Below are 57,671 nucleotides of genomic sequence, written 5' to 3'. Positions count from 1 at the left end.
TCCCACGGCCGAGGCGGCATGCGCGCCTTGTTGCTTGGCAGTGAGACCCAGAAGGTGCTGACGCACTGCCAGATCCCGGTTCTCGTCGTCCGGGAGCCGACGCAGACCGGTGCGGGCCGTGGTGTGGAATCCAGCACACCATCCACTGAATCAAAGCCTTCTCCGCCCCAGACGTACATCGTCGCACGCGCTTCGCTCGCGCTCATCCCGGTGCGCGTCTAGCCCCCCATCGCCCCCATCGCCGCGCGACTGGCAACAGTGACCGTGGACATCAGGCTTTCGCGCGTTCGCGGAAAACGTCGGCTGACGTACTGAGCGGGTTCGGCGAGCGATCCCGGATCGTGATCATGGCAGGGAGGTTGCGTGTTTCGTACGAAGCGCTGTAAGAATGCCTCTCAGGATATCGATGGGGGGCGGCGGACAACCCGGTATCGTGACGTCGACCGGCAACAGGTTCGACAGCGGTCCGCGCACGGCGTAACTGTCCCTGAAGATACCCCCCGTGCAGGCGCATTCGCCGGCGGCGACCACCAGCTTCGGCTGCGGCGTTGCCTCATAGGCCCGCAATACCGCTTCGTGCATGTTCAGTGTGAGCGGGCCGGTGACCAGCAGCATGTCGGCATGGCGGGGGCTCGCGACGAACCTGATACCCAGACCTTCGACGTTGTAGTACGGATTGTTGAGTGCATGGATTTCCAGTTCGCAGCCGTTGCAGGAGCCCGCATCGATCTCGCGAATGCACAGCGCCCGGCCGAGCACATCGAGGATGTCCTGCTGGATACGGTGGCCTTCGGCCCGCCATGCGTCATCGCCCTCGGGCACACGCAGAGTCGGCGTGCCAGTTGTCGCGATCTGTTTGAGAAGTTGCCACATTACAGGTCGTGTCCCGCGTAGTTCAGATTGAACGACTTGTTGATCAGTGGGAAATCGGGAACGATATTGCCGATGATCGCGTGCTCCAGGGCCGGCCAGTTGTGCCACGACGGGTCATGGCAGTGGCAGCGCGAAATGGTCCCGTCGGCCCCGGTCTCGAGTGCGACGAAGACATCGCCGCGCCAGCCTTCGATCCAGCCGACCCCGCAGGATGATGAGCCACCGTGTTCAATCCGGGAAGCGATCTCACCGCCAGGCAGATCGGCGAGAAGGGCACGAATCAGCCGGATGGATTCGTAGATCTCGTTGAAGCGGACTGCGACCCGTGCTGCGACATCGCCCCGCCCGTCGCTGACCATCTGCACCTGTACCTCATGGTAGGGCGCGTAAGGGTGATCGACCCGCACATCGATTCTCCGGCCGCTTGCTCGCCCGACCAGTCCACACACGCCGAAATGCTCCGCCACCTTCGCCGAGAGTATGCCCGCGCCTGCAAAACGATCCTGCAGCCCCGATTGATCGTCGTAAATACGTTGCATCACACGAACCTGCGCATCGATCTGGCCGCACTGCGTCAGCATCGCGGTGATGCACTCCGGATCGATGTTCGCTGCTACGCCTCCAGGCATGATCCGATCCATCAGATAGCGGTGTCCAAAAAACCGGTCGTTCAGGCGGAGCCAGTCTTCCTTCAGGCGGGAAAACTGTGCGAGGCCGTATGCGAACCCGGCGTCGTTACCCAATGCCCCAAGATCACCCAGATGGTTGGCAATGCGCTCGCGCTCGAGCAGCAGCGCGCGCAGCCACTGCGCGCGTGGCGGAATCCGTCCATTCAACGCGCGCTCGACCGCCATGCAATAAGCCCAGGTAAAGGCGACCGTGGTGTCTCCGGCGATGCGTCCTGCGAGACGGTGTCCATCGAGCGCGGGCACGTGCTCGAACAGCCGCTCGATTCCCCGGTGCGCATAGCCCAGCCGCTCCTCGAGGCGCAACACCTTTTCGCCGACGACCGAGAAGCGGAAGTGTCCGGGCTCGATCACGCCTGCGTGGATCGGACCGACGGCAATCTCGTGGACACCGTCACCCTCGACGTGGACGAACGGATAGTCCGCTTCCTGGGATTGAAACCGCTCGGTTCCGGAGGACAATTTCTGCAACGGAAAGTAATCGGCTGGCCAGTTGCCATGATTCAGCCACGGCCGTGTATCTTCGGCGCCGATCGCACGCAGCCCGACCAGATCGTAGACGGCCCGTTGCATGCGTGTCGCGCACGGAAAGACCGCCGATATATCCGGGTATCCGTCGCTGTCCCCATGCCCGTCGCCTACCGGCAACTGAAGCCACAGGATGCCGTCTTCCAGCGCGTAAGCGGCGGAGATCGCGAATGTGCCCGGAGCTTCTTCGGCACCCCACAGGGAGATCAGACGGCCACCCGTCTCGCGCACGGTGTCGGCGGTGCGGGTCCACGTGTCGGAATCGACACGCGCGAGAAAAGCCGAAGACTTGCCCGCGAACACGGACAGACGAACAAGTTTGGGAAACCCGAATGCCTCGATGCGCATATGTCACCCCGCGATCATGGCCGCCGCCTGCCGATACCACGTCGCAAGATAGGGCGGAATGTAGAGTCCCAGCATCAACCCGATGCCAAGATGGACAAACACCGGCAGCAACGCCGGTGGGTGTTCAAGAACCTTGGCCGTGGTGTCCCCGAACACCATGCCCTGCACACGCACAAAGATGGCCGCGAACGCCACGGCAAGCGCGAGCAACAGGAAGGGCGTGGCCCACGGGAGTTTGCTCATTGCGGTCGTCAGGATCAGGAACTCGCTCGCGAAGACGCCGAATGGCGGCATGCCCAGGATCGCGAGCGCGCCGAGCATCATGCCCCACCCAACGGTCGGGCTCACGCGCAACAGGCCGCGGATGTCGTCAATCGCCTGGGTGCCGGCCTTCTGGGCCGCATGCCCGACTGTAAAGAAGATGGCCGACTTCACCAGCGAATGCACCGTCATGTGGAGCAGACCCGCAAACGTCGCAATGGGGCCGCCGAGCCCGAACGCAAACGTCATCAAACCCATGTGCTCGATCGACGAATACGAAAAAAGCCGCTTGACGTCTTTCTGCCGGAACAGCGAAAAGGTTGCGACCAGCACCGAGACCAGCCCGAATCCGACCAGCAGGTTTCCCGGCAGGCCGTTATGGAGTGCACCATCGGCCAGCACCTTGCAGCGCAGCACCGCATAGAGCGCGACGTTGAGCAGCAGGCCGGACAGCACGGCCGAAATCGGCGTGGGGCCTTCGGCATGCGCGTCGGGCAGCCAGTTGTGCATCGGCACGAGGCCGGCCTTGGTGCCATAGCCAATCAGCAGGAACACGAACGCGAGCGAAATGATGGTCGGGTCGAGACTGCCTTTGACCGCGTTCAGACTGGTCCAGAGCAGCGCATCGCCGCCACCGAGCTGCCGGCTTGCGGCGAGATAGAGCAGGATCGTGCCGAACAGCGCCTGCGCGATGCCGACGCCGCACAGGATGAAGTACTTCCACGCGGCTTCGAGGCTGGCTGCCGTGCGATAGACGCTGACGAGCAGCACCGTCGCGAGCGTGGCAGCTTCCATGGCGACCCAGAGGATGCCCATGTTGTTGGTCAGCAGCGCGAGCAGCATCGCAAAGATGAACAGCTGGTACATGCTGTGATAAAGGCGCATGCGAGGGCCGGTCATCTTGCCGCGGTCACGCTCGATGCGCATGTACGGCCTCGAAAAGATCGACGTGGTCCAACCGACGAAGGCCGTCAGCGCGACGAGGAACACATTGAGCGGATCGACGAAGAACAGCTTGCCCAGCGCGAACGCAGGCCCGTGCGCCACGGTTTGCACGGCAAGCAGCGCGGCGGCCGCGAATGTGAGGAAACTGAACCCGACGTTGAGCTCTGCGGCGACATGGTGCTGTCCCACCAGCGCCAGACATGCGCCTGCGAAAAGCGGGATCCCGAAAACCAGCAGCAGTACCCAGGCTTCAGTCATCCTTGAGTTTTTCCAGGTGATGAATGTCCAGACTGTCGAACTGCTCTCGGATCTGGAACATGAACACGCCGAGGATCAGGATGCCCACCAGCACATCGAGTCCAATGCCGAGTTCGACGATCATCGGCATGCCGTTCGTTGCCGCGGCAGCGGCAAAGAACAGACCGTTCTCCATCGACAGGAAGCCGATTACCTGAGGGATCGCCTTCGCGCGGGTAATCATCATCATGAACGACAGCAGCACGCAGGCGAGTGCGATGCCGAGCGTGCCGCGTGCGACCGATGAGGCGAGCTGGCTGATCGGCGACGCCACGTTGAATGCAATGATCACGAGCACGATGCCGATCAGCAGCGTGGCGGGAATGTTGAGGAGCGGCTCCACGTCCGTCTTGACGTTCAGGCGCTGCACGAGCCTATAAAGTATCCAGGGGATCAGGCCAACCTTGAGCACCAGGGTGAGTGCGGCGGAGATATAGAGGTGCACGTCGGCGGTGACGTATCCGAGGATCACATTGGCTGACACGAGTGTCAGGCCCTGCAGCGTATAGAGGTGGATCAGCGACAGGATCCGGCGCTGGCTGAGCATCGCGAACGACAGCAGCAGCAGGATCGCGGCCAGGAAGTTGATGATCTGCGTGGCGAATCCGTGCATCACGCCCCCAGCAGAAAGTGAACGAGCATGCCGATGACAGCGAGCAGGAACGCTGTCGCGAGAAACTCCGGCACGCGGAAAATGCGCATCTTCGCGTTGGTCGTCTCGACGACCGCAAGCGCTGCGCCACCTATCAATAACTTGACGAACAGCGCGGGTATCGCGAGTAGCAGCGCGGTCGGATTGCCGGCCTCGGCGATGCCCCACGGGATGAACAATGCGAGGCCGATGCAGGAGTACGCGAACAGTTTGAGGCTCGCGGCCCATTCCATCAGTGCGAGATGCCGGCCGGAATATTCGAGGATCAGCGCCTCGTGGATCATCGTGAGTTCGAGGTGCGTGGTCGGGTTGTCGACCGGCAGGCGCGCATTCTCCGCGAGCGACACCATCGTGAATGCGATCCCTGCGAACGCGAGGCTCGGATAAATCGCCAGCTCGCGATGGCTGAGCGTTGCGACGATACTGGTCAGCAAGGTGGACCGCGTAATCAGCGACGCCGAAAACAGTACCATCAGCAAGGCAGGCTCCGCGAGGAAGCCCACCAGCATCTCGCGACGCGCGCCGAGCGTGCCGAACGCGGTGCCGACGTCCATCGCGGCCAGCGAGATGGACACGCGAGCCAGCGCGAACAGGCCCACCAGAGCGATCGCGTCCGCGGCCGGCGAGAGCGGCAGATCGGTCGAAAGCGTGGGCACGATCGCGCAAGCGAGCGTCATGCAGGCCCAGACAACATACGGCGCGCCGCGGAATATGGGGCTGGCATGGTCGGCGACGACTGACTCCTTGTTGAACAGCTTGTGAAGCATCCGGTAAGGCTGCCAGATGCTGGGCGCACGGCGGTTCTGCAAGCGCGCGCGGCACATGTTGACCCAACCGCCTAGCAAGGGCGCTGCTGCGAGCGCGAGCAGGATTTCCAGCCCCTGGGAGAGCAATCCGGAGAGTGTGATCATCGTCTCACCAGCATCAGCAGGACGATCAGCACGAGAAAGCTGTGCATCAGATAGACGGCGATGCGGCCCGTCTGAAGGCGCCCCGCCAGCGCCGCGATGCGTTTGACCAGCCGCTCGAGCGGCTCGTAAATCAGCGCCCATGCGCGATCGGTCACGATGACGCTATACACGGGCTGTTTGTCGAGCGGGGAGGGTAGTCGCCGTTCGATCCTGAACAGCGGCGTGAAGATTTCGCGGATCGGCTGCCCGAACCCTTCTGCCGTGTCCTGCATGCGCGCGTTCACGAACGGAAAGCCGCAGGCCCAGGGGGCAGCCCGGCGCAGGCGCCCATGGTAAAGACGGCGTACCAGCAGCCACGCGAGCCCGCAACAGGCAACGAAGAACAGCAGGAAAACCGCCGGCATGTAGCTGGCCCGGTCCACGCTGGTAGGGGCGAGCAGGAGCCACCCATTCCTCGCGACGGTGGGGCCGATCCCCGCGCCCACCAGCATCTGCGTGACGCGATCCAGAACGACCACGAACTGCACCGGCAACAACCCGAGCAGCACGCATAGCGCTGCGAGCCACACGAAGCCGACGCGCTCCCACGGACTTGCATCCCGTGCATCGCGTAACTTCGCCTCGCGAGGCTGGCCGAGAAAGATGATGCCGAAGAACTTGACCATGGTGTAGCCGGCGAGCGCGGCCACCAGCGCGATTAGCGCGGCGACGAGCGGCACCACCATGTTCAGGAACGGATCAGGCAGCCCTGGCGTAAACAGGAAGCTCTGCAGCAACAGCCATTCGGAGACGAAGCCGCTCAACGGCGGCAGACCAGCACTGGCAAACGCGCCAACGAGAGTGGCCCATGCCGTCCACGGCATGAAACGGATCAGGCCGCCCAGGCGCCCGAGATTACGTTCGCCCGTTGCATGGAGTACTGATCCCGTGCCGAGAAACAGCAGGCTCTTGAAGGTCGCGTGGCTCGCGATCTGATAGAGCAGGGCCGTCAGCGACAGGGCAGCCAGCGTGTCCATCCCATACGCGCGAAACAGGACCGACAATCCCATGCTGACAAACATCAAGCCGATGTTGTCGATCGACGAGTACGCAAGCAGCCGCTTCATGTCCGTCTGGATGGCGCTGAACACGACCCCGAACAGCGCGGTGAAGAGTCCGAGCATCAGCATGAGCACGCCCCACCACGCAATCTGCATGTGCAGCAGATCAAACACCGTGCGCAGCACGCCGTAGAGTCCGGCCTTAAGGACGAACCCGCTCATGAGGGCCGATACTGGCGACGGCGCGGCCGGATGAGCCTCCGGCAGCCAGACATGCAGCGGAAAAATGCCTGCTTTTGTGCCGAAACCGAACAGCGCCAGCAGAAACGCGATGGATGCCCAGAACACGTCCAGATGCTGTTGTCGCATGTTGGCGAACGTATAGTCGCCGGTATTGGCCTGTAACAGGCCGAAGCAGAGCAGGAGCGCCAGCGCGCCGACGTGGGAGATCAGGAAGTAGAGCCAGGCGGCCCGGCGAATCTCGGCAATGCGGTGATTGGTCATCACCAGGAAGGTGGCCGACAGTGTCATCGTCTCCCACGCGACCATGAAGCAATATGCATCGTCCGCCAGCAGCAGCACCGCCATGCTCGCGAGGCACACGTGATATTCGAAGCACAGCAATCCGGGTGGCGTGCCCTCGCCCTTGCGGAAATAACCGGCGGAGAACGCGCTTACACCCGTGCTTACCACGCCAAGTACCGTGAGGAAATACGCCGACAGGCCGTCGAGCCTCAGATGAAACGGCAGGTCCGGCAACCCGAGCGGCAGGACGGCTTCCTGGGGACTTGAGAAAACACCAGTCAGGCCGAGTCCGCACAGAAGCAGACCGAATACAGCACCCAGTGGAAACAGGCCATGCGCCACCACGCGTGTGCGGTGCAGGTTCGCGAGTCCCAGAACCCCGACGACCAACCAGCCGGCGACCACCAGCAGCACGTAATGGACGACCAGCAGATGTTCCATCGGCGTTGTCTCCGGTGCCCTCAGACGTCCTGTCCGACGGTCAGTGTGTGGGACGAAGGGTATCCCGGAACGGCCTCTGCCCGGTGATGACGTTCCATTTTTTTGACATACCGGTACAGGTCGAGCCCCATCGATTTCGTGATGGCTTCCGCGCGGGCATAGAGGTCAAGCCATCCAGGGACGGTGCCCTGTTTGACCCCGATGGCAATGGTGTTGCCTTCACGTCGTGCCATGGTGTGGAACAGTTTTCCATCGCACGCGCGGCGTATCCGGTCGAGGTGGGTGGCGAGTCGCGGGTCGCTGTTCAGCAGGTTGGCCACCAGCACACCTTCGTCACGCAGCGCGGCATGGCAGGCGTCGTAGAAGGACTGGCTCGACAGGCTGGCAGGCAACCCGAACGCATCGAAGCCGTCGAGCAGGATCACGTCTGCGACGCCGGCCCTGTCCGCGAGATATTCGGCCGCGTCGGCGTGCACGATCTGGAACCGTTCCGAATCGGGCGGGATGACAAACCATTCGCGTAGCGCGATGACTCTCACGTCGATTTCGACTGTGGTCACCCGTGCCGACGGAAACCTGTGAAAGCAGTATTTGGACAGTGATCCTCCGCCCAGACCCACGATCAAAATGTCTTTGGGATCGGGGCGAAAGAGCTGGAACGACATCATGGCCCGCGTGTACGGCAGGTCGAGCTCAAGCGGAGCACTCTTGCGCATCGAGCTTTGTATGCCGAGAGCGTCGAAACACAGCGATCGCGTGCGCAGGCCCTCGTGTATCACGGGCTCCCCGAAAGTCTTGCCCCATCGCTCCGCCAGGGCACGTCTGAACTGATTGTGATCGGCCGACAATTCATTGTTCTCCTGAAACTGCGCAGATCAGGTGCCGCGAACCGGCGTCATGCAACGACCGGATCGTCACGGCGACCTTAATGTATCAGCCCGAGCGGTCCGGGCGTGGATGCGGCTGCCGCACCCACACCCGGGCGTTTTTCGAAACGCGACACCGCGTGTACGAGCATGCGTGTCGCGCTTTCGAACAGGGCATCAGGCTCGAGCATGATGGCTGCTTCGGCGAGACGCCCTTGCGTGATGGAAATCGCGATCACCAGGGTGATCGTATGGAAGCTTGCATGCGCCATCCTTAACTGCTGGAGTTCCGGAAACTCATCGCAGCGCGTGCCCTCTTCATGAAGCCAGCGACCGAGTGCGCAGCTGCGCTCATTGGCGAAAGCGCATGTAATGAGCTGCACGCGCTGGTGCATGCCGCACCGCAACGAGACGCCCGCCATCCGGTGTTCTTCAAGCGTATCGTTAAACAGCATGGCACTTCTCCCAATACGTCACGCGCGGCACCAGGTAGCCTGTCGGCCGCCTGTTTTTGTCGTCTTGCAATCAACCGCGTGCTGAGTCTGCATCGTTGCCGCTTGGGACCCATCCGCAACATCTCCGGGCATCACCCGCCCCTCGGAGTGCACGTTAGCCGGGGGCATCAGGTTAGCAGTTAATGATAATTGCGTTATCATCCTAGCAGCTTTATTGATACGATTCCACAGAGGATGATCCCGCGGGACGGACAACGAACTTGCCGGCTTTGTTCGGGCGCCGGGGACATGTCTATCAACCGATGCCGGATCTGAAAGGCCATCCGCTGTGCCCGCGCGTTGATTCGTCGGCGCATGGTCTGACCACGCGAACCAGGAGCCATTAGCCGATGCCAGCACAGTATTTCCGGAGCCTGACCGGGAAGAACCGGAGCACCGGGGCAGACAGGCAACTTGGTTTTTCGCTCACGTTCGTGGCGGGCGCTACTAACGCCGGTGGCTTTCTGGCGGTGAAGCAGTACACGTCCCATATGAGCGGCGTGGTGTCCTCGATTGCCGACCAGGCGGCGCTGGGCGATCTCACACTGGTTCTAGCCGGCGCCGCATCGCTGATCTCGTTCCTGCTGGGCGCCGCCTGTTCCGCCGTGCTCGTGAACTGGGGGCGGCGCCGGCGGCTACACAGCCAGTACGCGTCGCCCTTGCTGATCGAGGCCGTCCTGTTGCTGTGTTTCGGGCTGCTCGGCAGTCATCTGGCGCTGTGGGATACGCTGTTCGTACCAGCGACCGTTGTGCTCCTGTGCTTCATCATGGGTCTGCAGAACGCCATGATCACCAAACTGTCCGGTGCCGAAATCCGTACCACCCACATGACCGGAATCGTGACGGACATCGGCATCGAACTGGGCAAGCTCTTTTATTGGAATTCCGCGAGGACCGACCCTGCCGCACCCTTCGTACTGGCGAATCGGGCGAGGCTGAAAGTGCATGGGACGATGCTGGCCATGTTCGTCGTTGGTGGTTTTACCGGTGCGATGGGATTCAAGCACATCGGCTATGCCGCGACGGTACCGCTTGCGGGCGTGCTGATTGTGCTGGCTATCGTGCCACTGGTTGACGACCTGCGCGAGCAGGCCTATCGACTCGACCGTTAGACGCCGGGCACAGGTCGCGCGACGGGTTCCAGGTCGGCGCCAGTTGCATTACGGCACCTTTTCGGTGGCTGCCGTTTCCCGATCCCGGCAGTGCAGGGTGCACCCGCTCGTTCAGGAGCCACGTCGGCCCTCGATGCGGAAAGGCTCTCGAAGCATACGTGCGTGCGCATCGAAGAACCGGCGAACAGTCTGGTCCGTTCCTTGGAATAGACGCCCTCAAATCATGATAATGTTATTATCATTGACTTATCCTGAAATGCTAATAATATAGCCGGCTTGGGCAGGAATCTTGTTGGTCACGTTGCAGGCCGGGCTTGCGCGAAACGAGGTGTATGCCTGCGCGCGGCAGGGAGGTCGACGTGATTGATGCAAGTGTTCCGCTGCTGTCCCACGACTACACGCACCTGTATCTGCGGGACGTGATGGGTCGTCGCGGATTGATCGTCATCGGCGTGGGCAAGGCGGGCGAACGCGGATTCCAGATGCTTTACCGTTTTTCGGATATCTGCGATCGCCTGGAAGAATGTGGAGTCAACGTCATTTTTGTCTATCAGAAGGAATCGGCCCGCCATGTCCTGGATGCGACCTCCCTGCTCGGGGGCCGCTACAGGCAGAAGCCATTTCTGCTTCTGGATGACGACGGCCAGTTCTTTGTCGGGCCGCCGCACCCAAGGTCGCTTCGCGCCGTTTACCTCGATCGGGAAATGAAGCGGCTCGACGTGGCCGAAATCACCTTGGGGGGTGAAAGGTGGGACCCGCTGCTGCGGGCGTTCTTTGCCCAGGTCATCGCAGGTTCGATGCACTGAGCGCGCCCGGCGGGTTCGGGTCCGGGTTACCGTTTATGCATAGGGGAGCGGGGTTGGTCGAAGCATTGGTTCAGGTGGGCGACCCGTGGGGTTTGAACGGACACGGGTCGGCGAGGCTTGCCGTTCACGCATCCCGGTTCGCGAGCGACATCATCTGCATGGCGAACGGCCGGTCCGTCAATGCCAAGGATGTCATGTCGGTGATGTCCCTGCGGGCAAAGCCGGGCACGCAGTTGCACATTCTGGCAACCGGTCCCGACGAGACCGCAGCGCTTGAAGCGCTCTCGGCCATGCTTCGTACGCAGGAATCCTCTTGACTGGCCGCTGCAAGGGGGCGTGGCCTACGCCCGCCGATTGCCCCTGCATCGGAATTTTTCGATCACGCACATGAAAAGAAAGAGGAAGGCGAACAGGCCGGTGGTCATAGAGAATGACCAGGTCGTTTCGCTGTACTTTGACGCGCGCGGGGTGCAGAGCACCATGTTGCGGCGCGATCCCTACGCCCTTGCGCTGGGTTATACGCGCACCATGATGGGCTTCCTGCTGTTCCAGCCATTCCCGCGCCGCATTTCGATGATCGGTCTGGGTGGCGGCTCGCTGGCGAAATACTGCTATCGCCATTTGCCCGACACCATGATTTCCGTCGTCGAAATCAATCCCCAGGTGATCGCGCTGCGCGACCGGTTTCATGTGCCGCGTGACAGTGAGCGCTTCAGGGTGGTTTGTGCTGATGGGGCGCAGTACGTCACGGTTCCGGATCACCGGCCCGATGTGCTGCTGGTTGACGGTTTCAATGCCGATGGCCTGCCCGCAGAGCTGGGTAGCAGGACGTTTTATGAAGCCTGTCGCCGCAGGTTAAGCGATGACGGTGTCCTCGTGGCGAATCTGGTCACCGACGAACCGGATTTCCATCGTTACCTGCGCTCACTCAGGGAGGTCTTCGCGAACGCGGTGACACTGGCGCCGTCCGAAGGCAGTGAGCACAACGTCACTGTTTTTGCGTGGAAAGGCGCGGATGAGATCCCGTCCTTCGCAACGATGCTTGACCGGGCGCGCGCACTCGGAACGACGCACGCGGTGAATCTCCATGCGACGGCCACGCGCATCGAGTACGGCAAGAAATTCAACTGGCATCGATATGAGCAAACGTGCTGACCGGATGCGTCTGTCGCTGATGGATGGCAACCCCCGCACGTTCGTGGCCTGTTTGAGCAGGTGCATTCCCAAGGATAGAAGATGACAGCAGGAAGCCACAACGACAGCAGCCCCTTGACCCATGCAGCCATCTGGGCGCTTGAGCGTCTGGCCCAGCAGCGATACGGCCGCGATGCCCCCGCTTTAAACTGGTCGGTCGCGCACGAACTGCGTAACGCCGGGTTGGTATCCGTCCCCGCGAATGGGCGAGGCGGCGTGTCGATTACCCGGGCTGGACAGGATTTTCTGCGTGCCAGGGCGGAGATCTAGCGCACCCTTGCCGCGCGGTGCAAGTCGTTTGCTTCCCGGTCTCTGCATGGCTGGGCATCGGCGATACAAGAGGGAATCGCCGGCCACCGTGTGATTCTGGCGCGACGAAGATGACTCGGGCCCCACGATGTATTATAATTTAATTAACATACTTGGACTTCGCCCCCGTCATGGAAACGAAAAGCGCTCGACTCACGATTCTGATCGATCCTGTGAAGAAGGAAGCGTTCGAAAAACTTTGCGCGGCGCAGGACCTGACGCCCTCACAGGTGGTGAGGCAACTGATCCGCGACTACCTCGATCAGCATGGCGTCAGCTACCGGACCAAAAGCGCAATTGGCGCGCGTCCGCGCCGAAAAACCGCCTGAGGTACGCCTGCGTCAGGCTAGCGATGTGATCCCGCGCAGGCATCGCGCTGGGTGCTGGTTCTACGGCACCACGGGTCTCTTCGGCAGCGTGCTTCAGCCTGCATCGGGAAGATAGCACGATGAGGGTAACGTGACGATGTACGGTCGTCGCGGTCGCAACTATATGACAGGTCGCAGGATGCACCGACTTGAGACGAACGCAGAGTTGCTGTGCTTTCTCACGTTATCCGAGATATTTGCCTTTCGCACCACCGGAGCGTGGCTGCAGCCCCATCATCTTGTTGAGAGCACGAGGATCTGGCTGCGTCGCCACGATCATCATGCCGACTGGCGCCTGCGGGTTGAATTAAGCCGAATGGCCGCGGATCTCGCGCAGCAACTCATGAACGCCGGCGACATCGTGCGCGGCCAACCGGACGCATCCTGGTTCTTCACCCGCGACATGCAGATCAACTTCGCATCACCGCGGGTGATCGTCGTCTACGCCACGATGCGTGGCTGCCCTGAGCAGGGACATTAGCGGCCGTGCGGCATAGCCCTGGCATGCGACGCACCACCGATGCTGACTGGCCCATCCCGGTTCCCGGCACCTTGAATGTCATGTCTTCCTGGAGCCTTTGCATGAGGTGCCTGTATCGACCGTCGTGAGTGCCTGCATGTTAGTGGACGCGTCACGCGGCGCTTCCGTTCCGGCCGCGCAGATCGCGCGTCCGTCAGCAGTTTCGTTAGCCGGTCAGCTCCTCGCCGATTGTCCAGTCCGAAGCGAGCCCCACGCCTTGTTTCAAGCGGCGCGCGGTCCCGCGCAGGTTCAGGGGATGAGTCGTGGCCAGGCCGCGTGCACGCGCGAGCAGCGTATCCCGGGAGGGAAGTCTCGGCGCACCCTTCCAGGCAAATAGCGTGTAGTTGCCACTGTCCTCGGCCAGGAAAATGGAAAGCGACTCACCGAACACTGAACGCGCCTCGTCCAGGTAGTATGGAATATGGGGATCGTCGTCAACGAAGTTTGCGACCATCACCCCATCACCCGTGAGCCGCGCATGGCAAGCCGAGTAGAAGGCGGCGTTGCCCAGCTGTGCGGGCATGCCGTGTGCCAGAAAACCATCCACCAGAATCACGTCCGGGCACGCATCGTTGCTCCTGACGTATTCCGCCCCGTCCGCGCAGATTACTTCGAGCCGCTCATCATCGGGCGGAATGCAAAATGTGTCGCGCAACGCGATCACCCCGGGATCGATCTCGATGGCCACTATCCTTGTATCCGGAAGATGCCGGTAGCAGTACTTGGCCAGCGATCCGCCGCCCAGGCCGATCATGGAAATTCTGGTGGGCGCCGGCTGCAGCAGCAGGAATCCCATCATGGTCCGGGTGTAGCCGAGCGCCAGCCTGTCAGGGTCACGCCGGGACATGAAACTTTGCGTGGCCAGCAGATCGAAATGCAGCGAAAGCGCGTGCTCGGTTTCCAGCACCACGGGCGCACCGTTCGCGGATGGCCCGGCAAGAAACTTCATATAGGCGTCGAACGACGCGTGAGAGTGATCCATGCTGCGGTCTGAATGACGTTCCTGTTCGGTTTCGGTCCACCCACTGCATTGGAATGATCTCGGCGTCTTCGGGCTGACTGGCGACCCGCATTTGCACTCCGGTTCCAGTGCGGCCAGTCAGATGTCCTGTCTTCACGACCATTAACCTGCGACGGAACGGCTAGATCCCTGGGGCACAAACCTGTTCCAAAGGCAGGCGGTTAACGATGATAATGATGATAATGATATTATCATGGCATACGCTCCTAATTTGTCTGACATCCAGGCGCACCCGGGTCACGGTGATGATCAATCCAGCGAACAGCGCAACCCGTTGAAACACATCCTCATCAATGTCTGCATGCCGTTGACTGGCTCGTTGGCGACTGGGCAGGGGTATACGGGAAGATGATGCCTGGGTATGCGCGGGGACGAATCCAGAAGCCTGAGACCGATCGTGCTGCAGTCTGCAGAATGGCATTTGCGATACGCCGTCAGCGCATATAGCGGCTGGAGTTGCCGTTCATTGCCAGTGACAAAGCTGATATCAGACTCGCTCACTCCGGGATGTCGTTCCTGACAGCGGCGAGCTTCCTTCCACATTCTGACCGGTGTTATTCATGTCATTTGCACGGATTGTCGGAACAGGTAGTTTTCTGCCTTCGAACGTCATTTCCAACGCGGACCTGGTGTCGCAACTTGCCAGCAGGGGCATCGAAACGAGCGATGACTGGATCTATTCACGCAGCGGTATCCAGTCCCGACGGTTTGCTGACCGTCAATCGCAAACGAGCGATCTTGCCGTAGCGGCCGCATTTAGCGCGCTGTCTGCAGCGGCAATCGAAGCGGATGCCGTCGATCTGATCGTAGTCGCCACCACCACACCCGATGCAATCTTTCCGAGCACGGCCTGTCTTGTCCAGCGGAAACTCGGAATACGAAACGGCTGTGCGGCCTTCGACATTCAGGCGGTGTGCGGTGGGTTCATCTATGCACTCACTGTTGCAGATGCTCTGATACGGGCCACGTCAGTCAGGACGGCACTCGTCATCGGAGCCGAGACATTTTCGAGGCTCCTTGATTTTGAGGACCGCAGTACCTGTGTGCTGTTTGGCGACGGCGCAGGCGCCGTGATCCTGAGCGCATCTGAGGAGCCGGGGATACTCGGCGCCGCCTTGCATGCCGACGGGCACCACTCGGACATCCTTAAAGTGTCGGGCAGCATTGCCGGTGGCGCTGTGTTGGGAGATCCGTTTTTGCGCATGGATGGGCCCGCAGTGTTCAAGCTGGCGGTCGGTGCGCTCCAGTCGGTAAGCGAGGAAGTCGCCGCAAAGTGCGGACTGGCGATGTCAGACTTCACCTGGGTCGTACCTCATCAGGCGAACATCCGCATTATGGAAGCCACGGCACGAAAACTGGGCATCCCGGTCGACCGTCTGGTCGCTACTGTCCACGAGCATGGCAACACGTCCGCTGCTTCCATCCCCCTCGCGCTGGATCAGGCTTATCGGGACGGCCGGATCTGTCGCGGTGACAGGGTGTTATTGCACGCAGTGGGTGCTGGCGTGACATGGGGTGCTTTGGCAATGCAGGCTTAGGCGAAATTCATAGGGAGGCCGATTTCCATAAGCGTTCTGCGCTATGAGAGTAGGGCGCCGCACCCCGTGTCCGCGGCGCTCCTGATTACGACGGAGCGGAAAGGTAGACGACGGCAGGCAGCTGACAACGTTCAGCGTGTGCTGGCGGTCGTCACAGGCACCAGGCGACACAGCGACGCTTCAGTTCTGCGTTAGAGATCGTCAGCCGAGAGCCTTATCCGTTCGCCAGTGCCCGGAAGCGCTTTCCGCACTACCGCCTGCAGCAGTTTGCGCCTGCCAAGTTCGAAAGCGAGCAGCAACTGTTTCGCGGTCCCGTTCCCAGCGCCGAGTTTTTCGCAAACCGCTTCAGATGGCAGCGTAAAGGCGCAGTATCCCCAGCCGAAGCGGTACGCCGAAAACCAGACGGCCGAGTCGGAAGAAAGAATTGGTGCAGTGAGGTTCGTACCGGGCTGATCCATGGCTAATACCTTCCTGTCCGATTGGAGTGGTTCAAGATTCCTGCGCAGCGAACCTGGAGAAATCACGGTGTGGCGGTAATAGTGAGGTGCCTCACGCGGCGCTGTCCCGTTTGCCACGGCGCGCGAGTTTATTAGTCTACATCGGGGATCCTTCAGGCGAGATGCTTACCTGTGACAGTTGAAACGTCATGTGGTCCGGGACGAAGGGAATGCGGCACCCGCATCGGCGACGACCAGTGCAGTCATGTTGACGATGGCGCGCACCGTGGCGGACGGAGTCAGCACATGCACCGGCCTGGCCGCGCCCAGCAGCATTGGACCGATCGTGACGTTGTTGCCTGCGGCCGTCTTGAGCAGGCTGTACGCGATGTTGGGGTAGGCATGATGTCTCCTGGTTAACGACATTGGCAGACAATGATAATGATATTATCACGTCAACTGCATGTGCAGAGGAGCTGTGACGCCAGACCAGACGGCACCACGCGCGCCTGTCACGGCCCTGCAAGGCTGAACGACCGACAGAAATGGATCAAGGGAAAGCTCAGATGAATTCAGCTCCACGTAACTACGGCCTTGGGCGTCTGCGCCTGTATCACGATCCGGTTAGTCCTGATAGTCATCAGACGCATCGCGACGTCATGCTGCAGGCATCACCCGATGGCAGAACCGCCGTGCTCGTCGAGATCGAGGAGCGGTACAGCGATCACCATGCGACGGGTCCCGAACAGGAGGTTCGGCATGAGATTTCGGTGTCTGAACTTGTTCAACTGATCAGGGCGCATGGTGCGCGCCTCTGAGATGGTTCATCACCTCGCGAAGGCTGCCGCACGTGCTGCGTGCTAACCCGGACGTCATATTCAAAGGAGCGGCCGCGTGACGAAGAATGCAGTGAAGAAGCAGACACTGGACGTGGTGCCGGACAACATCAACGTGAATAATGGACCTGCCGGTATTGCAGCCACGGGTCGCCCAAGCACGGCCGATGCGGCCGGAACCGTTCCACTGCGGACCGGTTCACGCCGGATTAAAGCGAACGCACTTGTGTACGACACCGGTGCCGCGCTACCAGATGAGTCCGCTGGAGAAAACGACGACGGCCGCTCGGGCCTGCGCGCGCTGATCAAGCTCGGAAATGAGCGCGGTTTCGTCATTCGTGGGGAAATTAGCGATTGCCTGCCTGAGCGCCTGGCGCAACCTGATGCGATAGAAAACGTGATCAGAGCCTTCAGTGACATGGGCATCGCCGTATTCGAGCAGGCACCGGACGCCGAGTCCATGGTGATGCACGATCATGCGGTCGCGGGTTCGTCTGATGAGCAGGTCGAGGAAGAGGCCGTGGCGGCCATCTCAAGTGTGGACGCCGAGTTCGGCCGCACCACCGATCCCGTGCGCATGTACATGCGCGAGATGGGTACCACTGAACTCCTCACCCGCCAAGGGGAAATTGCGCTTGCGCGGCGCATCGAAGAGGGCCGCAACGACATGATCCGGGCCATCTCTTCGTGCCCGACAACGATTGCGGAGATACTGGCGATCGCTGACGCTGTTGCAAGCGGCGCAACCCCCATCGAAGAGTTCGTCGATGGGATGATCGACCCGGCTGCAGTGGAAACGGATGACGTTGTTGCCGTCGCGGAGGAAAGCGTCGACGGCGATCCGGTTCTCGGCGAGGATCAGGAAGACGAAGATGATGACGGTGCTGAAGCCGCGTCGGCCAATCTGCAGAGCGAAACCCTGAAGCGTGACGTGCTGGCGAAGCTGGCGACGGTAGCTGACTGGTTCGAGCAATTGCGGCATGCATACGAAACGGAGGGTTACGGATCGGGGCGTTATCGCGCCGCACAGGCAGTGATCGAGACCGAACTGATGACGATCCGCTTCACGGCGCGCACGATTGAGCGTTTGACGGGCGCGTTGCGGGTATCGGCTGACGGGGTCCGGACCATCGAGCGCGAAATTGCGCGGATCGCGGTTGACCGGTGTGGTGTGCCTCGCGACATGTTTGTCGCGCATTTCCGGGGCAACGAGACCAACCCGGCGTGGCAGCAACAACTCATCACGGCACGACACCCGTTCAGTGGCGTGCTGGAGCGAAACCTTCCTGCGATCCAGCTGGAACAGGAAAAGCTGCTTGCTTTGCAAAAGCGGGTCGTGCTGCCGCTCGATGACTTCAGGGAGGTCTGTCGCGCGATGACCGCAAGTGAGGCGAAAACGCTGCGCGCGAAAGGCGAAATGATCGAAGCGAACCTTCGACTGGTGATTTCGATCGCGAAACGGTACGTGAACCGCGGCCTGCTGTTTCTCGATCTGATACAGGAAGGCAATATTGGTCTGATGCGCGCCGTTGACAAGTTTGAATACCGTCGCGGCTACAAGTTCTCTACCTACGCGACCTGGTGGATCCGGCAGGGCATCAGCCGGTCGGTCGCCGATCAGGCGCGCACCATCCGGGTCCCGGTTCACATGATCGAGTCGATCAACAAACTGAAACGGATCTCGCGGCAGATCCTGCAGGAGACCGGCCGGGAACCCGATGCCGCCGTGCTGGCTGAGCGGATGGAGATGCAGGAAAACAAGGTTCGGGCAATGCTGCGGATCGTCAGGGAGCCGGTTTCCCTGGATGCGTCCGTCGGGGAAAACGACGACACGTCGGTAGGCGACCTGATCGAGGACCCTGCGGCGATTTTGCCCGACGATGCAGCGCTGCACGCCAGCATGCGGGATGCCGTCAGCGAGGCGCTCACGACCTTGACGCCGCGCGAAGCGAAGATTCTGCGCCTGCGTTTCGGTATCGAGAGCGGCAGGGATCACACACTGGAGGAACTCGGACAACAGTTTGAGGTGACGCGCGAACGGATCCGTCAGATTGAAGCCAAGGCACTGCGCAAGCTGCGGCACCCGGCCCGGTCCGGGCGATTGAAGTCGTTCATGGACGAGAAGTAGAAACCAGAGGCGAGACACGGCCCTATGGCGCCGGGTACACCGGATGAGAAACGAGGTGCCGCGTTGATGTGCAATCCCGACAGACTGTGCGACCGAATCAGGGCTTTCGAGGCATCGGCTGCCGATGCCTCGGGAGACAAGGCGTGAGCACCGGGCAAGGTTCGAGCGGGTATCAGGCCGGAAGGGTCGGTTGCTTTGACCGGGTGGCATGCTGCCGCTGGATCACCGAAACGGCGGCAACATGCGTTACCTACCTACACCAGCATCCGGAGTGATCATCGCGCGGTCAACGCGTTAATAGAAATACCATGAGCACTGAAAAAATCAATCTCGACATTCACAGGATTCTCACGCTGCTGCCGCATCGCTATCCAATCCTGCTGGTCGATCGGGTGCTGGAACTCGAGCCGCACAAGGGCATCAAGGCGCTGAAGAACGTGTCAATCAATGAACCGTACTTCATGGGCCACTTCCCGAGTCGTCCGGTGATGCCGGGCGTGCTGATTCTGGAAGCGCTCGCGCAAACGGCTGCGCTATTGACCTTCTCGGAAGAGCCGCATGATCCGGCCAACACGCTGTACCTGTTCGTCGGCATCGACAACGCGCGATTCAGGCGTGTGGTGGAACCCGGCGACCAGCTGATCCTGAACGCGACGTTCGAGCGGCACAAGCGCGGTATCTGGAAGTTCAAGGCACGCGCCGAAGTGGATGGCGTGGTCGCGGCGGAGGCCGGTTTGATTTGCACGATCAGACAGACGGATGGAGACGGCCAGTAAGATAGCCGATACGAGATCTTGCGTAGATGAATCGGGAGCTGCTGCGTAATTTTATAAATGTCGCAGCGAATGCGGCTGGGTTTCTCTCGACGGTTAACGCATGAACAACGGAGGGTCTGAATAATCTACAACGGTACCGCACAATTGACAGCCGTGACTGTAGCCGACGACCTCGTCACGGTCTTCAATAAGGTTTACGGGCACGTCCAGATCGGGGATTTGGCGTCGCTCGATAAGGCGCTTCAAAAAATCGTGACGCGAGCCGAGCGAGAATTTTCAGCCTGTGGCGCTCTCACGGAGAGCCGCCGGCAGTTATTGATCGACTCTGTGGCGGATACGGCCCGTCCGGTGGACGTTTGCCGGGTACGCGCCGACGCAATAACTCCATCTAATGTCGTTTTGTATCCGTATCTAATGTCGGGCGACACGTCGCGGGTCGCCGGATATGCATCTGTCAATGCCATGGCGTCATTAAACAAATGACATTAATGCTCTCGTGAACTTTCTGGGAAGCGTCGAGAATGACGCTCGGCGCGGCATTGGCCTTATTCAAGGAGCGACGAGCATGTATGCAATTACCGGTGTGACAGGGCAGGTGGGTGGCGCGGCGGCACGCGCCCTATTGGACGCGGGGCACGCAGTGCGCGCCGTCTTGCGCGACAAAAGCAAGGTGGCGCAATGGCGGGAGCGAGGCGCCGACGTGGCGATCGCGTCGTTCGACGACGCGGACGCGCTCGCCGCGGCGTTCAGCGGGTCGGCAGGTGTTTTCGTGATGGTGGCGCCGAACTTTGCGCCGCAGCCGGGCTATCCGAACGCGCACGCAGCGGCGGCAGTGCTGAAAGAGGCACTACAAAAAGCGAGGCCGGAGCGCGTCGCGATGCTCTCGTCGATCGGCGGACAGCGTGACTCGGGTCTCGGTCTCATCACGCAAGTGCATATTCTCGAAGAGGCGCTCGCGGATTTACCGATTCCGACGGCGGTTTTGCGGCCCGCGTGGTTTATGGAGAATTCGTTGTGGGATATTGCGCCGGCGCGCGAAACGGGCGTGATGCCGAGCTTCCTGCAACCGCTCGACCGTGCGTATCCGATGATTGCGACAGCGGATATCGGTCGCGTGATCGCTGAAACGCTTGGTCAGTCGTGGCAAGGGCGCCGCGTGATCGAGATTGAAGGACCGCAGCGCTATACGCAGGATGAAATCGCCGCGCTACTCGGCGGCGTGCTTGGCCGTTCGGTGAAGGCTCAGGCGGTGGCGCGCGATCAGTGGGAGGCGCTGTTCCAGTCGCAAGGCACGGCGTGGCCCGCGCCGCGCATCGAGATGATCGACGGCTTCAATTCAGGGTGGATCGATTTCGAAGACGGCGTGAACGAACGGGTGGTCGGCAGTACCGCTTATGAGACCGTCATGGCGGAGTTGGTCGGGCGCGCGGGCTAGGCGGCCGTTCAGCGCTGGCGGCCGACGGCGGCATGGCGAGGACGGCAAGGACGGTGAGGACGGTGAGGACGGCAAGTATCCGGGAAGGCCGCCCCCTGCGGCCACCGTGGTGCGGCGTCAAAAAATCGACTGCCCCGTATAAGTCGTCAGCCATTCCAGCGCCAGCACCCCCGCCAGCGAATTGCCATTGCTGTCGAGCCCCGGCGACCACACGCACACTGCCATCTCACCCGGCAGCACCGCAACGATCCCGCCGCCCACGCCGCTTTTCGCCGGTAAACCGACCCGGTAGACGAAATCGCCCGCCGCGTCGTAGGTGCCGCAGGTCAGCATCAGCGCGGAAAGCCGCTTGGCGGAACTCGTGTCGAGAATCCGCTCGCCGGTGGCGGGCACCACCCCGTGATTGGTCAGAAACAGCGCCGCCTTCGCCAGCTCGACGCAGCTCATCGAAATCGCGCACTGCCGGCAATATGCGTCGACCACCACTTCCGGCGGCATCTCCATGTTGCCGAAGCTCGCCATGAAATGCGCCATCGCCCGGTTGCGGTGGGCGTGCTGCAACTCGGACTGCGCGACGCGCGAATCGTAGTCGATACTGGTATCGCCCGTCAGCCGCCGCATGAATTCGACCAGCGCCGTTTCGGCCTGCACGAAACGCCGGCATAACACGTCGGTGACGACCAGCGCGCCCGCATTGATGAACGGATTGCGCGGCTTGCCGTGTTCGGCTTCGAGTTGGACCAGCGAATTGAAGGCGTTTCCGGACGGCTCGCGCCCCACGCGCTGCCAGAGTTCGTCGCCGAGCAGCCGGAATGCCATGGTGCATGCGAACAGCTTGGAAATACTCTGGATGGAAAAGCGCGTGTCGGCGGCGCCGGTGCGGAACACGTCGCCGGAGGCCGTGACGATCGCCATGCCGAAACTGTCGGCGGGGACATTCGCAAGCTCCGGGATGTAATCGGCGACCTTGCCGGTGCCCAGATAAGGCTGAAGATCGCGATGAATCTGTTCGAGAATGGATGCGTAGTTCATTGGGCTCGGACCGTTGAACCCGCGATTCTACTGGCAACCTGGCGCGAATTGTTCACTCGGCGAGGCCCTGCCGGGTTCGAAGAGCGTTTCGCAGGGCTATGCTAATCTTGCGATGTTTCTTACGACAACCGGGCAAAACGGACATCCATGACGCAAGCCTTCGATCCGGACGACGTCGCGCGTCCGGTATTCGTGGTCGACGAGCGTTACGACGCGCTGGACGAGCCGTGGCGCGCCTATCGCCGCGCGCGGCTGATCCACGTGAGCGCCGGCGTGCTGACCGTGCGCACCGAAACCGGACGATGGGTCGTGCCGCCGGGTCACGCGCTCTGGTTGACGGCGAACGTGCAGCATTACCTGTCGGCCGCCGAGCCGGTGCAATTCCATTCGCTGTATGCCGATACAGATGCCGCGCCGCTGCCTTCGCAAAGCGGCGCGATGGCGCTCGACCGTCTGGCGGAAGCGTTGCTGAGCGCGGCGGCCGAACTGCTGCACGACAAACCGCATGACAAACCGTTCGACGAACCCGCCGAGCGCCTTCTGCAAGTCTTGCTTGACCGTCTGTCCGGGTTGCCCAGCGTGCCTCTCGCGCTGCACTGGCCGCGCGATCCGCGGATCCAGCGGATCGCCGAAGCGCTGAACGCCAACCCGGCGGAACCGGCGGTGCTCGACGATCTGGCCGGGGCCGCAGGCGTGACCGCGCGCACGGCGGCGCGCCTTTTCGTCAAGGAGACCGGGCAGACCTTCGGCCAGTGGCGCCAGCAACTGCGGCTGCTGGTTGCGCTGGAGCGCCTCGGCGCCGGGGCGAGCGTCACGCAGGTGGCGCTCGAAGTCGGCTACAACGACGTGTCCTCGTTTATTGCGGTGTTCCGCGACGCCTTCGGCGACACGCCCGCCCGCTATTTCCGCTGATGCAGCGCCGAAAACGCTGCAATCAGTGCGCGCCCGCCGCACTCGCTCCGCCGCCGCCCTTGGCCGGCTTCGTAATCCAGATCAGCGGAATGATCAGAATGAAAATGATCGCCGACACATAGAAGATGTCGTTCAGGCCCATCATCGCGGCCTGGGTGTTGACCGTGAAATCGAACAGCGAGTGGGCCGATTGTAGATTCAGATGCAGCAGCGACTGGGTCGAATCGATCTGCTGGTTGAACAGCGGATTGTTGATGGTGGCCTGCTCGGTCAGCCGTTCATGGTGCAGCACCGTACGGTTATTCCATTCGTTGCCGGCGATCGACGTGCCCACTGCGCCGCAAAACACCCGCACGAAATTCGACAGGCCGGCTGCCGCCGGAATCTTGTTCGGTGGCTGGCCCGACAGAATGATCGCCGTCAGCGGCACGAAGAACAGCGCCATCGGAATGCCTTGCAGCAGCGTGGGGAGCACGAGGTGCCACGTGTCGATTTCGATCACGTACTTCGAGCGCATATAAAACACGATCGCAAAGCCAATGAACGCGAGGGTCGCGATGATGCGCGCGTCCGAGCGCGGCAGCACGCGGCCCATCACCGGCGCGAGCAGCACCGCGAAGACGCCGAGCGGCGCGGTCACGAGACCGGCATCCACGGAGCGGTAGTTCAGATACTCCTGCATCCATTGCGGCAGCAGCACCAGGTTGCCGAAGAACACGCCATACGCCACTGAAATCGCAATCGTGCCGCCGAGAAAATTGCGTTGCTGGAAGAGCCGCAAATCGACGATCGGATTCTCCTCGGTCAGCTCCCATACGAGGAAAAACGCGAAGCTGATCAACGCGGTGACACCGAGAATCACGATCACCGGCGAGGAGAACCAGTCGAGGTCCTTGCCCTTGTCGAGCATGATCTGCAGCGACGCAACCCACGTAATCAGCAGGCCCAGCCCGACCACGTCGATGGGTGGCTTGCGGGTTGCGGACTCGCGGGTGCGGTAGATCATCCACGTGACGCCGGCCGCGAAAATGCCGACCGGGATGTTGATGTAGAAGATCCACGACCAGCTATAACTATCCGTGATCCAGCCACCGAGCGCGGGGCCCGCTATCGGGCCGACAGTGGCCGTCATGGCCCATAGCGAGAGCGCGGTCGACGATTTCTCCTTCGGATACGAGCCGAGCAGAATCGCCTGCGAGAGCGGAATCAGCGGGCCGGCCACCGCGCCCTGGAACACCCGCGCAACCAGCAGGATCGGCAGCGTGGGTGCAATGCCGCATAACCACGAGGCCAGCACGAACATCAGAATCGCGCCGACGAACAGCTTGATCTGGCCGATGCGCTGCGTGAGCCAGCCGGTCAGCGGAATCGAGACGGCATTGGCCGCGGCGAACACGGTGATGACCCACGTGCCTTCGTCGACCGAGACGCCGAGGTTGCCCGAAATGGTTGGAATTGCAACGTTCGCGATCGACGTGTCGAGCACGTTCATGAAGGTGGCGAGCGCGACGGCGATAGTCGCCAGAACCAGTTTGCCGCCTTGTAGCGGCGGCGGTGGTGCGGGCGGCGTGGCGGAAGGGGCGGATTGGGGCTGGCTCAAAACGATTCTCCGGATTGCGATGCGGCGGATGTTCTGCGCGATGCCTGATACGCTGCCCGGGCAATGCGCTGGGCAACGCGTCGAATGCTCGCAAAAGCATACCTGTATTCACGTTCTGGCGTCGTCGAGTCATGCAGGTCCGGCGGCGCAAATCAATCCGGCAGCGTATGCTCGCGGCTTAGGCGGCATCGCGCTTCGCGAAGCGACGTGACGTGATGCTGCAGGACGCCAGCACGTTGCCGGGTGATTGGCTATGCGTGCGGAAACACAGACCGAAAATATAGCGAGTACAGAGAGGAGTTGAATATGGCCTGGGAGCAATTCGAACACGGCTGGCGGCGCGCGCCTGCGACAACGCCGGCCAGGGAATTGGTGGTGCTGATGCATGGCGTGGGCAGCAATGCGCGAGATCTGATGCCGCTCGCGGACATCTGGAGCGAGAGCCTGCCGGACGCGGCGTTCACATCGCTCGACGGTACCGAAGCCTTCGACGGCGGTTTCGGCGGACGCCAGTGGTTCAGCCTGCGCGACGTCGACGAGGGCAATCGCGAGGCACGCGTCGCGGCCGCCTATCCGGCGTTGCGGCGCATGCTCGAGGCGGAACTCGCGCACTGGCAGCTTCCTTTCGGCCGCCTTGCATTGGTCGGCTTCTCGCAGGGCTCGATCATGGCGATGCATCACGTGGCGGCCAGCGTGGAAGGCGCTGCCGGTGTCGTCGCGTATTCGGGGCGGCTCGCGTCGGCGATCGTTGCGCAGAACGGCACACCGCTCACGCTCGTGCACGGCGAAGACGACGAAGTGATCCCGGTGCAGGCGCTCGACCATGCCGCGGATGCATTCAGCAACGCCGGCTACACGGTCGATGCCTTCGCGTTGCCCGGTATTGGTCACACGATTAATGCCGACGGCGTCGAGCTCGGCAAGCGGGCGCTGGAGCACGCACTCGGCGCTTTGTCGCGCGACTGATACGGTCGCAATTGAAAAGTGGCCCTAAAGATTCTGATTTGCTTGCCGTTAACTGCTCATTAGCATGAAAATCACCCCCGCCGCGCGGATCGCGCTACGCCCACCAGGGCGTGCCAAGCGGTTCGGGTGACCGGGGGCGCATTTTCCAGACTGCCCGGCAAGGGCGGATAACGACACATCAGAGCCTTCCTATGGCCAGACCGACGCCGCATTACCCGCTTTTCGATCGACTGTTCCGTCATTCCGTGGCGGTGGACCTCGGCACGGCCAATACCCTTATCTATACCGACAACGGCGGCATCGTACTGAACGAGCCGTCCGTCGTGGCGTTCCAGAAAGAGTCCGCGGCCGGGCAAAAACGCGTGGCCGCGGTGGGCACCGAAGCGCGCCAGCTGCTCGGCCGCGCGCCGAGCAACGTCGAAGCCGTGCGGCCGATGCGGCACGGCGTGATCGCCAACTTTTCCGCCGCCGAACAGATGATTCGCCAATTCGTCGTCATGGCTCGCCCCCGGCCGTTGTTCAGCCGCCGCGCCGCGTTCACCCTGTGCGTGCCGGCCGGCGCGACCCAGGTCGAACGTCGCGCGATCAAGGAAGCCGCGGTGGCAGCCGGTGCGTGGAAGGTCAGTCTGATCGGCGAATCGCTGGCGTCGGCGGTGGGTGCGGGCCTGCCGGTATCGGAGGCGGTCGGCTCGATGGTGGTGGATATCGGCGGCGGCACGACCGAAGTCGGCGTGATCTCGCTCGGCGGCCTCGCGTATAGCGGCTCGATCCGCGTGGGCGGCGACAGTTTCGACATGGCGATCGTCAGTTACGTGCGCAATCTGTATGGCGTGCTGCTTGGCGAGCAAACCGCCGAACACGTTAAGAAGGGTATCGGTTCGGCCGTGCGCGACGTACCGGTCGAGCATATGAACGCGACCGGACGCAGCGTCGAAGATGGCTTGCCGCGCACGGTCCAGTTGAGCAATCACGATATCGCCGATGCGATCGACGGCCCGTTGCGTCAGGTGATCGGCGCCGTGAAACGCGCCCTTGAATCGGCGCCGGCCGAACTGGTGACCGACATCGCGCACAGCGGCATCGTGCTGACCGGCGGCGGCGCGCTACTAGGCAATCTGGGCCGTCGCCTGACCAACGAACTCGGGCTCGATGTTCGCGTCGCCGATGAACCGCTCACCTGCGCGGTGCGTGGCGCGGGCGCCGCGGCGGCCGCCGGTTTGCTCGACGACAGCGCGTACGAATGATCTGATGCGGGACGTGTCGCGTTACAGACGTCTGAAGCCGGGCTAACCGGGGGGCGTCGGCGGGCGCGTTGCGCTGGCTGCGAGGCGAGTCGCATGGGGCACGCGGCGCAGATCGCGCGGCGCCCGGCGAAGTCGCAACACGCACGCGGAACGGGCCTCGGCGCAGTGTCGATGGCTGTGTGACAATACTTTCCGCGTCCCAATTTTAGGGACGCGAACACGCTTTCTTCTTCGAATTTATTTCTGGCCGGCACGCCGATGGTTTCAGCTGTCGCCGGGCCGTCCGTGAACCACCTGTGAATCAATCCGCTTCCGCTTCGTCCTCTCCCGCATCTCCGTCCTTTATCGAACTGCATAGCGGCTTACGCATGCCCTATGTGGAAGCCGGGGAGGGCGAACTGCTGCTGTTCGTGCATGGCTCGCTGTGCGATTACCGCTACTGGCAGCCGCAACTCGCGGGGCTGTCGAAGCAATACTGTTGCGTTTCGGTGAGTCTCACGCATTATTGGCCGGTGACGGATACCGAGCCTGACCAGCCGTTCAGCTGGAGCGAACATGCGGACGACGTAGCCGAATTCATCGATCGATTCGGCGCCGGACCGGCACACGTGGTGGGGCATTCGCGCGGCGGCTGTGTGGCATTCCATTTCGCGCGGCGCCATCCGCAGTACGTGCGCACATTAACGCTTGCCGACCCGGGCGGCCCGTTGCAGATCGCGGGGCGAGCGCCAGCGAGTTTGCCGGAGACCGTCAACGCATTGCGCGCGAAGGCCGCGCAGCTAATCGAAACAGGGGAGGTGGAAGCCGGTTTGCAGTTGTTCGTCGATTCGGTGAGCCGTCCCGGTTTCTGGGCGATGAGCACGCCGGGCTTTCGCAGGATGGCGACCGACAACGCACACACGCTCGCGCGGCAATTTCGCGACCCGTTGCCTGCTTACGTACCCGAGCAGGCGGCCGAGGTGCGTTGCCCGGTGTTGCTGATCGACGGAGAAAAGAGTCCCGACATGTTTCGCCGCACTGCGACGGCGCTGCAAACGTGGCTGCCGGATTCGCGCCGCGAAACCGTGCGCGGCGCCTCGCACGGGATGAATCTTGCCCATCCGGCAGCGTTCAATCGCTACGTCGACGAGTTTATTCGCTCAGTGGACGTTTGAATCGCCGGCGCAGTTCAAGCCTTGCGGTGCGCGTCTTTATCGAGCTCGCGTTCCGCGGCTTCGCCGACGAGGCCGTGGTAATACAGGTGCACACCGATCGCGAGCGAGTCGTTGCGAATTTCGTGGAACGCTTTCCACGCCTTCACGGGGTCTTTGAATAGCAGATAGTGCGCTTCCTGCGCGATCAGATCCGCGACTTCATGCAGGCCATGGCCGTGCAACACATCCACGAGCGTATCGAGACTGCGATGGGTGCGCGCGTCGGTGCGTGGGTACAGCATATGCAGCACCGCCACGTCTTGCGTCTTCAACGCCGCCGACAATGCCACCACGATGTCCTGATGATTCAGCGCGGTAACGATCTTGTCTTCGTTGTGGACGTGATCCGGAAACAATGTTTCGAGCGAGGCGTTCATCGGGTCCTTCCTGTTCTTCTGACTGATTAAAAAGGCCCGCCGTAGGACGGCGGGCCAAAGACAGCGATGTGTTCGCAGGGGAAGCAAAACACAGATTCAGTATCGCAGAGCGGCGTTGCTTGTGCAGCTTGCCCGCTGCAAAACATTGTTGCGGCAAGCGTGCTAACTTTCATTGAACTCGCCACGCCGCTTAGCGTGCACGGTGCGTTGTCGTGCCTTGTCCTTCCGCCGGTTTCCGCGCGTTTCAGGCGCCGGAGTCCATCTTTACGGCAACGAATGTTGCGCGAGTCGAGATGGATTGTTGCTGTCAATCGACGCAATCGGGGCCCCTTCGGATCGTAGAATGCGAAGCGGAGCCTGAGCATGCCAAGCGGTGATCCGACGATCGGGCATGCCGGCATGTGTGCGATGTGAAAGTAAAAGGAACGTGTAGATGAACTCGAAGACACACGCAACGCTGAGCTTTTCCGACAGCGATCAGACGATTGATTTGCCCATTTATCAGGGCACGCTCGGGCCGGATGTCATCGATATCCGCAAGCTGTATGGCCAGACGGGCAAGTTCACGTACGACCCGGGCTTCATGTCCACGGCGGCGTGCAATTCCGAAATCACCTATATCGACGGAGACAAAGGCGAGCTGCTGTATCGCGGTTATCCGATCGACAATCTGGCGCAAAACGCCGACTTCCTTGAAACGTGTTACTTGCTGCTGAAGGGCGAGTTGCCGAATGCGCAGCAGAAGGAAGAATTCGTCACCACGGTTACGCAGCACACGATGGTGCATGAGCAGATGCATTTCTTCTTCCGCGGTTTCCGCCGTGACGCGCATCCGATGGCGATTCTGGTGGCGGCGGTTGGCGCGCTATCGGCGTTCTATCACGACTCGCTCGACATCAGTAATCCGCAGCACCGCGACGTATCCGCGATTCGCATGATCGCGAAGCTGCCGACCCTGGTCGCGATGGCGTACAAGTACACCGTTGGCCAGCCGTTCGTTTATCCGAAGAACGATCTGTCGTACAGCGCGAATTTCATGCGGATGATGTTCGCCAATCCGGCGGAGGAGTATCAGGTCAATGACGTGCTGGTGCGCGCGCTCGACCGTATCCTGATCCTGCACGCTGACCACGAGCAGAATGCCTCGACCTCGACAGTGCGTCTGGCCGGTTCGTCGGGCGCGAATCCTTTCGCGTGTATCGCGGCGGGTATTGCCTGTTTGTGGGGGCCGGCGCATGGTGGCGCGAATGAAGCGGCCTTGAACATGCTGGAGGAGATTGGTTCGGTCGACAATATCCCTGAGTTCATTGCGAAGGTGAAGGACAAGAACTCCGGTGTGAAGCTGATGGGTTTTGGTCATCGCGTCTATAAGAACTACGATCCGCGTGCGAAGTTGATGCGTGAGACTTGCTATGAAGTGCTGGAAGAGTTGGGCCTGCACGACGATCCGCTGTTCAAGCTCGCTATGGCGCTTGAGAAGATCGCTCTTGAGGATGAATACTTCGTTTCGCGTAAGTTGTATCCGAATGTCGATTTTTATTCGGGGATTGTGCAGCGTGCGTTGGGTATTCCGACGGCGATGTTTACGTGTATCTTCGCGATGGCGCGTACGGTGGGGTGGATTGCGCAGTGGAACGAAATGATTGCGGATCCGGAGCAGAAGATTGGGCGGCCGCGGCAGTTGTTTGTCGGGGAGACTCAGCGTCAGGCTTTGCCGCTTGCCAAACGATAAGGGTTTGGTTGCGCAGCGCTTGATTCTCTGTATGCCTATGGCGTTGGCCTTTCCTTGATTTCTTAGTGGTTTATTAGCGTTCCCCCTGTGCGGGGGGGCACCTACTTTTCTTTGCCTGCCGCAAAGAAAAGTAGGCAAAAGAAAGCGGCTCACACCGCCAGCTCATAAGCGGGTCCCCCGCGCAGCCACGGTAGTGGTGCATCTGGAATCTGTGTTCTCGCACATTCGGCGTGAGTGACACAGCAGTCATACTTCCCGCGGCGCTGCGCGCGCCGACTCGCAGTTCATAGAACCATCGGTTCGGTTTTGCGTGAGCGTTACCTGACGCCGCGGCTTGCCGGTGTATCCCCAGGTATTCTCCGATGCGTCAGCGCTTCATTCGAAGTGCGAATTCAGACCTGCACGCGCTGCCACGGCTTGTTGTCGTTCGGAGCGCCGAGCGGCATTTCCTCGCGCCGATGTATTTTTTCATCTCGCCGACGCAGTACCGGAACCACAACTGAAGTCCCGGGGTTGTCTTGCAGACCGGTTCGCGCCGAGGCGAAGCCGATGGCCCCACCGGACACAAACGAAGCCCATGGTTTCCCATGCATACCCATCCGCGACGCACGTAGTGCGGAGTGGGAGCGAACGATACCTTTGTCACTCACGCGGAATGTGCGAGAACACGGATTCCAGATGCACCACTACCGTGGCTGCGCGGGGGACCCGCTTATGAGCTGGCGGTGTGAGCCGCTTTCTTTTGCCTACTTTTCTTTGCGGCAGGCAAAGAAAAGTAGGTGCCTGCCCCGCACAGGGGCGACGCTAATAGACCACTAAGAAATCAAGGAAAGGCCAACGCCATAGGCATACAGACCAACAAGCGCTGAACAAAAAAAGAAGGCCAACACCCTAAAAACACAGACCCTAACCCCCGCGCGGGGAACAAAAAAAATCCTACCCTGCACGTCCCATGCCAAAACCAAAAAAATCGAACCTCCCTTGTGATAAGTTCGTCTGACGCAAACAGACCCTCTACAATCGGAAGCAACGAACCAGCAGCCCCCAGCACCGAAACCGAAAGCCCCCGCGAAAGCGAAAGCAAAAGCAAAAGCAAGAGCGAAAGCAACAGCAACAGCAAAACCGAACCCAAAGGAGCGACCCTGATGCAGCAGCCAGAAGCCCTCGGCGGCCTGTCCCACTCGGGCGGAATCGACCACCGCGAACCCGAGCCGGACGGTGCATTCATCCCGACGGAAAACCTCAACGTCGCGAGCGCTACCCAGCACGTGCTGAAGTCCGGCGACACCTTCATCGTTAATGACCCCCTCGGCGATATCACCGGCCACGACGACGGCCTGTTCGTCAACGACACCCGCGTTCTATCCGCATTGCGCCTCACCTTCGGCGGCCGCGCGCCCTCGCTGCTCTCGGGCAGCGTCAGCAGCGACAACACGTCGTTCACCGCGCATCTGACCAATCGCCCCCTGCCGCCGCTCGGCGGTGACAGCACGCCGGAAGGCGTGATCCACGTCGAACGTGTGCGCGTGCTCTCGGGCACCGTGCTCAACGAAGCCATCGAACTCACCAACTACGGCACGAGCGATGCAGTCGTGCCGCTGTCCATCTCCTTTGCCAGCGATTTCCGCGACATGTTCGAAGTGCGCGGCCTCAAGCGCGATAAACAGGGCCGTGTCGAACCGGCGCGCGTCGAAAACCGCGAAGTGCTGCTCGGCTATATCGGTCTCGATGACGTGGCGCGCAATGTGCAGATCGCCTTCTCACCGGAACCGGACAAGCTTTTCGCCGATCGCGCGGACTACACCGTCAAACTGCCCGCGCAAGCGTGCGTGTCGATCTATCTGTCCGTCTCGGTGCAAGTGATCGCGCAGCCCGACAAACCGGCCGCGGGTGTCGCACAACCCACCCACGCGGTGAGCGAAGCCCATCTGTCGCAAATCGACGCGGAACGCCCGCGTGTCGGCCGCGCTGCAGTGCGCGCCGCGATGGTCGACGCCCACCTGGTGATGCGCGAACGGCGCCGCGTCACCGCGCGCGTGCGTTCGAGCAATCCGCTGTTTAACGCATGGATCGAGCGTTCGCTGGCCGATCTGGGTCTGCTGACCACCGATCTCGCCACAGGGCCGTACCCCTACGCGGGCATCCCGTGGTTTTCAACGCCGTTCGGCCGCGATGCGATCATCACGTCGTTACAGACGCTATGGCTGCAACCGAATCTGGCCGCGGGCGTGCTGCGCTTTCTCGCCGAACATCAGGCGCGCGCGAATTCGCCGTTTCGCGACGCCGCGCCCGGCAAGATCATGCACGAGATGCGCAAGGGCGAAATGGCCGCCACCGGCGAAGTGCCGTTCGCGCTGTACTACGGCGGCGTCGACAGCACGCCGCTCTTCATCGTACTAGCCGGTGCCTATGCGGCACGCACGGGGGATATGGCGCTGATCGACGAGTTGTGGCCGGCGCTGGAGCGCGCGGCGCAATGGGTCGCGGGCGTGTGCGACAAGAATCGCTATGGCCTGCTGGATTATCAGCGCGAGTCCGATGGCGGTCTCGCCAACCAAGGCTGGAAGGACAGCCACGACTCGGTCTTCCACGCCGACGGCCGCTTCCCCGACGGTCCGATCGCGCTCGTCGAAGTCCAGGCCTATGCGAGCGCGGCATTCGACACGATGGCTCACTTCGCCAAGCTGCGCGGCCTGCACGATCAGGCAAAGCAATACAGCGAGCGCGCGAAAAAAATCCGTCAGTGCGTCGAAGAAAAGTACTGGATGGAAGAGTCCGGCTTCTACGGTATCGCGCTCGACGGCCACGGCGAACTGTGCCGTGTGATGGCGTCGAATGCGGGTCACCTGCTGGCCTTCGGTCTGCCCTCGCGCGAGCGTGGCGAAGCCGTGGTGCACGCGCTCGACTCCACGCTGTTTCATACCGGTTGGGGCGTGCGTACGCTGGCCGCGAGCCAGGCGCGCTTCAACCCGATGGCGTATCACAACGGCTCGGTCTGGCCGCATGACAACGCGCTCTGCGCGCGCGGCCTGTCACGCTATGGCGGCAAGGCGGCGGCCGTGCGGCTGCTGCAGGCGCTATTCCAGGCGGCAGTCAATTTCGACATGCGTCTGCCCGAACTGTTCTGCGGCTTCCCGCGGCGCCGGGGCGAGCCGCCCACCGCCTATCCGGTCGCCTGTTTGCCGCAAGCCTGGGCGGCAGGCTCCCCGTTCATGATGCTCGAAGCCTGTCTGGGCATCACGATCGACGCGGAGCGGCGCGAAGTCGTGATCGAGCAGCCCATGCTGCCCGAGGGCATCGACTGGCTCGAAGTCGGCGATCTGAAGGTGGGCGATTCATCGGTGTCGATCACGTTCCGGCGGATCGGCGACAAGGTGGTCGCGTCGGCCGAGCAGGGCGACGTGCGGGTGGTCGCGCTTCTCTAGACGCCTGCTTGAAACACGCTGGAAGTTCTGTTGGATGCGATGCACCGGGTGGTAACATTTGTTGTCATTCTTATCGACCGCTCGCCCGGACCATCGCATGCCAGACAGTTTTGACCAGCTCGCCGCCCTGATTCGGGCGCGCTTCTCCGAACTGAGTCCACAGTTCCAGATGGGAGCAGGGTTCCTGCTCGATCATCCCGACGAAGTCGCAGTCTCGTCGATGCGCAAGGTGGCCGAGCGGGCGCAGGTGCAACCCGCCTCGCTGGTACGCCTGTCGCAGCAATTGGGTTTTCCCGGCTGGAACGAATTGCGCAACCTGTTCGTCGCGCGAGTCCGCACGCGGCCTGAGCCGCTCACCAGCCGCGCCCGTTCGCTCGTCAAATCGAAAGATGCGCTGGCCAACGACCTGCTGGTCGCGCAACAACACAATCTTGAAGTCACTGCCGCGCATAACGGCCGCGTGATCGTCGAAGCGGCGCGTCTTTTACGGCGCGCGCCGCATGTGCATGTCGCGGGCTTTCGCTCCTGTTACGCGGTGGCGTTCGGCCTCGTCTACGGCTATCGGCTGTTCCGCCCCTCGGTGTCGCTGCTCAACGGCGAAGCCGGCACGCTCGAGATGCAACTGCGCACGGTCGAACGTGACAGTGCCACCATCGTGATCAGTTTCGCGCCGTATTCAGTCGAAGCGGCACGCGTGGCCGAAGCCGCGCTGGAAAAAGGCAGCAAGCTGATCGCGATCACGGACAGCGCGGTCTCGCCGATCGCGTTGAATGCCGACAAGGTGCTGATCTTTTCGCACGAAAGCCCGTCGTTCTTTCCTTCGCTAGTGGCGGCCACGGCGATTTCCGAATCGCTGGTCGCGCATCTGCTCGCGCTGGAAGGGGCGGGCGCCGTCGAGCAACTCGGCATTGCGGAGCAATCGCTGCATGACAAGGGCGCGTACGTCCCTTGATGTTCGCCGTCTGAACCCGCGGGAACCCGGCGGCGGAGCAGCGCCGCTCCGTTTGCTCCATGGCTGCACCGTTTGACAACAAATGTTGTTTAGAAGTATAAATGCGTACCGATTGTTGAATAGGTGCGAGCCGTGGCGTCGAAGCAGGATTTGGGTCTTTTTCAGGTAGGCGGTGAGCCGAATGACATCGGCTACCGGCTGGGGGAACTCGCCAGACCGGTGTTCTCCGAATACATGGAGCAAAGCAGCGCCTGGCAGGCGGTTCGGCGCTGGCGCGGCGAACCGTTCGTGCAGCAACTGCGCGATGCGGCCCAGGCCCATTTTCCGGCACTGCTGGCCGAGCTGGACGGCATGGCGGCAGGACTGGGCTGGTCGGCGGAAGACATCTTTTTGTGGAATTGCCGCGGCGAGTTGATTCACAACGCGCCGGACGGTTGCACGACGTTGGCGGCCGTCGGCGGCGATGCGCGTTTCATTGCACACAATGAAGACGGCGACCCTTTCCTGCGCGAGCGTTGCGCGCTGGTGGAGGTTCAGCCTGCTGGCAAGCCCGGCTTCGTCAGCTTCTATTACCCCGGGTCGTTGCCGGGTCACACCTTCGCGGCCAGTCGCGCCGGTCTTGTACAAGCCATCGACAATCTGCGCATTCGCGTACCCGCAGCCGGCGTACCGCGGATGATTCTCGCTCGCGCGGTGCTCGATGCGGTCTCGCTCGACGAGGCGCTGCACACCCTGCGCGACACACCGGCTGCGAGCGGCTTTCATCACACGCTGGGTTGTGCGGGCGACGCGCGTCTTCTGAGCGTCGAAGCAAGCGCAAAGCGGTGTTCCGTGCAAACGGTGCCCACGATCGCCGGCCACGCGAACCATCTGATTCATTCCGGCTGCGAAGCCGAGGCGCAAATCGTCACCGATTCTTCGCGTGACCGGCAGGCTCGCGTCGAATATTTGCTGAGCGGGAGCGCGCTCGCCGGTCCAGCGAACCCCGCTGCGTTGCTCGACGTGTTACAGGATCGCGCGCCCTCAGGCCTGCCGATCTACCGCGATGACCCGCTCGATCCCGACGACGAGAACACGCTCGCTACGGCGCTGTTCGAGATCGGCAGCGACGGTGTCTCGATGAAAGTTTATCGACAGGGGCAATGCGCGTTCGACACCTTCATCGCCTGCATGCCGCCCGCGCAGTCTTGCGCCTGAGCGGCCGTCGCCAATAGAAAGGAAAGGGAAAAACCATGTCCACCGTATTCCACCGCGCGCCGAAGCAGTCGCTGCCGGTCGCTGTCGCCGGCGACGGCATCGAGATCATCGATTCCACCGGCAAGCGCTACATCGATGCCTCGGGCGGCGCAGCCGTTTCGTGCCTCGGCCATAGCAATCAGCGCGTGATCGACGCGATCAAACGTCAGTCGCAGCAATTGCCGTACGCGCACACATCGTTCTTCACGACTCAGGTTGCGGAAGAACTCGCCGACCGTCTGGTGGCGAGCGCACCGCAAGGGCTCGAACACGTGTACTTCGTGTCGGGCGGCTCGGAGGCGATCGAGGCGGCGCTGAAACTGGCGCGGCAATATTTCGTCGAGAAGGGCGAGTTGCAACGCCGTCACTTCATCGCACGGCGTCAGAGCTATCACGGCAACACGTTGGGGGCACTCGCGATTGGCGGCAATGCGTGGCGGCGCGAGCCGTTTCTGCCGATCCTGATCGAAGCACATCACGTGAGCCCGTGCTATGCGTATCGCGAGCAGCGCGCCGACGAAACCGAAGAGCAGTTCGCACAGCGTCTCGCGGATGAACTCGAACAGAAGATTCTCGAACTTGGTGCCGACACGGTGGCCGCCTTCGTCGCCGAAACTGTGGTGGGCGCAACGGCCGGCGCCGTGCCGCCGGTGCGCGAGTATTTCCGCAAGATCCGCGCGGTGTGCGATCGCTACGGCGTGCTGCTGATCCTCGACGAGATCATGTCGGGCATGGGCCGCACGGGCTACCTGTACGCGTGCGAAGAAGACGGCATCGCGCCGGACATGCTGACCATCGCCAAGGGGCTCGGCGCCGGCTATCAGCCGATCGGCGCGACGCTGGTGAGCGACCGGATTTACCAGGCGATCGTCGGGGGCTCGGGTTTCTTTCAGCACGGACATACCTATATCGGCCACGCCACCGCCTGCGCCGCGGCGCTCGAAGTACAGCGCGTGATTGCCGACGACCGTCTGCTGCCGAACGTGCAGGCGCGCGGCGAACAGTTGCGTGGGCGGCTGCGCGAGCACTATGCCCAGCATCCGCATATCGGCGACGTGCGCGGGCGCGGCCTCTTTGTCGGCGTCGAACTGGTGCGGGACCGTGCCACCAAGGCGCCGTTCGACGCGAAGCTGAAACTGCATGCGGCGATCCGGCGAGAAGCGTTTGCGCGTGGGTTGATGGTGTATCCGATGGGCGGGACGGTCGACGGCCAAGTCGGCGATCATGTGCTGCTGGCGCCGCCGTTCATCTGTACCGCGCGCGAGATCGACGAGATCGTCAATCGTCTGACCGATGCGATCGAAGGCGCCCTGGCCACTTTCTGACACCCATTCCATTCCTGCGAGATTTGCGATGACCGAGCGTTTGCCTCACTTCGACCTGTCCGATGCCACGCCCGAGCAGAAGGCCGTGCTCGACGAGATCCTGTCAGGCCCGCGCGGCAACCTGAATGGCCCGTTCCTGGGCTGGATTCATAGTCCGGAGCTGGCACAGCAGGCGCAGCGGCTCGGCGCATTCTGCCGCTATCGGACCGGCTTGCCGCTGCGCTTATCGGAACTGGCGATTCTGGTCACCGCGGCGCGCTGGCAGGCACAGGCCGAGTGGTATATCCACTATCCGATCGCTTTGGAGGCCGGTGTGGCCGAAACGGATGCCGAAGCGATCCGCCAGGGGCATCGCCCGTCCTTCGCGGACGCTGATGACGCCTTGATCCACGACTTTGCGAGCGAACTGTACGACACCCGGCGGGTCTCGGATGCTACCTATGCAATGGCGGTTGGGCGCTTCGGCCATCAGGTGGTGATCAATCTGGTGGGCCTGCTCGGCTACTACGCGCTGGTGGCGATGACGCTGAACGTGTTCGACATGCGTGCGGTGGGGCAGGCGAGCTTGCCGTTCGCCGAGTAACGGCGGCGTAGCCGGGTTTTGCTTCGCACCCGCGCTTTTTACAACGATCCTGTTGGCGACTCTTCCCCTGAAAAAAACGCCGCTGCCGCGATCTTCGCCGCAGCGGCGTCGCGCATTTCCGATGCCGGCCACCGCGTCGTCACGACACTGGCACACGTAAGCGCCTATGATGAAGTTCGGTCCACGCCCGCACCTCTTGCGCCGCGCGGCACGCCCCGAAGGAATACCCCTTGGGGCACTCGCGACCGATGCCGACACCACGAAAATCCGGGCTGGACCGTTGCGGGCGGCATCACGTAGGGTTGAGGGGCGGCGCGAAGCAGGGCACAAACAGGAGAGAGCGATGAAGCGCAAGGCATCAGCAGTCTGGCAAGGCGGCCTGCAAGACGGCAAGGGCTCGATTTCCACCGACAGCGGCGTCCTCAAGGAAACCCAATACTCGTTTTCCACACGCTTCGCGGACGGCATCGGCACGAATCCGGAAGAGCTGATTGCGGCCGCGCACGCGGGTTGTTTCTCGATGGCGCTGTCGGCTGAACTGAGCAAGGCCGGCATCACGCCTGAACGTATCGGCACGACCGCGACCGTCACGCTCGACAAGGACGGCGGCGGCTTTACGATCACCGCGGTGCATCTCGATGTGGCCGTGAAAATCCCTGGCGGCGACAAAGCCGCGTTCGAAAAGGCCACGGCGGACGCCAAGGCGGGCTGCCCGGTTTCCAAGGTGCTGAACGCCACCATCACGATGGACGCGACGCTCGAATCCTGAGCGCGCGGTTCGTCCGCTTCGTATAGGGAAGGGCCGGCGGGGTTGCCAGACCGCCGGCAGCCACTTTCCGTTCATTTCCCCCAGTAACCGCCTGTTTGCAACTCAACCAACCTGACGGCAATCCGGCAGCGCGTAGACGCGAGACGCCGGCCGCCGTCTTCAACGGGACCGTCGATGACAACGCAAATCGAAAAAGCACGGCAATTCCAGTCATATCACGCAGCAGGCGAGGCCTTCATCATCCCGAATCCGTGGGACATCGGCACGGCGCGGCTGCTCGCGCTGGCCGGTTTCAAGGCGCTCGCCACCAGCAGCGCAGGCTATGCGTTTTCGCGCGGCCTGCCGGATAACGTAATCGGCCGCGAGCAGATGATGGTGCACCTCGCCGAAATCGCGGGGGCGACCGATTTGCCGGTCAGCGCCGATCTGGAAAATGGTTTCGGCGATGCGCCGGAAGACTGCGCCGAAACAATCATGCAGGCGGCGGCTGCGGGCGTGGTCGGCGGGTCGATCGAGGATTCAACCGGTCGCGCGGACGAACCGATCTACCCGTTCGAAGCTGCCGTGGAGCGCGTGCGCGCGGCGGTCGCGGCGGCCCGCACGTTGCCGTTTCCGTTCACGCTGACGGCGCGCGCCGAGAATTATCTGGTGGGCCGGCCCGATCTCGACGATACGATCCGGCGTCTGCAGGCGTATCAGGAAGCCGGGGCGGATGTGCTTTACGCGCCGGGCCTGAAAACGCGCGAAGAGATCGCCGCGGTGGTCGGCGCGCTCGACCGGCCGGTCAATGTGCTGATGGGGCTGCAGGGCGTCCTGCTCGGTTTCGACGACCTGCGCTCGCTGGGCGTGCGACGTGTCAGCGTGGGCGGTTCGCTGGCGCGCGCGGCGTTGGGCGCGTTTCTCCGCGCGGCGCACGAGATGCGAGATCACGGAACCTTCAACTACCCGAAAGAAGCCGCCAGCGGCAATGAGATCAACCAGCTCTTCACGGCCGCCGCGCAAAAGTGGGGCAAACAGGCTGGCGGCTCGATCTAGAGCGTGTGCGAGGTGCCTCAATCGAGCGAGTTCTCGTAGTCGCAGCTTGCTGTTGTGGGCCGTGGTCCGGCCGGTGAGAGCGTTGCCGGCCGCTAGTGCGGGAGGCGGGCGTGCGAATCGGCCAGACGGCCAGACAAGGTCATCTTCCAATTCCACCTTGATTTGTTGAACGCTTAGTCATAATATCCGTCACATGAAGCAATCTGGCAACTGGAAGCAATCCGTTAAAAAAGGCGGCGAGGCTTGTCCTCGGGGGCGCCCGCGCGAGTTCGATACGGACACTGTTTTGGCGAGCGCGAGCCAGGTTTTCTGGAATCACGGCTATCACGCCACCTCGATCGACGACCTCTGCAAGGCCACCGGCCTGTTACGCGGCAGCCTGTATGGGGTATTCGGCGACAAGCACGGCATCATGCTTGCCGCGCTCGACCATTACGCGGAAGGTTCGGTCGCGCGGCTGGCCGAGCGGCTGAATGCGCCGGTGCCGGCGGAAGAGGCGCTGCGCAACGCTTTGCTGCATTACGCCCGGGTCGCTTGCGCGCTGACCGGCGAGCGCAGTTGCTTCATCACCAATACCACGCTGGAGATGCAACCCGGGGACGAGGCCTTGCGCACCCGTGTCGCGGCCATTCAACGCCGCATGGCGACGTTGCTGGCGGCCTCGGTGATTCGCGGCCAGGCGAGCGGCGCCTTCAATTCCACGCTCGACGAAAAAGCGGTTGGCGATTTCCTGCTGTGCGTGATGCAAGGACTGCGCGTATTAGGGCGAGTCGCCCACAAGGAAGATGCGCTGATCGGAATCGTGGACGTCGCCATGCGTGCGCTCGTCTAATTTTTTTACCTAATTCTTGAACGATTAGTCATGAATAGAGAAAGCATGAAATCCGCTCCGGCGGCATTCACTGGCGCGGCAGGGGGACCTGCCGCCGTCTGCCCGGGCGTGGGTGCGGTGGCCGCCAGCGCGGCAGCAGTTGCGGGGAAGCCTGCGGCCGGTTTCGGGCAGCGCCAGGGACTCGCGCTCGCGGTGCTGTTCGTCGGCGCCTTCCTTGCGCCGCTCGACTATTTCATCGTCAATCTCGCGCTGCCGTCGATTCACAGCGGCCTGAACGCCACCGACGCGCAACTGCAACTGGTGGTGTCCGCCTATGCATCCGCTTATGCCGTGCTGCTGATCACGGGCGGACGCCTTGGCGACCTGTTCGGCCGGCGCCGTATGTTCATGACGGGGATGGCGGGGTTCGTGGTCGCCTCGGCGCTGTGCGGCTTCGCCACCAGCGGCCACATGTTGGTGATCTCGCGGATCGTGCAGGGTATCGCGGCCGCGGTGATGGCGCCGCAAGTGCTAGCGACTATCCGTGCGGTCGTGCCACTGCATCGGCAGACCAAAGTGATGAGCCTCTACGGTTTCGTCTTCGGACTGTCGTCGATCGTCGGCCAGTTGGGCGGCGGCGCGCTGATCACCTATCACCCGTTCGGGCTCGACTGGCGCATCATCTTTCTCATCAATATTCCGATCGGCATCGTGGCCTTCATCGGCACCTGGAAGTTCGTGCCGGAAAATCAGCCGGCCACGCGTACCGGCATCGACCTGAAGGGCGTCGGGCTGCTCTCGGTGGTGCTGCTGCTGGTCATCTATCCGATGACGCACGGCCGTGAAGCCGGCTGGCCTGCGTGGACCTTCGTGATGTTCGCGCTTGCCGTGCCCGCGTTCGCATTATTCGTGGCGACCGAGCGGCGCGTTGAACGCGGCGGCGGCCATCCCCTCGTGGATCTGCAATTGTTCCGCAACCCTGCCTTCGCACTGGGTCTCGTGCTCGCGTTCCTGTTCTACTGCAACAGCGCGTTTTTCCTGACCTACGGAATCTTCCTGCAGACCGGCCTGCACTGGACACCGCTCGCCTCGGGCATGGCCATCATGCCGTTCGCGATCGGTTTCGTGGTCGGGCCGCTCACGTCACCCGCAGTGGTCAGGCGCATCGGCGGCCATGTGCTGGCACTCGGTTTCTCGATGATGACCGTCGGCTTCACGGTCACCGGCTGGTCCGCGACCCATGCCGCCACCCCGGATCTGCTGTTCTATTGTGGACTGGTGTGCGCAGGCGTCGGTCATGGCCTTCTGCTGCCGTCGATCATGCGCATCGTGCTGCTGGAAGTTGCACCGGAAAAGGCGGGGCTCGCCTCGGGTGTCGTGTCGTCGACTTTGCAGATCGGCTCGGCGTTCGGCACGGCGGCCATCAGCGGCGCATTTTTCGGTGTGATCGGCGGCCGCGAGACGCCGGGTGCTTATGCGCACGCGTTTCAGTTCAGCCTCGCGATCAACGCGTGTCTGATGTTCGTGTGCATCGGTTTGAGCGTGCTGCTGGTGCGGCATCAACAGCTTGCATTGCGACGGATCGCACAGCCGGTTTGAAAATAAAAGGCCGGTAATCGTTTTCAACGATACCCACCGCACACTTTTATGCACTTAACCCATACCCGTTCGTGGTGAGTGCATTTACCGGTCAGTTTTTTGTTCACTGGTAATTCCGGTTTTAAGGTCGCTGGAATAAACCCGGATCGGTTTGCCGGCTGCGCGTTAAATATGACAAATTCAATCCGCATCTTCTACTTGCGGCCCGGGATTTCATTGTAATTATTGCGGTTGGTTAGCGTCGCCAGGATGGCTGTCTGGCGTCGCTTTCAGGGTTTTTACCAGCTTTGCGGCGGCGGCCGGCGTGGAGAACCTATTCCGGCACCGCTGAAAACGGTATCAATAAAAAGCACTTGCCGTTGTTAATTTCGATTGTTAATCTTGACAAACTTTTTAGAGTTTTTATTCGGCAGGTCGATGTTGCAAAGCACCAGCGATAACTTTAATTCCGCTCAACGGGTTCCGTGGGGATCGAATATGCTGACCGCTATCATTGACGCATTTGAAACACAGCCAGCCGCCCGCTTCACCGTTGGCGACGTCGTCGCGTTGAAAGAAGGCGGTCCGCGCATGACGGTGACCTACGCGGGGCCGGTGGCGCTCAATCCTGGCGACTGGCTGATTTGCGAGTGGTTCGACGACCACGGCGAACTGCGTCGCGAGATGTTCGCGCATGAGAGCGTGCGGGCTGAACCGCGCTCGATTCCCGCTGGTTCCGTGCAGTGGGGCAGAATGGGCCGCGCGGCCTGATTGTTTCGCTCCGCTTTGATTGTTTCCGTTTTTCTTCCTGTTATTTCTCCCTGCGCTCACGCGCCGTGGTGCGTCTTTGCACGCGCATCAGAAGCGCCGCCGAAAAGTCTCGCATCCGCACGATCTTTCGCGTCTCTACGATTTCACCTGCCACGTTTTTAGGCGGGTTCGGCTGTAACGACCAGTAGAGCGCGAGCAGCCAGCCAAAACCGGTCCAACCCAGGCACGCATTGAAGAGCGCCAGTGTCAGCACATCATGACGCTTGCGCCGGTCCGCGAGAATGCTCGGCAGAAAATACAGCGCCAGCGCGAGCACCGCGGCGGCGGCCTGAACCACGATGTTGCCACCCATGATTTGGCTCCCCAACGCGCTATCCATGTCGCGATTGTCGCGCGATTGTCTGCTTCGTGCAGCGTCGCCGTCAGCCTCGATGCACGGCGAGGGGTTCAGCGCGTCGCGCATCAGGACTATCATGGACGTTTCGACTGAACAGATCCCCCACGGACCGCCATCATGATCTCCGACGATACGACCCAGCAGGCTCAGCGCATCAACCAGGACACGCTACGCGAATTCGTAGACCGCAAATGGAACGACGAGATCGTGCCTGCGCTTACGGACTACATTGCGGTGCCGGCCAAGAGTCCGGCGTTCGATCCCGAGTGGGTCAAGCATGGCTATCTCGAGCGTGTGGTGACCGACGCCGCGCAATGGGCCGAGCAGCAACCCGTGCGCGGCCTGAAACTCGAAGTGATTCGCTTGCCGGGCCGCACGCCGGTGATTTTCTTCGAAACGGCCGCGACCCGCTCGGGCAGCGAAGAAACCATCGTGCTGTACGGCCACCTCGACAAGCAGCCTGAATTCGACGGCTGGCGCAACGACCTCGGCCCGTGGACGCCGAAGCTCGAAGGCGACAAGCTGTACGGCCGCGGCGGCGCCGACGACGGCTACGCGATCTACGCGAGCCTCACGGCACTGGCCGCGCTGGACGCGCAAGGCGTCGAGCGCCCGCGCTGTGTCGGCCTGATCGAAACTTGCGAGGAATCGGGCAGCTACGATCTGCTGCCGTACGTCGACGCATTGCGCGAGCGGCTCGGCAAGGTCGGGCTGGTGGTGTGCCTCGACTCGGGTGCTGGCAACTACGATCAGCTCTGGCTCACTACGTCGTTGCGCGGGCTGGTCGCCGGCGATCTCGAAGTCCAGGTGCTCGACGAAGGGATTCACTCGGGCGGCTATGGCGGCATCGCGCCGTCGAGCTTCCGCATCATGCGGCAACTGTTCGACCGGCTCGAAGACTCCGCCAACGGCACGCTGTTGCCGAAGGGTTTCCACGTCTCGATCCCGGCGGACCGTCTGCGCGAAGCAGAAGCAACCGCTCAGATTCTTGGCGACGATGTCTGGAAGAAGCTGCCGTGGGCCTGTGGGCAAGACGGCCGTCAGGTGCTGCCCACCACGACAAACCCGCAAGAGGCCTTGCTCAACTCGACGTGGCGTCCGTCGTTGTCGGTGACCGGCGCGGCCGGCTTGCCCGCGCTCGCCGACGCCGGCAACGTGCTGCGTCCGCGCACGGCGTTCAAGCTATCGCTGCGCCTGCCGCCGATGATCGAAGCGGAAAAAGCCGTCGCCGAACTGAAGGCGCTGCTCGAATTCGATCCGCCGTACAACGCCAAGGTCACCTTCAAGCCGGACGCCGGCGCGGCGAGCGGCTGGAGCGCGCCCGATCTCGCTCCGTGGCTCGCCACCGCGCTTAACGATGCGTCGCGCGAGCACTACGGCGCGGACGTTGCGTATATGGGGCAGGGCGGCACGATTCCGTTGATGAACGTATTGAAGTCGGGTTTCCCGAAGTCGCAGTTCATGGTGTGCGGCGTGCTTGGGCCGAAGTCGAATGCACACGGACCGAACGAGTTCCTGCACGTGCCGTACGGCAAGAAGCTGACGGCAGCCGTTGCTCAGGTGATCGCGGCAGCGCCTTGATGGGCGTTTCGTCGTGATGCCGGGATGTTGCCTGCGGTCATGGTGTTGCAGGCGATTCAGCGGGCGCCTTGGGGCGCCCGCCTTCGAATATGCAAATTGAATAGTCTGTCTGTTAGCCCGCAAACAAGAAAAGCAGGCCTCCACAAGCGATATTTTCGATTGCATTACCTAATCGAAGACTATTTCTTTCTCTTTCAATTCCGGCAAGAAATTCAAACATTGTTCGATCGCTAATTGATTGCGGCCGGATGCTCATTTGAGGGCTAATTTCGCCCATCTTCGGTGCGCAAGCGTTTGCGCCCGCAGTATCTTTTACCCTACGGTCGACCTCCCCGCAGCGCTCCGTCTGACGGGCCTTCACGCGTGTGTTGCATTCATCTGTTGGTTACCCCGCTCCCATCACATTCCGGTCTGCTTTAGGCTCGCATTGCAATACCAGTGTTTAACCTTAAAAGGACCGTTCAAAATGAATCTGCATAACCACCACGCCTGCCGTCCGTTCCTCGAGGCCGGCAATCTGTCGCAAGTCTCCGCTTACTACGAAGAAGGACGCAACATCATGTGGATGATGCTGCGAGCGCAGCCGCGTCCCTGTTTTAATCTCGATCTGGTGCATGACATTCTGGGTCTCGCGCAGGCAGCACGAGAGTCCGGCTTGCCGATCGACTTCTGGGTGACAGGCTCGCTGATTCCGACCATGTTCAACGTCGGGGGCGACCTCGACTTCTTTGCCGACTCGATCCGCTCGGGCAAGCGGCAGGCGCTGATGGCGTACGCCCGAGCCTGTGTCGACTGCGTGCACGCGGCGGCCCGCGGCTTCGATACGGGGGCGATCTCAATCGCGATGGTGGAGGGCACGGCGCTTGGAGGGGGGTTCGAAGCGGCCTTGGCGCACCATTTCCTGCTCGCGCAGAACGATGCGCGCATGGGCTTTCCGGAGATCGCGTTCAACCTGTTCCCGGGCATGGGCGGTTATTCGCTGGTCGCGCGCAAGGCGGGCATGCGGCTGGCCGAGGAGTTGATCGGCGTGGGCGAATCGCATACGGCTGAATGGCACTTCGGCAAGGGGCTGGTCGACCATCTGTTCGAGCCGGGTGAATCCTATATGGCGACGCGTACCTTTATCGACACGCTAAGGCCGAAGATGAACGGAATCCGCGCCATGCTGCGGGCGCGCCAGCGCGTGCTGCAACTCTCGCGCGCCGAGCTGATGGAAATTACCGAAGACTGGGTGAACGCAGCCTTCACGATCGAGGAGAAGGACCTCGCCTTCATGGAGCGGCTGGTGATGCTGCAGAATCGTCGCAATTCAAATCTGCGCCAGACAGCCTCCAGCGCGGCCAATTTCGCCTGAATCGATTCGGGTCACGAAGACATTGAGACGCGGCGGCGGCCCCAGAAAAGGACTTCCTGCGGGGCGCCCCCCAATCCCCCAAGAGGACTTCCTCCGGGGCGGGGGACTTCATTCGGGGCGCGTGGAAGCTCAGGCAATCAGTCTGAGCTTCTGTCTATCCTGCAACCAGCGTTCGAATTCCGCGGCCGGCATGGCCTGACCGTACAGGAAACCCTGCACGTATTCGACGCCCAGCCCCCTCATGAACATCTCTTCGGACTCGGTTTCGATGCCTTCGGCGACCACCTTGAAATTCAGTTCCTGCGCGACCACCACCATCGAGCGCACCAGTGCTTGCGCTTTGGTGTCGGCATTGATCGAGCGAACAAAACTGCGGTCGAGCTTGATGACGTCTAGCGGAATGCGGCCCAACTGCGACAGCGACGAGTAGCCGGTGCCGAAGTCGTCCAGGTGAACCTGTGCGCCGAGCTGGCGGAACTGTTTGATCAGATCGATCGCCGCTGCCTCGTCCTCGATCAGGCAGCTCTCGGTGAGCTCCAGGTCGATCAGACAGGGATCGAGATTCGCGCGCTGCAGCGCCTCGTTGAAATGCCGCACCACGGCGGTATCGACCAGTTGCCGCGCCGACACGTTGATCGCGATGCGCAGGTTGTAGCCGTCCGCCTTCCATTTCGCAGCTTGCCTCGCAGCCGTTTCCATGACCCAGCGGCCCAGCACGCCGATGAGCCCGGATTCTTCCGCATAGCGGATGAACTCCGCCGGCATGATCTGCCCGCGCTCCGGCGAGTTCCAGCGTACCAGCGCCTCCGCGCCCTGCACCGCGCCGGTAGCGAGCACGAGCTTGGGCTGATAGTGCAGCGTGAACTGGCCCTCCTCGAGACCGCGCCGCAAGTTGGTGTCGAGCCACATGTACTCCGCGACCTTGCGGTCCATGTCTTGCGAGAACACGCGATAGGTGCGCTTGCCTTCATCTTTGGCCACGTACATTGCCGTGTCCGCGGAACGGATCAGCGATTCGAGGTTGTTGCCGTGTTCCGGATACACGGCGATGCCGATCGAGCAGCCGGTGTAGACCTCGACAAGCCCGAGGCTGAACGGTGTGCGCAGGCGTTCGAGAATGCGCTGAGCGGTGGCTTCGAGATCGTGGGCCGTGCCCCTGGCGGCGAGTACGATGAACTCGTCGCCGCCGAGCCGCGCGAGCGTATCGCCTTCGTTCAGGCAACCGCTGATGGCTGACGACACGTCGCGAATCAACCGGTCGCCGAAGACGTGGCCGTAGTGGTCGTTGACCTTCTTGAAGTTGTCGAGATCGAGGAACAGCACGCCGACTGATTCGCCCGGGGTCGCTTCTTCGATCGCGGTACTGATCTTGTCCTGGATCGCGTTGCGATTGGCAAGGCCGGTGAGCGAATCGGTGTTCGCCAGCTCGGTGAGCCGGTCTTGCGCGAGCCGTTCTTCGGTGATATCGGTGCCCGAGCAGATCAGAAACTGTTCTTCGACGCCGCTGCCGCTCTGAACGAACTTGTTGCGAAACAGAAAGAGCCGTTCGCCGTGGATGGTTTTCACGCGCCGCTCGACTTCGTACGCGACGCCGCGATTGAAGAAACCCGTGATGTTCTGGCTCGACGCCGCGCCGGATTCGCTGGACATGAACAGCGCCCACACATTGCGGCCGACGATGTCTTCTTCCTTGACGCCGGTGAGTTCTTCGGCGAGACGATTGAAGCGCTGTATACGACCGTGCCTGTCGACGATCACCACGACCGAATTGACTTCGGAGACGACCTGTTCGGCGAAAGAGAGGCCGTGAACCAGGTCACGCGCGACGGATTCGGTGTCGTCATAGGCTGAGGCGGTGCCTGCCCACGTATTGCTCGCGAGCTTTTTCCCGACGAGGTGCAGGCGCAGCGGTTCGCCGAACAGCCTCACGTCGAGGATGAGGTGCGACGTGATGCCGGTGAGGCAACGGATTTGCGAAGCCTGTTGGGGATTCAGCGGAATGGCGACATTAGCCGGCACGTCGCCGGTGACGGGCGTGAGTTCCAGCGCATTGCTGTCGTTCGACAGACGCCAGCAAGGGCTGCTTGTGCCGAACTGGGCAAACAGCACCTGATCGTGTTGGTCGTCGTTCATGAGATCCCCGGGCGGTGTGCCGATAGGCCCGCCGTGAAGGCAGGTTGGCGGCAAACAGTCTTCATCATACTTAAAGACTGGCCTCATTGTAGCGAAGCGGCTGGCCTTCGGGCCTATAAACATTAACGGTCAGGATTATCTCGGGCTTTAGGCTTTTGTTTCGGACGCGCGCCGGCGCGAAGCCGCGAAATTGCATAAACAATCGCATCAAAATTGCTTCCGATGCGCTTCAGAACCGATGGGCCAATGCGCTCCGTGCGCGCTCCCGCTCCGCAGGAATCGTTTCCAGCGAGGGGGCAAACCAGAAAGCCCCGGCCACCAGTGTCGCGGAAACAACCCCATCCCGATACAGAACCCGGTTCCCCGCGACAGCGGGCACCCGTTCTCCGACCAGCAACGTGCCCGCAAGATTCAACGGATCGGCTCCGGCGACACACACAAAAGCACCATCGTTCGCATGCCGTCGAACTTCCCGCAATAGGGGAATCGCTTCCGGCAAAGCAAATTGTTCGCCAGCGAGGCCATTCACAAATCGCCCGCCACGCACGACGCCGCGCGCTTCGAGCCGCTGAAACACGCGCAACAGGTCCCGCCACGGCGGCAACCATTCGGCCTCGCGTTCGAGCAACCGCCAGAACACCACGCCATAACGGCGCAGCAAAGTCATGGCGATATGTTCGAGTACGTCAGGGGCGAACTGCTGGCGGCGCACCGAGGAGGGTTCCGCTGCAGTTACTACGGGCTGCCGGTTGACCAGGGCCCAACGTCCCGCGTCGTCCATTCCTCCGATCAATGCGCCAGATCTGACGCGGCGGCTACCGGAAAACGTACTGCGTTTCGCGACGGGTTTCAACAGCGCCCGCAAGCCGGCGAAGCTGTCGGAATTCACGAGACCCGCTGCCACCAGTTCGCCCAGCGCGTTCTCCAGTTCCATGCGCAAGCCGCTTACTTCGGCTAGCAATTCGTCGAAGAACGTCGCGCCATGTTGCGATAAGGTGTCATGTACGCTCTGCGCGCGAGCCGATAGTTCCGGTTGTTTCGACGGGTCGATCAGCGCGCTCCATACGCGCACCTGGGCGCGCGGCAAGAGCACAATCGGCGTGCTGCGCACCGGCCCCGCAGCACTGCGTGCCCGCTCGGTCAGACGGGTCCAGACGATTTTGCCGGCGCGGCATAGTTCGTCGAGCGAAGTGTTCGCGTACGCTTTCACGCGCGCCGGCAGAATATCTTCTTCCCATGCGCCCGCCGCGGCCTGAAAACCCTCCAGCTGGTCGAGCACGGCGGCCAGGGCGTCGCGCCCCTCGCTGCGGGTGTCCGGCGTCAAATGCTGCCATTCGAATAGAAAGCGCATGAAGTCGTGCCGTTCCACCGGCTCGATTTCGCGTCGCAAGCGTTTCACGGTGTAGCGGTGGATCCGCGCAAGCAAATGACGCTCGCACCATTCTTCTTCCGTGGCGCCCGGCGAGAAGCGGCCACGCATCACATAGCCTTCCGCTTCGAGACGCGTCAAGGTTTGTTCGACGGATGTCGCCGGTAATCTCAGCGCCTGCGCGATCGCGCGCACCGGCAGCGGGCCGAAGCCGGTCAGCCGGGCGCGCAGCACGTCGAGCAGTGCGTCGTCGGCGCTCCAGGTGTCGGTGAAGCCCTTTGGTGCGGTGAGCGGCGGTTCAAATGGGGCGTCGGGGTAGAGCGCCTGGAAGCAGGTCAGGCGCTCGGCGGGCAGCCAGAGCACCTCGTCGGCAGCGATCCGCAGGCGAGTCGCGCGGCCGGATCCGGCAAGCGACGCGAGCCATGCCGGCCAGCCTTCATTGTTGCGCGCTTCAGCCTCCGTGATGCAGGCAAGGCCCGTTAGCGCTTCGTGCATCTCGTCGGCGGTGCGCGCCTGCGGCCATGCCTCGTCGCGAACGCTCCCGATCGCGTCGGCGTCGAGCGCACCGAGGTCGTCGGCGCTGGACGGATCGGTCCAGCGGCGGTTCAGCACAGCTTGCGTGCGGCGCTCTTCGATCGGTGCGTCGTCGAGAAAGGCGTAGGGCTTGGCGTTGAGGATTTCGGCGGCAAGCGGCGAGGGCGCCGGCAAATCGCGGGCGACCAGTTGGACGCCGCCCTGCTCGATACGACGCAGCAAGGCAAGCCAGCTTTCGCAGTCCATCGCGTCGTGCAAACAGTCGTCGACGGTTTGGTTCACTAACGGATGATGTGGCAGTTCGCGTTCACCGACGATGTTCTCCAGGCATGCGGCCTGCTCGGGGAACACGCTCGCCAGCAGATCCTCGCTACGCATGCGCTGCAATTGCGGCGGGGTCTTGCGCCCGCCGGTATAACGCGGCAGGCCGAGCGCGGTGGTCGCGTTCCAGCGCCAGCGCACACCGAAGAGCGGCGCGTCGAGCAGCGCCTGGATCAGCAGGTGCTCGGCGGTGTTCGAATGCAGGTAGCGCCACACGTCGTCGAGTACGAACGAATGGCTGCCCGTCAGCGACAGCACAATCGCGTCTTCGGTCGCGGCAGCCTGGAGTTCGAAGTTGAAGGTCCGGCAAAAACGCTTGCGCAACGCGAGGCCCCACGCGCGGTTCACGCGGCTGCCGAACGGCGCGTGGATCACGAGTTGCGTGCCGCCGGATTCGTCGAAGAAGCGCTCCATCACGAGCGTGTTTTGCGAAGGCAGCACGCTGAGCGCGGCGCGCGCACGGGCGAGATAGTCGACGATCTGGCGGGCGGCGGCTTCGTCGAGATGCAGGGTGTCAATCAGCCAGTCGATTGCGCGTTGGAGGCGGAGAGGCAGCGCCTGACTTTCAGACTGTGTTGCGTCGGCGATCTTCAGGGCCGCCCTGCCGTGAGCAGCGCGCGAATCCGAATCCGTGCCCGACGCTGCGCGCGTGGACTTGCGCCGCGGCGAATGCGGTTCTTCTGGCGGCGACTCGGAATCGGCATGGGATTCTTTCCCATCGAGCAAACGCTCAATCTGCTTGCGCAAGCGTGCGACGCCGAACGACAATTCATCGCTGCGTCCCGGCGCCTCGCCAAGCCAGAACGGAATGTTCGGCGGCTGCCCCTGCGCGTCCTCGACTCGCACGCGGCCGCTCTCGATCCGCAGAATCCTGTATGACGCATTGCCGAGTTGAAACACGTCGCCGGCAAGACTCTCGACGGCGAAATCCTCGTTGACGGTGCCGATCGTGATCGCCTGCGGTTCGAGCACCACCGCATAGTCGGCGTTCTCGGGGATCGTGCCGCCTGACGTCACGGCAACCAGCTTGCCGCCGCGCCGGCCTCGCAAGGTGCCGCTCACCGCGTCGCGATGAATATAGGCGCCGCGTGGGCCGTTGCGGCTCGTATAACCCTCGGCGAGCATGCGCAGCACGGCGTCGTATTGCTCGCGTTCGAGGCCGGCATAGGGAGCCGCGCGGCGCGTCATCTCGAACAGTGCGTCTTCGCTCCATTCGGCGCTCGATACCTCCGCCACGATCTGTTGGGCAAGCACGTCGAGCGGCGCGCGCGGAATCCGCAACGCGTCGAGTTCACCACGCCGCACGCAGTCGAGCAGTGCCGCGCATTCGATCAGATCGTCGCGCGAGGCGGGAAAAAGCCGGCCCTTCGGCATGCCGCCGACATGGTGGCCCGAGCGCCCCACACGTTGCAGGAACGGCGCGATCGCGCGCGGCGAACCCATCTGGCAGACCAGATCGACATCGCCGATATCGATGCCCAGTTCCAGCGATGCGGTAGCGATCAGCACACGCAACTCGCCGCGTTTCAGGCGCTGCTCGGCGTCGAAACGATGTTCTTTGGCGAGACTGCCGTGATGCGCCGCGACCACGTCCCGGCCCAGGCGCTCGGTCAGATGGCGCGCGGCGCGTTCCGCCATACGGCGCGTGTTGACGAAAATCAGCGTGGTGCGATGTGTCGCCACCAACTCGGCGAGGCGGTCGTAGACGCGCTCCCACACCTCGTTGGGCATCACCGCCTCGAGCGGCACGGGCGGAATCTCCAGCGCGAGATCGCGCTCGCGGATGTGCCCGACATCGACGATCGCGCAGTCCGCAGGCGTGCCGCTTTCGATACTCGCGCCGCCCACGAGAAAGCGCGCGACCGCGCTGACCGGTTTTTGCGTCGCAGACAGGCCGATCCGCGGCAAGCGCCGCTGACACAGCGCGTCGAGCCGTTCGAGGCTGAGCGCGAGATGACTGCCGCGTTTGCTGCCGGCAAGCGCATGAATTTCGTCGACGATCACCGTGCGCACCGTCGACAGCATGCGGCGCCCGGAATCCGAGCCGAGCAGGACGTATAGCGATTCGGGCGTGGTCACGAGAATATGCGGCGCGCGCTTTTTCAGCGCGTTGCGCTCCTGCTGCGTAGTGTCGCCGGTGCGCACGGCGGTGCGGATGTCGAGCGGCGGCAGGCCGCGCGCGTCGAGTTCCGCGGCGATGCCCTGCAGCGGCACTTGCAGATTGATGCGGATGTCGTTGGAGAGCGCTTTCAGCGGAGAAACGTAGACCACCAGGGTTTCGTCGGGCAGCACGCCACCGCTGGCCAGGCCTTGCTGGACGAGTTCGTCGAGCGCGGACAGAAAGGCGGTGAGCGTTTTGCCCGAACCGGTGGGCGCGGCGACCAGGGTCGAGCGCCCACTGCGAATCTGCGGCCAGGCAGCAGTCTGGGCGTCGGTGGGGGCGGCGAAGGTCTTCAGGAACCAGCCTGCGACCGCGGGATGGAAGTCGTTCAGCGCGCGGGCCGGTAGTGGAACCGAAGCGGGGTCCGAAGCGTTATCTGAAGCCGCCGCCAACGCCGGATCAAAGCCCGGAAAATCAGCGGGCGCGCCCAGCGCTGTAGCGGATGTCGAGGCCGAAGCCATGCTGGCATGAATGGGGGCGCGGCGTGCCATATTCAGAAGGCGGCAAGCGCCGCCCTGTTACGAAGGTAAGCGATCAGTCTGGCAGGTTTTTACGGGTTTTGCCGACGCTCAGGTGGCAGAGGCCGCGCGCAAACCGGCGGCAATAGCTGCCGGCGCACTGCCGGTGCGGAGTGGACCTCACCGCACCCCGCGCACAGTACTGCGCAAAACTACCAGACCCAGCGCACGCCCGCGTCGCCCGTTACCGTTCTCTGGTGCGCGCCACCCAGGTTCGTCACCCAGCCGAGCGTCGCGAACACGCTACCCGACGTGCTGAATTTGCCGACCACGCCCGCACCGAGTTGCGCTGCGGTTTGCCCGACGCTGCCCGGTATCACGGTCCCGCCGCCGAAGGTGACTTTGTCGTCGGAGCCGAACTCGCGCAGGAAGCTGACGCGCAGATAAGGCCGCCAGGCCGTCGCGAAGGCATCGAACTGGCCTTGCAGGCGCGCACCGATTCGTCCTGTGAAAGTGTTGCCGCTATTAAAGCCGACGCTCGACACGCCGTCGTTGAAATCGGAGAGCGCGAGGTGCTGCCATATGAGTTGTGCCTGAGGTTCGAGCGTGAGCCCCGCGCCAAGCGGAATCGGCAGGCCGCCTTCGAGCGAACCGGTCACCGCGTTGCCGTGCGTCGTTGTGGCGATGCCGTCGCGCGAGACCGGATCGACGGTCAACGAACTCCCCATCAGCACGGCGTCCGTGTACCAGCCGCCCGGACCGATATGCGTCCAGTAGCCGCCGAGGCTATACGCATTGATCGCGAGGTGGCCCACAGCGAGATTGGGCATGCCGAGCGCGAAGCCGTCGACGTCGCCGGTGGCCCGCGCGAAACCGGCGAACACGCCGTAGTGATTGCGCTGGCCGCTCGCGCTGCGATCCGCGTAGAGGTCCTGCCCGGCCTGGATGCCATACACCGAACCGTCGAATTGCGGACTGACGCCCCCGTTGTGGCTCAGCACGCTATGGCCGCCCCACACGCGGCCCCATGCGGCAGGCAGTGTCCCGCTTTCGCTCAACAAGGCCTGATCGCCTTGCCGGTCATGAAACGTATCGATCTGCATCAGGCCGAGTTCACGTGCGACGCCTGGCGCCGCGGCATAGACCGGCACTTCGACGCGATACAGCGGCGTGGCAGCTGAGCCGGCCGGCGGCGCGGGAGGCAAGGGCGGCGTACCCTCAGCGGCGATCGGTACCCCTGCCACCACAACGGGTGGCGCGCCCGGCGTCGTGACAGGCGGTGTGACAGGCGGCTGGCCAGGCGTAGTCGCGGGCGGCAGCGGCGCAACCGTATTGCGCAAATACCAGCTGTCCGTCGTGCCGCCGCTCACGCCGCCTTTGGCGAGGTAATAGGAATACGCGCCCGCCTTGACGGGTGCGGCCAGCGTGAAAGCGCTCGAATCGGTGGTGGCGCCGTTGGTCGCCTGAATCAGTTGAATGCCGTCCGCTACGGTTTGTGCACCCTGGCCACCCACGTTCGTGACTTGCAGACGCGTCGAGCCGGTAGCCGTGCCACCGTTCAGCACGAGCCGATCGGACGCTGCGCCGTCGCCTGCGACGACGGTGTTCAGTCCGATGGTGCTGTTCTGTCCGGCATAGTTGCCCGTCACATTCAGCCGGTTGCCGACGCCCGCGCCGGCAGGGCCGCCGATCTGCACGAGTCCGGCATTCACGAGCGAGCCGTTGATCGAGAACGCGCCGTTCCCCTGGCTTGCAAGCGACGGTAATGCATTCGCCACCGCGAGCGTGCCGTTGTTCGTGACCGCCCCCGTCACGCTGCCGTAGCCGCCGAGCGTTGCGCCCGCGGCGACCGTGGTGGCGCCGCCGCCGCTCAGTGCGGCGTTGGCATGGGCTGCGTCGCCGATCGCGAGGGTGCCGGCCGCGACCGTGGTCGGGCCGCTATAGGTGCTCACGCCCGTCATCAGCAAGCTGCCGCTGCCGGCTTTCGTCAAGGCGCCGGTCCCGCCTACCGCCTGCGTGAGCGTGGTATTGAACGCTTGCGTATCGATCGTGCCGCCACCTGCTGCGAGCGTGATCGCACGCGTGCCGGCGAGGTCGAAGCTCGTCGTCAATTGCAGTGTGCCGCCGTTGAACGTGAGACCGCCGGTGTTCGCCCCGAGCGCATTGTCCGCGCCGGCGGCGATCGTGCCTTGATCGATTGTCGTGCCCCCCGAGTACGTGTTGCCGGTCGCCGCGGCCGGCGCGAGCGTCAGCACGCCGGCACCGGTTTTATCGACTGCGCCCGTGCCGCTGATCGATCCCGCATAGGTGCCCGCGCTGTCCTGGGCAAATCGCACGAGTCCGTTGTCGGTGACGTTGGCGGGCAGGTTCTGTGCGTTCGCCTGCAATGTCGCGCCGCTATCGACGAGTGCGGCCGCGCTCGCGCCGAGCGTACCGGTGAGATTGAGTGTGCCGGTCTGCACGCGTGCAAGCGAGAAGGCCCCGCTACCGGTCCAGTTCCACAATGCGCCTTGCATCTGCAAGGTCTGGAAGTTGGTAAAAGCATTCGACGCCGTGCCCGAGCCCTGCAAGGTCACCGTATTCGTTCCCGCTCCACCGTCGGCCGCACCGTTGATCACGGAGCCGGTTTGCAGGATCAGCGAATCGTTGCCGTTGCCCATCGTGATGGCGGTGCCGATACCGCTCTGCACGAACCCCGCATTGATGATGGTGGTGTTGCCATTGAGCGTGCGGATGCCGGAGCCGTTCTGGCTGACAATGCTGCCGCCCGCGAGGTTCTGGATCGTCGCCACGAAGCTCGATCCCGCGGTGTTGGAAAACACTGCATCCGAGCCGCTGCCGCTCGCGCTGATCGTGCCGCTGTTGATCAACTGGTCGTTATTGCCTTGCAGATAGGCCGTTGGACTGGCCGCGCCCGTGGTGGACAGCGTGCCGCTGTTGTTGACGGTGCCGCTGCCGCCCAGAATCGATGCCGCGCGCGCGTTGCTGCCCGAGGTCGTCACCGTGCCGCTGTTGATCAGCGTGTTGTTTAACTGGCCGACGTTCGTTTGTCCCCACGCGGCCGTCATGCCGTAAGCGTTGGGGCCGCTGGTCGTGATCGAGCCGCGATTGGTCAGCGTGTTGCCGCTGCCGTTGGCGGCCATGCCGTCGTTGAAGGCGCCGCTCGTGGTGATGACCCCGCCGATTGCGTTGGTGATCTGATTGTTGTTGCCCACACCGAGCAGCACGGCGCCGCGCACGGTGCCCGTTCCACCGCCGCCTGTGAGCGAGAAATTGCCGGCGCTGCTGATCGTGCTACTGGTGTCCACGCTGAAGACAACCGGGTTGGCGCTGCGCACGAAGCTGCCCGAGGTGGTGCTATCGGCATTGATCGTCACACCCGTGCTGCCGGTTTGCGCGACGACGGCAGCGAGGCCGCTGCCAGTGCAGGTGACTGTGGTGTTGCTCGGCGGTGCGGTACTGCTGCACGCGGCCATCGCGGAAGGAGTGAGTGCTTTGGAGAGCAGTACGACGCTGCCCAGACCGATTCCAAACCTTTTCTTACTCTTCATACGCGCGGTCCTTTTGGTAAAGGCACTACACCATACGAGCGGAATGGTCCGACTTATACACGCCTTACCGAAACTTTCCAAATGCCCCCGGCATAACTTACGGATGTGTTGTGAATCACCGACGTTCGCCGGAGACCCGCATGACGCCTTGCTTGCAGAGAAGCAGACGATTTCTTCCGCAATGAAAAAATGCTTCGGCAACCGAGATGCGAACCGTAAGGAATTTGAAACATGCGCTCGCTTTGCGGCTGCCCAGGACTTGCGTCGCGTCCTGTCGAAATTCGCAAGGTGCAGTACTCTGTACGGCTCACCGTTTCACGAATCCACGATGGAGTCTCGACGATGCGATACAACCAGTTAGGCCGTACCGGTGTGTTTGTTTCAGAGCTGTGCCTGGGCACGATGACCTTCGGCGGTGGCGAGGGCATGTGGAAGCAGATCGGCGATCTGCAGCAGGGGGACGCGGAGCGGCTCATTGGCCGGGCGCTCGACGCGGGCATCAATTTCATCGACACGGCCGACGTCTACGCCGAAGGCGTGTCCGAACAGATCACGGGCCAGGCGTTGAAGAACCTTAAGGTGCCGCGCGACAAAGTTGTGGTCGCAACCAAAGTATTTGGCGCGACGGCAGAGTTTCCGAACGCGCGCGGGGCGTCGCGTTACCACATCATCGACGGCGTCAAGGCGAGTCTGAAGCGCCTGCAACTCGATCACGTCGACCTGTATCAGATCCACGGTTTCGATCCGGCCACGCCGATCGAAGAAACGGTGCGCGCGCTCGATACGCTGGTTCAGCACGGGCACGTGCGCTATGTCGGCGTGTCGAACTGGGCCGCGTGGCAGATCGCGAAAGCGCTGGGCATTTCGGAGCGGCTCGGTCTCGCGCGATTTGAAACGCTACAGGCGTATTACACGCTGGCGGGC

The 57,671-nt window shown here is 62.4% G+C and carries 48 protein-coding genes and 1 pseudogene (2 of these 49 cut by a window edge); 31 read left to right on the top strand and 18 right to left on the bottom strand.

Annotated elements, in window-relative coordinates; translation table 11 throughout:
• Window positions 1-222: the 3' end of a universal stress protein gene (locus KHO23_RS09050; protein ID WP_211610656.1), read on the top strand. Its footprint begins 342 nt before the window's first position; 222 of the gene's 564 nt are visible here — the last part of the coding sequence; its start codon lies beyond the left edge, outside the window; its stop codon occupies window positions 220-222.
• 123 nt (window positions 223-345) lie between these two features.
• Here KHO23_RS09050 and KHO23_RS09045 read toward each other — a convergent pair whose 3' ends face one another.
• From KHO23_RS09045 to KHO23_RS09010, 8 genes are all read right to left on the bottom strand, one after another.
• Window positions 346-873 carry an NADH-quinone oxidoreductase subunit B family protein gene (locus KHO23_RS09045; protein WP_211610655.1) on the bottom strand — a complete coding sequence of 176 codons (528 nt, stop codon included), beginning with the start codon at window positions 871-873 and terminating at the stop codon, window positions 346-348.
• On the bottom strand, window positions 873-2,435 hold the full coding sequence (locus tag KHO23_RS09040) for a hydrogenase large subunit (RefSeq protein WP_211610654.1): 1,563 nt from the start codon (window positions 2,433-2,435) through the stop codon (window positions 873-875). The genes KHO23_RS09045 and KHO23_RS09040 overlap by 1 nt, the downstream gene beginning before the upstream one ends.
• 3 nt (window positions 2,436-2,438) lie before the next feature.
• Window positions 2,439-3,899, bottom strand: coding sequence for a hydrogenase 4 subunit F (locus KHO23_RS09035; protein WP_211610653.1), 1,461 nt, complete (start codon window positions 3,897-3,899; stop codon window positions 2,439-2,441).
• The gene (locus KHO23_RS09030; RefSeq protein WP_121113789.1) at window positions 3,892-4,551 is read right to left on the bottom strand and encodes a formate hydrogenlyase; all 660 of its coding nucleotides are present in this window, start codon (window positions 4,549-4,551) and stop codon (window positions 3,892-3,894) included. The genes KHO23_RS09035 and KHO23_RS09030 overlap by 8 nt, the downstream gene beginning before the upstream one ends.
• Window positions 4,551-5,501 (bottom strand): respiratory chain complex I subunit 1 family protein, encoded by a 951-nt coding sequence (locus KHO23_RS09025; protein WP_211610652.1) that lies wholly within the window; start codon window positions 5,499-5,501, stop codon window positions 4,551-4,553. Before KHO23_RS09025 ends, KHO23_RS09030 begins: the two co-directional genes overlap by 1 nt.
• Window positions 5,498-7,507 carry a hydrogenase 4 subunit B gene (hyfB, locus tag KHO23_RS09020; protein ID WP_211610651.1) on the bottom strand — a complete coding sequence of 670 codons (2,010 nt, stop codon included), beginning with the start codon at window positions 7,505-7,507 and terminating at the stop codon, window positions 5,498-5,500. The genes KHO23_RS09025 and hyfB overlap by 4 nt, the downstream gene beginning before the upstream one ends.
• 20 nt (window positions 7,508-7,527) lie before the next feature.
• Entirely contained in the window at window positions 7,528-8,355 is an 828-nt protein-coding gene (locus KHO23_RS09015; RefSeq protein WP_211610650.1) for a fused MFS/spermidine synthase, read from the bottom strand.
• 77 nt (window positions 8,356-8,432) lie between these two features.
• A complete protein-coding gene (locus KHO23_RS09010) occupies window positions 8,433-8,828 on the bottom strand; it encodes a CZB domain-containing protein (protein ID WP_211610649.1) in 396 nt (131 codons plus the stop codon).
• Between the two features lie 389 nt (window positions 8,829-9,217).
• Between KHO23_RS09010 and KHO23_RS09005 the strand changes: the two genes are divergently transcribed.
• From KHO23_RS09005 to KHO23_RS08975, 7 genes are all read left to right on the top strand, one after another.
• On the top strand, window positions 9,218-9,979 hold the full coding sequence (locus tag KHO23_RS09005; RefSeq protein WP_211610648.1) for a YoaK family protein: 762 nt from the start codon (window positions 9,218-9,220) through the stop codon (window positions 9,977-9,979).
• Window positions 9,980-10,338: 359 nt separating this feature from the next.
• Window positions 10,339-10,785 (top strand): hypothetical protein, encoded by a 447-nt coding sequence (locus KHO23_RS09000; protein ID WP_211610647.1) that lies wholly within the window; start codon window positions 10,339-10,341, stop codon window positions 10,783-10,785.
• Between the two features lie 53 nt (window positions 10,786-10,838).
• Window positions 10,839-11,102 (top strand): HPr family phosphocarrier protein, encoded by a 264-nt coding sequence (locus KHO23_RS08995; RefSeq protein WP_236066758.1) that lies wholly within the window; start codon window positions 10,839-10,841, stop codon window positions 11,100-11,102.
• A 37-nt stretch (window positions 11,103-11,139) separates the two neighbouring features.
• Window positions 11,140-11,940 carry a fused MFS/spermidine synthase gene (locus KHO23_RS08990; protein WP_407946047.1) on the top strand — a complete coding sequence of 267 codons (801 nt, stop codon included), beginning with the start codon at window positions 11,140-11,142 and terminating at the stop codon, window positions 11,938-11,940.
• Window positions 11,941-12,021: 81 nt separating this feature from the next.
• Window positions 12,022-12,249 (top strand): hypothetical protein, encoded by a 228-nt coding sequence (locus tag KHO23_RS08985; RefSeq protein ID WP_211610646.1) that lies wholly within the window; start codon window positions 12,022-12,024, stop codon window positions 12,247-12,249.
• Between the two features lie 170 nt (window positions 12,250-12,419).
• Window positions 12,420-12,617 carry a ribbon-helix-helix protein, CopG family gene (locus tag KHO23_RS08980; protein WP_011493367.1) on the top strand — a complete coding sequence of 66 codons (198 nt, stop codon included), beginning with the start codon at window positions 12,420-12,422 and terminating at the stop codon, window positions 12,615-12,617.
• A gap of 130 nt (window positions 12,618-12,747) precedes the next feature.
• A complete protein-coding gene (locus tag KHO23_RS08975; protein WP_211610645.1) occupies window positions 12,748-13,137 on the top strand; it encodes a hypothetical protein in 390 nt (129 codons plus the stop codon).
• Window positions 13,138-13,342: 205 nt separating this feature from the next.
• Here KHO23_RS08975 and KHO23_RS08970 read toward each other — a convergent pair whose 3' ends face one another.
• Complete coding sequence (locus KHO23_RS08970; RefSeq protein ID WP_211610644.1) at window positions 13,343-14,158, bottom strand: fused MFS/spermidine synthase; 816 nt, start codon at window positions 14,156-14,158, stop codon at window positions 13,343-13,345.
• Window positions 14,159-14,757: 599 nt separating this feature from the next.
• On the opposite strand from KHO23_RS08970, the gene KHO23_RS08965 reads away from it, so the two are divergent.
• Complete coding sequence (locus KHO23_RS08965) at window positions 14,758-15,735, top strand: beta-ketoacyl-ACP synthase III (RefSeq protein ID WP_211610643.1); 978 nt, start codon at window positions 14,758-14,760, stop codon at window positions 15,733-15,735.
• Between the two features lie 191 nt (window positions 15,736-15,926).
• On the opposite strand, the gene KHO23_RS08960 is transcribed toward KHO23_RS08965, so the two are convergent.
• Both KHO23_RS08960 and KHO23_RS08955 read right to left on the bottom strand, forming a co-directional pair.
• A complete protein-coding gene (locus tag KHO23_RS08960) occupies window positions 15,927-16,193 on the bottom strand; it encodes a hypothetical protein (protein WP_211610642.1) in 267 nt (88 codons plus the stop codon).
• A 186-nt stretch (window positions 16,194-16,379) separates the two neighbouring features.
• Window positions 16,380-16,565: pseudogene (locus tag KHO23_RS08955) on the bottom strand (phosphate acyltransferase); the annotation flags it as partial.
• 173 nt (window positions 16,566-16,738) lie between these two features.
• Between KHO23_RS08955 and KHO23_RS08950 the strand changes: the two are divergent.
• From KHO23_RS08950 to KHO23_RS08935, 4 genes are all read left to right on the top strand, one after another.
• On the top strand, window positions 16,739-16,990 hold the full coding sequence (locus KHO23_RS08950; RefSeq protein ID WP_211610641.1) for a hypothetical protein: 252 nt from the start codon (window positions 16,739-16,741) through the stop codon (window positions 16,988-16,990).
• 76 nt (window positions 16,991-17,066) lie between these two features.
• Window positions 17,067-19,136: an RNA polymerase sigma factor RpoD gene (gene rpoD / locus KHO23_RS08945; RefSeq protein WP_236066757.1), complete on the top strand. Its 2,070-nt coding sequence runs from the start codon at window positions 17,067-17,069 to the stop codon at window positions 19,134-19,136.
• 308 nt (window positions 19,137-19,444) lie between these two features.
• Complete coding sequence (fabZ, locus tag KHO23_RS08940; RefSeq protein WP_211610640.1) at window positions 19,445-19,912, top strand: 3-hydroxyacyl-ACP dehydratase FabZ; 468 nt, start codon at window positions 19,445-19,447, stop codon at window positions 19,910-19,912.
• A 565-nt stretch (window positions 19,913-20,477) separates the two neighbouring features.
• Entirely contained in the window at window positions 20,478-21,347 is an 870-nt protein-coding gene (locus KHO23_RS08935; protein ID WP_211610639.1) for an NmrA family NAD(P)-binding protein, read from the top strand.
• Between the two features lie 117 nt (window positions 21,348-21,464).
• Here the strand turns inward: KHO23_RS08935 and KHO23_RS08930 are convergent, their stop codons facing one another.
• Window positions 21,465-22,379, bottom strand: coding sequence for a glutaminase (locus KHO23_RS08930; RefSeq protein ID WP_211610638.1), 915 nt, complete (start codon window positions 22,377-22,379; stop codon window positions 21,465-21,467).
• Window positions 22,380-22,526: 147 nt separating this feature from the next.
• On the opposite strand from KHO23_RS08930, the gene KHO23_RS08925 reads away from it, so the two are divergent.
• Entirely contained in the window at window positions 22,527-23,291 is a 765-nt protein-coding gene (locus KHO23_RS08925; protein ID WP_211610637.1) for an AraC family transcriptional regulator, read from the top strand.
• A gap of 22 nt (window positions 23,292-23,313) precedes the next feature.
• Here KHO23_RS08925 and KHO23_RS08920 read toward each other — a convergent pair whose 3' ends face one another.
• On the bottom strand, window positions 23,314-24,891 hold the full coding sequence (locus tag KHO23_RS08920; RefSeq protein ID WP_211610636.1) for a DHA2 family efflux MFS transporter permease subunit: 1,578 nt from the start codon (window positions 24,889-24,891) through the stop codon (window positions 23,314-23,316).
• Between the two features lie 306 nt (window positions 24,892-25,197).
• Here KHO23_RS08920 and KHO23_RS08915 point away from each other — a divergent pair, with 306 nt between their 5' ends.
• The 3 genes from KHO23_RS08915 to KHO23_RS08905 all read left to right on the top strand — a co-directional run bounded on the left by KHO23_RS08915 (window position 25,198) and on the right by KHO23_RS08905 (window position 28,255).
• Entirely contained in the window at window positions 25,198-25,857 is a 660-nt protein-coding gene (locus KHO23_RS08915) for an alpha/beta hydrolase (RefSeq protein WP_211610635.1), read from the top strand.
• A gap of 191 nt (window positions 25,858-26,048) precedes the next feature.
• Entirely contained in the window at window positions 26,049-27,101 is a 1,053-nt protein-coding gene (gene mreB / locus KHO23_RS08910) for a rod shape-determining protein (protein ID WP_211610634.1), read from the top strand.
• Window positions 27,102-27,469: 368 nt separating this feature from the next.
• Complete coding sequence (locus KHO23_RS08905) at window positions 27,470-28,255, top strand: alpha/beta fold hydrolase (RefSeq protein WP_211610803.1); 786 nt, start codon at window positions 27,470-27,472, stop codon at window positions 28,253-28,255.
• A 14-nt stretch (window positions 28,256-28,269) separates the two neighbouring features.
• On the opposite strand, the gene KHO23_RS08900 is transcribed toward KHO23_RS08905, so the two are convergent.
• On the bottom strand, window positions 28,270-28,671 hold the full coding sequence (locus tag KHO23_RS08900) for a hypothetical protein (RefSeq protein WP_211610633.1): 402 nt from the start codon (window positions 28,669-28,671) through the stop codon (window positions 28,270-28,272).
• Window positions 28,672-29,104: 433 nt separating this feature from the next.
• On the opposite strand from KHO23_RS08900, the gene gltA reads away from it, so the two are divergent.
• The 11 genes from gltA (at window position 29,105) to KHO23_RS08845 (ending at window position 42,888) form a co-directional block, all read left to right on the top strand.
• Window positions 29,105-30,403, top strand: a complete 1,299-nt coding sequence (gene gltA, locus KHO23_RS08895; RefSeq protein WP_211610632.1) for a citrate synthase — start codon at window positions 29,105-29,107, stop codon at window positions 30,401-30,403.
• 1,145 nt (window positions 30,404-31,548) lie between these two features.
• Entirely contained in the window at window positions 31,549-33,828 is a 2,280-nt protein-coding gene (locus KHO23_RS08890) for an amylo-alpha-1,6-glucosidase (protein WP_211610631.1), read from the top strand.
• A 97-nt stretch (window positions 33,829-33,925) separates the two neighbouring features.
• Window positions 33,926-34,780, top strand: coding sequence for a MurR/RpiR family transcriptional regulator (locus KHO23_RS08885; RefSeq protein WP_211610630.1), 855 nt, complete (start codon window positions 33,926-33,928; stop codon window positions 34,778-34,780).
• Between the two features lie 132 nt (window positions 34,781-34,912).
• Window positions 34,913-35,977, top strand: coding sequence for a C45 family autoproteolytic acyltransferase/hydolase (locus KHO23_RS08880; protein ID WP_236066756.1), 1,065 nt, complete (start codon window positions 34,913-34,915; stop codon window positions 35,975-35,977).
• Window positions 35,978-36,012: 35 nt separating this feature from the next.
• Window positions 36,013-37,341: an aspartate aminotransferase family protein gene (locus KHO23_RS08875; protein ID WP_211610629.1), complete on the top strand. Its 1,329-nt coding sequence runs from the start codon at window positions 36,013-36,015 to the stop codon at window positions 37,339-37,341.
• A 28-nt stretch (window positions 37,342-37,369) separates the two neighbouring features.
• Complete coding sequence (locus tag KHO23_RS08870; RefSeq protein ID WP_211610628.1) at window positions 37,370-37,924, top strand: carboxymuconolactone decarboxylase family protein; 555 nt, start codon at window positions 37,370-37,372, stop codon at window positions 37,922-37,924.
• Between the two features lie 343 nt (window positions 37,925-38,267).
• Window positions 38,268-38,693 (top strand): OsmC family protein, encoded by a 426-nt coding sequence (locus KHO23_RS08865; RefSeq protein ID WP_211610627.1) that lies wholly within the window; start codon window positions 38,268-38,270, stop codon window positions 38,691-38,693.
• Window positions 38,694-38,867: 174 nt separating this feature from the next.
• Window positions 38,868-39,728 (top strand): isocitrate lyase/PEP mutase family protein, encoded by an 861-nt coding sequence (locus KHO23_RS08860; protein ID WP_211610626.1) that lies wholly within the window; start codon window positions 38,868-38,870, stop codon window positions 39,726-39,728.
• A gap of 193 nt (window positions 39,729-39,921) precedes the next feature.
• A complete protein-coding gene (locus tag KHO23_RS08855) occupies window positions 39,922-40,560 on the top strand; it encodes a TetR/AcrR family transcriptional regulator (protein WP_211610625.1) in 639 nt (212 codons plus the stop codon).
• A gap of 30 nt (window positions 40,561-40,590) precedes the next feature.
• A complete protein-coding gene (locus KHO23_RS08850; RefSeq protein WP_211610624.1) occupies window positions 40,591-42,138 on the top strand; it encodes an MFS transporter in 1,548 nt (515 codons plus the stop codon).
• Window positions 42,139-42,615: 477 nt separating this feature from the next.
• Window positions 42,616-42,888, top strand: a complete 273-nt coding sequence (locus tag KHO23_RS08845) for a YodC family protein (protein WP_211610623.1) — start codon at window positions 42,616-42,618, stop codon at window positions 42,886-42,888.
• Between the two features lie 40 nt (window positions 42,889-42,928).
• Here KHO23_RS08845 and KHO23_RS08840 read toward each other — a convergent pair whose 3' ends face one another.
• Entirely contained in the window at window positions 42,929-43,240 is a 312-nt protein-coding gene (locus KHO23_RS08840; protein ID WP_211610801.1) for a superinfection immunity protein, read from the bottom strand.
• A gap of 162 nt (window positions 43,241-43,402) precedes the next feature.
• On the opposite strand from KHO23_RS08840, the gene KHO23_RS08835 reads away from it, so the two are divergent.
• A complete protein-coding gene (locus KHO23_RS08835) occupies window positions 43,403-44,866 on the top strand; it encodes a M20 family metallopeptidase (RefSeq protein WP_211610622.1) in 1,464 nt (487 codons plus the stop codon).
• A gap of 466 nt (window positions 44,867-45,332) precedes the next feature.
• On the top strand, window positions 45,333-46,220 hold the full coding sequence (locus KHO23_RS08830; protein WP_211610621.1) for a crotonase/enoyl-CoA hydratase family protein: 888 nt from the start codon (window positions 45,333-45,335) through the stop codon (window positions 46,218-46,220).
• A gap of 129 nt (window positions 46,221-46,349) precedes the next feature.
• Here the strand turns inward: KHO23_RS08830 and pdeR are convergent, their stop codons facing one another.
• The 3 genes from pdeR to KHO23_RS08815 form a co-directional block, all read right to left on the bottom strand.
• Window positions 46,350-48,353, bottom strand: coding sequence for a cyclic di-GMP phosphodiesterase (gene pdeR / locus KHO23_RS08825; RefSeq protein ID WP_211610620.1), 2,004 nt, complete (start codon window positions 48,351-48,353; stop codon window positions 46,350-46,352).
• Between the two features lie 229 nt (window positions 48,354-48,582).
• On the bottom strand, window positions 48,583-53,199 hold the full coding sequence (locus tag KHO23_RS08820; protein ID WP_407946042.1) for a DEAD/DEAH box helicase: 4,617 nt from the start codon (window positions 53,197-53,199) through the stop codon (window positions 48,583-48,585).
• Between the two features lie 209 nt (window positions 53,200-53,408).
• Window positions 53,409-56,747, bottom strand: coding sequence for an autotransporter domain-containing protein (locus KHO23_RS08815; RefSeq protein ID WP_211610618.1), 3,339 nt, complete (start codon window positions 56,745-56,747; stop codon window positions 53,409-53,411).
• 342 nt (window positions 56,748-57,089) lie between these two features.
• Between KHO23_RS08815 and KHO23_RS08810 the strand changes: the two genes are divergently transcribed.
• Window positions 57,090-57,671, top strand: the 5' portion of a protein-coding gene (locus tag KHO23_RS08810; RefSeq protein WP_211610617.1) for an aldo/keto reductase. 474 nt of this gene lie beyond the right edge of the window; 582 of the gene's 1,056 nt are visible here — the first part of the coding sequence; it begins with the start codon at window positions 57,090-57,092; its stop codon lies off the right edge, out of view.

Origin of the sequence: Paraburkholderia haematera (assembly GCF_905220975.1) — a bacterium.
Taxonomy (GTDB): Bacteria; Pseudomonadota; Gammaproteobacteria; order Burkholderiales; family Burkholderiaceae; genus Paraburkholderia; species Paraburkholderia haematera.
This window is presented reverse-complemented; position numbering and strand designations above follow the sequence as displayed.

What these genes read in the sequence shown, in the direction of transcription:
- KHO23_RS08925 (WP_211610637.1), top strand. Translation starts at nt 22,527, where the DNA reads ATGACGCAAGCCTTCGATCCGGACGACGTCGCGCGTCCGGTATTCGTG.
- KHO23_RS08935 (WP_211610639.1), top strand. Translation starts at nt 20,478, where the DNA reads ATGTATGCAATTACCGGTGTGACAGGGCAGGTGGGTGGCGCGGCGGCA.
- KHO23_RS08860 (WP_211610626.1), top strand. Translation starts at nt 38,868, where the DNA reads ATGACAACGCAAATCGAAAAAGCACGGCAATTCCAGTCATATCACGCA.
- hyfB (WP_211610651.1), bottom strand. Translation starts at nt 7,507, where the DNA reads ATGGAACATCTGCTGGTCGTCCATTACGTGCTGCTGGTGGTCGCCGGC.
- KHO23_RS08815 (WP_211610618.1), bottom strand. Translation starts at nt 56,747, where the DNA reads ATGAAGAGTAAGAAAAGGTTTGGAATCGGTCTGGGCAGCGTCGTACTG.
- KHO23_RS09035 (WP_211610653.1), bottom strand. Translation starts at nt 3,899, where the DNA reads ATGACTGAAGCCTGGGTACTGCTGCTGGTTTTCGGGATCCCGCTTTTC.
- KHO23_RS09045 (WP_211610655.1), bottom strand. Translation starts at nt 873, where the DNA reads ATGTGGCAACTTCTCAAACAGATCGCGACAACTGGCACGCCGACTCTG.
- KHO23_RS08960 (WP_211610642.1), bottom strand. Translation starts at nt 16,193, where the DNA reads ATGGATCAGCCCGGTACGAACCTCACTGCACCAATTCTTTCTTCCGAC.
- KHO23_RS08850 (WP_211610624.1), top strand. Translation starts at nt 40,591, where the DNA reads ATGAATAGAGAAAGCATGAAATCCGCTCCGGCGGCATTCACTGGCGCG.
- KHO23_RS08835 (WP_211610622.1), top strand. Translation starts at nt 43,403, where the DNA reads ATGATCTCCGACGATACGACCCAGCAGGCTCAGCGCATCAACCAGGAC.
- KHO23_RS08870 (WP_211610628.1), top strand. Translation starts at nt 37,370, where the DNA reads ATGACCGAGCGTTTGCCTCACTTCGACCTGTCCGATGCCACGCCCGAG.
- gltA (WP_211610632.1), top strand. Translation starts at nt 29,105, where the DNA reads ATGAACTCGAAGACACACGCAACGCTGAGCTTTTCCGACAGCGATCAG.
- KHO23_RS08965 (WP_211610643.1), top strand. Translation starts at nt 14,758, where the DNA reads ATGTCATTTGCACGGATTGTCGGAACAGGTAGTTTTCTGCCTTCGAAC.
- KHO23_RS08890 (WP_211610631.1), top strand. Translation starts at nt 31,549, where the DNA reads ATGCAGCAGCCAGAAGCCCTCGGCGGCCTGTCCCACTCGGGCGGAATC.
- pdeR (WP_211610620.1), bottom strand. Translation starts at nt 48,353, where the DNA reads ATGAACGACGACCAACACGATCAGGTGCTGTTTGCCCAGTTCGGCACA.
- KHO23_RS08930 (WP_211610638.1), bottom strand. Translation starts at nt 22,379, where the DNA reads ATGAACTACGCATCCATTCTCGAACAGATTCATCGCGATCTTCAGCCT.
- KHO23_RS09010 (WP_211610649.1), bottom strand. Translation starts at nt 8,828, where the DNA reads ATGCTGTTTAACGATACGCTTGAAGAACACCGGATGGCGGGCGTCTCG.
- KHO23_RS08830 (WP_211610621.1), top strand. Translation starts at nt 45,333, where the DNA reads ATGAATCTGCATAACCACCACGCCTGCCGTCCGTTCCTCGAGGCCGGC.
- mreB (WP_211610634.1), top strand. Translation starts at nt 26,049, where the DNA reads ATGGCCAGACCGACGCCGCATTACCCGCTTTTCGATCGACTGTTCCGT.
- KHO23_RS08950 (WP_211610641.1), top strand. Translation starts at nt 16,739, where the DNA reads ATGAATTCAGCTCCACGTAACTACGGCCTTGGGCGTCTGCGCCTGTAT.
- KHO23_RS08915 (WP_211610635.1), top strand. Translation starts at nt 25,198, where the DNA reads ATGGCCTGGGAGCAATTCGAACACGGCTGGCGGCGCGCGCCTGCGACA.
- KHO23_RS08845 (WP_211610623.1), top strand. Translation starts at nt 42,616, where the DNA reads ATGCTGACCGCTATCATTGACGCATTTGAAACACAGCCAGCCGCCCGC.
- KHO23_RS08875 (WP_211610629.1), top strand. Translation starts at nt 36,013, where the DNA reads ATGTCCACCGTATTCCACCGCGCGCCGAAGCAGTCGCTGCCGGTCGCT.
- KHO23_RS08855 (WP_211610625.1), top strand. Translation starts at nt 39,922, where the DNA reads ATGAAGCAATCTGGCAACTGGAAGCAATCCGTTAAAAAAGGCGGCGAG.
- KHO23_RS09005 (WP_211610648.1), top strand. Translation starts at nt 9,218, where the DNA reads ATGCCAGCACAGTATTTCCGGAGCCTGACCGGGAAGAACCGGAGCACC.
- KHO23_RS08840 (WP_211610801.1), bottom strand. Translation starts at nt 43,240, where the DNA reads ATGGGTGGCAACATCGTGGTTCAGGCCGCCGCCGCGGTGCTCGCGCTG.
- KHO23_RS09030 (WP_121113789.1), bottom strand. Translation starts at nt 4,551, where the DNA reads ATGCACGGATTCGCCACGCAGATCATCAACTTCCTGGCCGCGATCCTG.
- fabZ (WP_211610640.1), top strand. Translation starts at nt 19,445, where the DNA reads ATGAGCACTGAAAAAATCAATCTCGACATTCACAGGATTCTCACGCTG.
- KHO23_RS08885 (WP_211610630.1), top strand. Translation starts at nt 33,926, where the DNA reads ATGCCAGACAGTTTTGACCAGCTCGCCGCCCTGATTCGGGCGCGCTTC.
- KHO23_RS08865 (WP_211610627.1), top strand. Translation starts at nt 38,268, where the DNA reads ATGAAGCGCAAGGCATCAGCAGTCTGGCAAGGCGGCCTGCAAGACGGC.
- KHO23_RS08985 (WP_211610646.1), top strand. Translation starts at nt 12,022, where the DNA reads ATGACAGCAGGAAGCCACAACGACAGCAGCCCCTTGACCCATGCAGCC.
- KHO23_RS08900 (WP_211610633.1), bottom strand. Translation starts at nt 28,671, where the DNA reads ATGAACGCCTCGCTCGAAACATTGTTTCCGGATCACGTCCACAACGAA.
- KHO23_RS08905 (WP_211610803.1), top strand. Translation starts at nt 27,470, where the DNA reads ATGCCCTATGTGGAAGCCGGGGAGGGCGAACTGCTGCTGTTCGTGCAT.
- KHO23_RS08970 (WP_211610644.1), bottom strand. Translation starts at nt 14,158, where the DNA reads ATGGATCACTCTCACGCGTCGTTCGACGCCTATATGAAGTTTCTTGCC.
- KHO23_RS08820 (WP_407946042.1), bottom strand. Translation starts at nt 53,199, where the DNA reads ATGGCTTCGGCCTCGACATCCGCTACAGCGCTGGGCGCGCCCGCTGAT.
- KHO23_RS09040 (WP_211610654.1), bottom strand. Translation starts at nt 2,435, where the DNA reads ATGCGCATCGAGGCATTCGGGTTTCCCAAACTTGTTCGTCTGTCCGTG.
- KHO23_RS09025 (WP_211610652.1), bottom strand. Translation starts at nt 5,501, where the DNA reads ATGATCACACTCTCCGGATTGCTCTCCCAGGGGCTGGAAATCCTGCTC.
- KHO23_RS08980 (WP_011493367.1), top strand. Translation starts at nt 12,420, where the DNA reads ATGGAAACGAAAAGCGCTCGACTCACGATTCTGATCGATCCTGTGAAG.